Consider the following 57671-nt stretch of genomic DNA (forward strand, 5'->3'; position numbering starts at 1 on the left):
CAGTCTCGAAATAGATTTCGAATCAGGCTTTTCTGTCATTACGGGAGAGACGGGTGCAGGAAAATCAATCATACTGGGAGCCTTATCGCTTATCCTCGGGCAGAGAGCCGATATAAAAGCCATCAAACAAGGCGAAAGCAAATGTATTATCGAAGGAGCTTTCGATGTATCGGCCTATGATCTTAAAGACTTTTGCGAGGAGAAAGGTATCGAATACGACCCGCACAGTTATATACTGCGCCGGGAAATACTCTCCACAGGAAAATCACGTGCTTTCATAAACGATTCACCTGTAGGGTTGAACGATCTGAAAGAGCTGGGTAGCCAACTGATAGATATACATTCACAGCATCAGAACCTGTTATTATCGGATAGCCGTTTTCAGATGCAGGTAGTGGACGCATTAGCAGGTAATAAAGCCTTATTGAAAGAATACCAGCAGGCTTTTCATCAATATAAGCAGACTGAAAAGGCTCTGGCAGAACTACGAGATACTATCAGAAAGAGTAAAGAGGAAGAAGATTACCTCCGCTTCCAATATCAGGCACTACACGAAGCTGCCCTCACACAAGGAGAACAGGAAGAACTGGAAGCCGAACAGGAGACCCTAAACCATGCCGAGGATATAAAATCGGCGTTGTACAAGATACATACATTGCTGTCGGAAGACGAAAGAGGCATTGTTGCAGCTTTGAAAGAAAGCCTGAATACATCACACCCGCTGGCTAAAGTATATCCGAAAGCGGACGAAATTTGCCAACGTTTGGAGACTTCTTATTTAGACCTCAAAGATCTGTCTTCCGAGTTGGAACGGTCGGCTAACGATGTAGAATTCAATCCTGAACGACTGGCTTACATCGAATCGCGGCTCGATTTGATTTATTCATTGCAAAAGAAACATCATGTATCTTTAGTTTCGGGCTTACTGGAATTATATGAAGAACTGGCGCAGAAACTGGAAAAAATAGAATCATCGGACCAGCAGGTTGAAACTTTGGAGAAAGAAGTTTCTGAAAAATATGATAAAATGCTCACCCTCGCCAAAAAGTTGAGCGACCATCGTAAGGCAATCACACCAGAACTGGAAAAAGGATTGGTAGAAAAGGTCGCGAATCTGGGCATGCCGAATATCAGGTTCAAATGCGAGATTACTGCCGAAGAACATCCTAACATATACGGAACAGACAGAATACTATTTCTGTTCTCAGCAAATAAAAATGCGCCACTACAACCGGTTGCCGATGTAGCTTCGGGTGGTGAAATATCACGCCTGATGCTTTGCCTCAAGTCGATGATTGCAGGTGCAACAGCCCTGCCGACTATCATATTCGATGAGATAGACACAGGCGTATCAGGCGAAATAGCCGATAAAATGGGACAGATCATGCTCGACTTTGGAAGAAAGATGCAAGTGATTGCGATCAGCCATTTGCCGCAGATAGCAGCCAAAGGTAAGACGCATTATAAGGTATATAAATCGGATAATGAACTATCTACCACGACCCATCTCGACAGGTTGGATAATGCAGAAAGGCTGGAAGAAATAGCGCGGATGTTGAGTGGTTCCACTGTTACGGATGCGGCAATACAAAATGCTAAGGTAATGTTGGGGTTTTAGCCCTCTAAATCCCCCAAGGGGAACTTACAGAGAGAGTAAAAGATAAGCGAAAACAGTGTTACTTTTGTTACCTTTTAACAAGTAGTAAGTTAAAAGTTAAATGAGATACAAGTAAACAAGATACGAGATAAAATTTCTTAACTGATGACTGTTCCCTGAGGAGATGCTTCGCTCTGCTCAGCAAGACAAGATAATTATTAATTTTTCATTCTTAATTAGTTTCTATATGGAAATTCCTTTTCTCAACCTAAAACGGGAAAACGAGCGCTACGCATCCGGAATACGAGAAGCTGTATCGCGTGTGATAGACTCAGGATGGTATATCCTGGGAGAGGAAAAATCCATTTTTGAAAAAGAGTTTGCCTCCTATTGCAAAGTAAAGCACTGTATAGGTGTAGGCAATGGACTTGATGCTATCCGCCTGATACTAATGGCTTATATGGAGCAAGGCGTAATGCAGGAAGGGGACGAAGTAATTATCCCCGCCAACACATTCATTGCAACGGCTTTGGCTATATCTCAGTGTGGACTCATACCGGTTTTTGCCGACTACGACATCGCGACTTACAATATTGCTCCCGAATCTGTAATAGAAAAGATTACATCCAGAACAAAGGCAATTATAGCAGTCCATCTATACGGGCAAATTGCAGCGATGGCTGAATTGAAACAAATCGCAATACAGCACAACCTGAAACTGATAGAAGATGCTGCGCAGGCACACGGTGCGGTATACAATGGCAAAAAGGCAGGAAGCTTAGCAGATGCAGCAGCATTCAGTTTTTATCCGGTGAAGAACCTTGGCGCTTTGGGTGATGCAGGGGCTGTAACAACTGACGATGAAGAACTGGCCCGGATCGTCCGCAGCCTATCCAATTATGGCTCCGACAAAAAATATATGCATGAATATAAGGGACTAAATTCGCGCCTCGATGAGATACAGGCTGCAATATTATGCGTAAAGCTAAAATATCTGGATATAGATAACCAAAGGCGGAAAGAGATCGCAGCCTATTACTCTGCAAATATAAAGAATGTAAATATTATATTACCGAACAATAAAGATACCTTAAGCCACGTTTTTCATTTATATATAATCCGGACAAACGATCGCGAACGGCTTCAGCTATACTTATACAATAAAGGCATCCAGACTCAGATACATTATCCCATAGCAATACATCAACAGCCTGCGTATTCCGGACAGGCAGGTTTAAATCTGCCTGTAGCAGAACAACTGCAAAATGAAGTATTAAGCCTGCCGCTATATGCATCATTGACGAATGACGAACTGCACCGGATAGTAGAGGCTCTGAACAATTATTAAAGGGGATGAAAGAGATATTCGTTTTTTTTTCAAAAAACCTGTTCCAAGATTTTTTCTCCTCTGATTTAGTGCAAGAAATCACTAAATATCTTGATTTTTAACAAGGGTTCCCTATGGGGAACAAGAAACTATTTAAAAAAGATAAAAAAATGAATATTTTCCTTTTGTAAAAACACTTGCACATATATATTTGTTATATATTTGTATAATAATTATAAGTAAATAGTGATATCGAAAATAAATTTCTAAGTTGATTAAAAACACAAAATTTCTGGCAACGTAATGACATTAACACCCCTAACTTCCATTTCACCGATAGATGGACGTTATCGTAATAAAACAGAAGAACTAGCTAATTATTTTTCAGAATATGCATTGATTAAATATCGTGTATTAGTAGAGATAGAGTATTTTATCGCACTATGTGAATTACCTCTCCCTCAACTGGAAAATATAGATAAGGCTGTTTTTGGAAAACTGAAAGATATCGTAACCGGTTTTTCAGAAAGTGATGCGACACGCATCAAGGATACTGAGAAAATTACCAACCATGATGTAAAAGCTGTCGAATATTTCATCAAAGAAGAATTTGATAAATTAGGTTTACAGCAATACAAAGAATTTATACACTTTGGCCTTACATCACAGGATATAAACAATACCTCTATCCCGCTTTCGATAAAAGATGCATTGAATGATGTTTATTATCCGATGCTTGAGGGTCTTATCGCCAAATTAAAAAATCAGGCGAACGAATGGGCTGATATAGCCATGCTGGCAAAAACTCATGGACAGCCGGCCTCTCCTACCCGTTTGGGAAAAGAGATAATGGTATTTGCGAGTAGGCTCGAAGGCCAACTACAACTACTAAAAAGTATTCCTTTATCTGCTAAATTCGGTGGAGCAACAGGAAATTACAACGCACATAATGTAGCTTACCCGTCATACGACTGGAAAGCATTCGGAAATAAATTCGTATCAGAAAAACTGGGACTTGTCAGAGAAGAATGGACAACACAAATATCCAACTATGACAATCTGGCCGCAGTCTTCGATGCTCTGAAACGAATCGACACTATCATGATCGACTTGAACAGGGATTTCTGGCAATATATCTCGATGGAATATTTCAAACAAAAAATTAAAGAAGGTGAAATAGGTTCATCGGCTATGCCGCATAAGGTAAACCCGATAGATTTTGAAAATGCGGAAGGAAATCTGGGAATTGCAAATGCTATATTAGAGCATTTGTCTTCTAAGCTACCCGTATCCCGCCTGCAACGCGACCTGACTGATTCTACAGTCTTGCGCAATGTAGGTGTGCCTATAGGACATATTGTAATAGCTATACAGAGTACACAAAAAGGTTTGGATAAATTGTTATTAAATAAAGATGCCTTATATAACGATTTGGAAAACTGTTGGGCTGTTGTCGCTGAAGGAATTCAAACAATATTACGCCGGGAGGGATACCCAAAACCCTACGAAGCACTGAAGGCTCTTACCAGAACCAACAATACAATTACGGCAGAATCTATCGCCGAATTTATTGAGGGACTGAATATAAGTGAAACCGTGAAAAATGAACTGAGAAAAATTACACCGCATTCTTACACAGGTGTATAAAATGAACTTAACCGTGAGGTTATAAAAGAAGTATTTGTATATTATTTAAACAAAAAGGAAAAAATGGTGACAGACAATGGAAATGATAGAGAAAGCCGGGAGGGCTACTCATCATCAGAAAACAATGAAAACGGGTCAGAACCTGTAAAAAAGAAACGTGCGCGTGTAGGTGATCTTCGCAAACAAGCTTATGATGTGAATACTGACCGCGACTCCAGGGATCGGAATCCTTATAAAACCGGTGGCGACAGACAAGATCGCCAAGGTAGCTCTTATAACTCAGAAAGACCATCCAGGCCTTCTTATGATAGGAATGAAGGCGGAGAACGCCGTTCATACGGAAATAGTTCGTATGGAAATCAGAACCGCCAGTCCGGAGACAGAGGTGGATATTCCGACAACAGGGGTGGAGGCAACTATTCTGGAAACAGAGGTGGAGGTAACTATTCCGGTAACAGAAGCGGAGGAGGTGGCTACTCTAATAACAGAGGAGGTTATTCAGGCGGAGACAACCGTTCATCTTATGGTAACCGCGACAACAGAGGTGGAGGAGGCTACGACCGTCGTCCGGCCGGAAATCGCGACAACAGAGGTGGAGCCGGTGGTGGCTACAGCCCTTCTTTCGGTGGAGTAAAGAAATTGGTAAAGCCAGTTAAGTACAAGGAAAATATAGACCCGAATACTCCTCTACGACTAAATAAATATCTTGCTAATGCCGGAGTTTGTTCCCGTCGCGAAGCTGATGCTTATATTACATCAGGTGTAGTGAAGGTTAACGGTGAGGTTGTGGATCAACTGGGAGCTAAAGTTACCCGTGGTGACCTTGTAACATTCCAGGATAAGCCGGTACGTCTCGAAAGCAAAGTATATGTTCTTCTGAACAAACCGAAAAATTGTGTAACAACATCGGATGACCCTCAAAACCGTCTGACAGTTATGGACCTGGTAAAAAACGCTTGTCCGGAACGTATCTATCCGGTTGGTCGTCTGGACAGAAACACAACAGGTGTACTCTTGCTTACCAATGACGGAGACTTAGCCTCTAAACTGATGCATCCGAAATTTAAGAAGAAAAAAATCTATCAGGTAACACTCGACCGCGATGTGGCTATTGAAGACATGCAGGCTATTGCCGATGGAGTAGAACTTGATGATGGTGAAATACATGCCGATTCAATCGCATATCAGGCAGAAGATGTACTGAACGTCGTAGGTATTGAAATACACTCGGGCCGCAATCGTATTGTACGTCGTATATTCGAGAAGCTTGGTTATCAGGTAATGAAACTGGACCGTGTATATTTTGCGGGTCTTACCAAAAAGAATGTACTTCGTGGAAAATGGCGCTACCTGTCAGAAAAAGAAGTGAACATGCTTCGTATGGGAGCATTTGAATAAATTATAAATTATGAGTCATAAATTATGAATGGAATACACTATCAATGACTCCGTATCATAATTTGTGACTCGTAGCTAGTAACTTGTATAAAAATGGAGAGTATTCGCAGAACAAAGATTGTAGATTTGTTTAAAGACCCTCAGTTTGGGTCAGTAGTTGATGTAAAAGGTTGGGTACGTACCATCCGTGGTAATAAATATGTAAACTTTATCCACCTTAATGATGGATCGACAATCCATAATCTGCAGATTGTAGCTGATGTACAGAAGTTTGGAGATGACTTTTTCAAACCTGTAACGACCGGAGCTTGTATCCATGTCACAGGTACATTGGTAGAATCGCAAGGGAAAGGACAAAGCGCAGAAATACAAGCCGACACAATTGAAGTGTACGGAACCGCTGACCCTGAAACATATCCTTTGCAGAAAAAAGGACATTCTCTCGAGTTTTTACGTGAGATAGCATATCTGCGTCCACGCACAAACACATTTGGAGCAATATTCCGTATTCGTCACCATATGTCTTATGCTATACACAAGTATTTCAACGATAAGGGATTCTTCTATTTCCATACGCCAATTGTAACAGCTTCAGACGCTGAAGGCGCAGGCTCGATGTTTCAGGTAACCACATTAGATTTTAATAATGTTCCCCGCGCAGAAGGCGGACAAGTTGATTATACAGAAGATTTTTTTGGTCGCCAGACAAACCTGACTGTATCCGGACAGCTCGAAGGTGAACTTGGAGCGATGGCTCTGGGCGCTATTTATACATTTGGCCCTACATTCCGTGCCGAAAATTCGAATACACCCCGCCATTTGGCTGAGTTTTGGATGATAGAGCCCGAAGTTGCATTCTATGACATCCATGACAATATGGATTTAGCGGAAGACTTCCTGAAGTATCTGATTCGCTATGCGCTTGAGCATTGCAAGGATGATATTGCTTTCCTTAATGAAATGTTTGACAAAGAACTTATAGAACGTCTGAACTTTGTTATTGCTAATGATTTCGTCCGTCTCACTTATACAGAAGGTGTGCAAATACTGGAGAAGAGCGGACACAAATTTGAGTTCCCGGTATATTGGGGTGCAGACCTCCAATCGGAGCACGAACGCTATCTGGTAGAAAAGCATTTCAAACGCCCTGTCATACTGACTGATTATCCGAAGGAAATTAAATCATTCTACATGAAGCAGAATGAAGACGGTAAGACTGTGCGCGGTATGGATGTACTATTCCCTAAGATTGGTGAAATCATCGGAGGATCGGAACGTGAAGCTGATTATGACAAGCTGGTAAACCGGACTAAGGAACTGAATATGAATACAGACCCAATTTGGTGGTATATGGAAACCCGTAAATTCGGAACAGCTCCTCATGCAGGATTCGGTTTAGGATTTGAACGCCTAATCCTGTTTATTACAGGTATGGCTAATATTCGTGATGTGATTCCTTTTCCACGGACACCAAATAATGCTGAGTTCTGATAATATTCAGAACATGAAATAATGAAGAGCCGCAAGATTAATCTTGCGGCTCTTCTGTTATAAAGATTCATATTTATTATCAATGTTGTCTAATGGGGAATGAATGCTGTCTCGTTAAAACTTGAAGCTCAATCCTCCCAAAACATTAAATCCTTGCAGTGCATAACCATACTGCAATTCATATTTCTGGAACAAAAGATTATTTACTCTTGCATTTACAGACAACCAATCTGTCACCTGATACTCACCCCTGAAATTAAGTTCGTTGATATCCTTCATTTTTATGACTTCCTGTACCGGTATCATATAGTTGCTATATACTGTTTTGCGGCCACCGGCATATACATAGTTCAAAGAGAATGTCAGCTTATCAATCGGTTTAATGTCAGCATTCAGTTCAGCTGTAAATGTCGGACGTCCCCATGCTTTCTTTTCCGAATATAAGTCCTTATCTATCAATGTCACATTTCCGTTTGCATACTTGACATCGTAAAAATAAGCGGTAATTTTAGCGGATAAATCGGTATAAGGAATGAGTTTTGTCTTCAGCAATCCACCCACATGCCCTGTACCTATATTGGCATATAAAGGCGTTCCTACATTGCCCCACGTGAGTGCATCAGGAAAATAAGTACTAGATAATGGATTATATAATGATTGAGCCAAATACAGATGGTCTTTATCCGTCTTTTTATATCCCGCAAATATATCGAATTCGAAACCACTGACAACTCCCGATCTAAAGCCTAGACGGGCATCGAATAAAGTCTTCGAATATTCTACTCGTGCAATAGGATTTACATACCTGTTTTCTTGCAAAACATCGAGATAGGTATTATTATTTACTCCTCCGGTTACCTCTCCGTAGAATGTGTTCACATCATTAATATGGATAGCCGCCTTTACATTCGGGCTCACCAATACCTTAGTCTTGGTATCGAACATTCCGCTGACATTTACACCCAGGTCAGCATCCCAGTTACCTCCCTGAAACTTAATATATGGAGTAGCCGTAATGTTGGTAAAACTATGGAAAGCATCCTTATCGAAGGTTTCGTTCTTGCTACTGAACGACTGGTTCATAATAAAACCTTTTACTCCGATACTCCTGTCTGAACCTAATTCTGTATAGAAGTCCGCATCCAAATCTAACTGACCACCCTTAGGGCCGTCTTGGTTCGTATAAATACCATACTTACTTTTAAAATTCTGATAACGGACACCTCCTTTATACTTCAATATCCCCTCATTCTTATCACTGGATTTTAGCCCCGCTCCTATACTAAATACATCTACATTCTGGCGTGAATCCATATCTATCGGATATGCTGCAGGAGATAAAGCTGCAGATTCACTTATAAACGGGTTACCATAATAATTATATGAAGTATTATAAAACGATGCATCGAACCACAATACCGAAGGATCAAACATATGCTGATATTTCAGGTTTACTTTACTTGCCGAATATTTCGCTTTCGCCTCATCCATCGTATACGGATCGGCATTTATATAGTCTACATTGGCACTGGTAGAGCTATGGGTTGCGGATATATCTAAACGGTCTCTATCTCCATTCACAAGCCTGTATCCGAATGCCCCTTCCAGATTCGAATTATTCCCGGCTCCCAGTACCAGATAACCGCGCTTCTTACTATAATCCACTCCAGTGTTTATATCACTCGGAGCCGCACTTCCCAATTTATTATTAGTAAGTGTTATTTGTGGCACAGTACTTACAAATTTCAGTTCTTTTGCTTTTATTACCGGAGAATAAATGGAAGGTTGTGTATTTACCTTCGATGCATCCTGCAGTGTCGGATTATAATCGCGTTCGAGCAGTACCTGACGGATCAGGGTCGAATCTTTTTGGGCTGTTGCAGTCAGGCTTACAATACCTAATGCTATGACAAAAACAGATTTATATAATATTTTCATTGTTCTTCGTTTTTCAATTTTGTACATATTCTTATTATTTCAAAGCTGCCAGACGGGACGAAATCATCTCTTTCAGATCAGTCTCTGTACCTTTATAGTTTGCCTGTAAACTTTCCAGATACTGACGAGCCTGAAATTTATCTCCTTTAGCCGCATATACGTCCGACAATACTACAATAGCACGAGCCATCCAGTATTCGTGCGGAGTACCCTCTTTCATAAAAGACTGTATCTGCTTTTCTGCTTTATCATACGACTTGGCCTGATAATATATATCAGCCAACAGGTATTGGGATTCTGCACCAAACGCACTGCGGGTATCTTTTGCGACTTCCTGTAGGTCTGCAATCGCTTTTTCGGACTGTCCCAGATTCTTCAATGACTGACCTCTGTAAAAGCGGGCTTCGTTAGCCACACTTCCTGATGCTTTATTCTGTAATAACTTATCGGCAGCAGCAACAACATCCTGATCTTTCTTCATCAAGTAAGCACAACGCAGCATACCCAGTTGGGCTACATCCTTATTTTCACTCTTCGAGGCTACCATGTTCAGGTGTTCGTATGCACCGTATGCCGCTTCATAATTTTTTCTGTCAAACTCGATCCCCGAAGCATATATCAATGCGTCATCAATGTATTTCGGATTATTACTGTTTATCACTTCCTTAAAGTTACCCAATGCTGAAGTAAAGTCTTTAGCTTCGAATGCCATACTACCTAAATAGAAGTGGGCATCACTCGCAAATACTCCATTAGGATACGTTTGCAGGTATCTGTTGAGTGCAGTCTTAGATTCGTCTTTACGACCTTTCATATATACATTTTCCGCGGCAAGATAAGTTAACGAGTCTTGACGGCTTGCTGATAAGACAGTACCTTTACCCTGAGAGTTTACATATGATGCGTAAGAACCGATATCATTTATATCTTTATATACTCCTTCCATACTTTGTATAGCAGTACGCGCCTCCTCCGAATTAGGATAGTTATTTACAACTTCCTTATATGCAGCTATCGACTTCTGAGGGTTGTTTGTATTGAAATACAATTGTCCCAATTGCACTCCTGCTTTTTGTGCCAGATTTGATTTAGAATATTCTTTCAGCAGCTTTTCAAGGACAGAGATGGCTTCCGGTTCCTTATTCAACATCACCAATGCACGGCTTTTCTCGAATAAGGCATTGTCATAATACTGAGAATTAGGATATTTTGTCATCATATTATTCAGAGCAGAAACTTTTCCGTTATAGTTTCGCTGCAAACCAAGTACAAATGCTTTCTGGAATTCAGAATAATCCGCATTTGCGGGATTTACATTTACTGCCTGCGAATAATAGCTTTCGGCATCAGAGAAGTTACGGTTATACAAGTAGCAATCTCCTATACGGTTCAATGCATCCGGATAGTTCGGCGACTGGCGATTGGTTTCCGCAGATATATATTTCTTGAAATTAGTCAATGCCTTACTGTAATTCTTTTGCTGAAAATCAGTATATGCCAGATTATACAAAGCGAGCGGATAGTTCTGTTGCTTGGTAGATGCCTGAGCGATATAAGAAGAATAATCACGGGCAGCAGCAGGATAGTTACCTTTACGATAAGCCAGATCGCCACGCCAGAAGTAAGCTTCGTTCCGTGCTTCGGCATTATAATTACCCATATTGATGGCAGCGTTCAGGTCACGCTCGGCAGCATCATATTGTCCGTCGATAGATTCCTGCACACCCAATTGGAAAAGGATCAATTGTTTTGCATCCAAAATTTGCCTGCCCGGAGTTTGTATGCTATTGATTGCGGAAAGCGCCGTGTTGTAGTTCTTTGTAGACAGCAACGTGCTTGCCAATGCTTCATTCACCTCATCTGTATATTTCGATGACGGATATTCCGTAAGAAAGCGTTGAGATGCCGTTATAGCCTGTCCGAAGGCCGAACCTCCTCCACGATTCATCAACATTACATAATTATATAAGGCTTCTTCACTTATTGTTTTATTAAACCGTGTACGTGCAGCAGCATCGAACGCCATTATAGCATTCGGCATATCATTTACTTTCAGGTACGATTGTCCCAAGAGCATATACCCTGCTTGTCCGAGTAAGTCATCCGTTGAAGCCACATCCCGTTTCAATGCATTTATTGCATTGCCATGAGCATTTGTCTGATAGTAGGCTTCTGCCAGTTGGTACATATCATCACGGAATGTAGTGGTTGTACTCTCCAGATATTTCTCATAACTGACTATCGAGTTCCGGGCATCTCCCTGACGGTAATAACTGTTTCCTAACAGACGGTATACCTCTGCTGTATTCGTACTACCCGGATAAGTCGCAATATAATCACGTCCTTCGGCAACGGTTTCGCTCAGATTACCTTGCAAATATGAAGTCTGCACTAAAAAGAAAGTAGCACTTTCTTTATATTCTCCCTTGTTTTTCAATTTACGGAAAATCGGGATAGCCTGCTCGTATTCTCCATCCTGAAAATTAGCGTATGCCAGATAATAGGAAGCAGGTTCGGCATATTTACTACTATTGCGGGTAAGTAATCCGAACAGGCGTTTTGCCTCATTCCTGTTTCCGGCCTGTAAGTTGGCATAGGCAGTTCTATAGCTATAGTCTTCCTGTTCTTTTACATCCAGGTAATCCATGTCCGCCTGCGAAAGCCAGTACAATGCTTTTTGCCATTCCTTTTCGGCAAAATGAGTAGATCCGATGAAAAAGCATATTTGATTGCGATGATATGTAGACGGGTATTTTTCAAGATAATCTTTCAATAGCGTTGCATCTCCGGCTTTTCCCTGATAGTACATGGAACTGACAATCATATACTCGGCCTCAGGCAGAAGTTTGGCATCTTGCGATTGCTTCACGAACTCCTCCAATGAATTAATACAACCTACATAATTATTATCCAGAAACATCTCCTTACCTTGCGTAAAGAGCCTGCCGGGCAACTCCGTATATACGGATTTCTGCGCATAAGCAAATTGCATACTTAATGCAAGACCTAAAGCTACTAGTAGTTTTTTCATATATTCATTTTTTGTATTTCCTTTATTACTTCTTTTACTGATAACAACCCAAACAATTCGGGGTTCAATTCCGATATCTTTATAAATTCGAGTTTAGCTACATCGTCCTCGGCTTTCAGATTTTCCGTATTCTTCACAAAGCATCTATATACAAGATCTAATGTTTGCACTTCGAAACCTGAATATACATATCTATTGGGTATGGAAAATAAATAGTCTACAGTTTTCACATCAAGGCCCGTTTCTTCCTTCACTTCACGGGCCACAGCCTCTTCGCCGGTTTCCTCCATATCCACAAAACCACCCGGCAGATCCAACGTGCCTTTAACCGGTTCATGCGCCCGTGTAGCGACGAGTAATTCTTTATCATCATTTATTATAATGGCAATAGTAGACGAACAAGAGTTGAAATAATAGATAAAACCGCAATCTTCGCATCGCTTCGACTTGAAGTTATTTTCTACAAAACGGATTGAACCGCATTTCGGGCAATATTTAAATTGTGAAAGGGGATGCATTGTTTTAATTAAGAATTAAGAATGAATAATTAAGAATTACACCATCACATTTTGTTAACTGACTTTTCATATTCTTCTGCAACCAAAGTAAGTTCATTGTACCAGTCTTCACCGAACCGCCGGATAAGAGGCTCTTTCAGAAACTGGTAGATCTTCAGACCTTCTTTATTCCCAAGCAGGACAGCAGCCTTACATACCCGCCAGCGATGATAATTCACCGCCGTAAAATCCCTGTATTTATCTAAACGGATAGGGTATAGATGGCAGGAGATGGGTTTGTAAAAGTCTACCCGTCCTTCGCGATGGGCTTTTTCTATGGCACATTTACAAATTCCTTTCTCGTCATAATAAGTAAACACACAGTCCTTCCCATTGACGATGGAAGTTACCATATCGCCATCAGTATCTTTATATGCTACACCTTGTTTTTTGATTACTTCCTGAGCTGCGGGAGACAAATCATTCCAAACCTGGGGCAACAGGTCTTCAATTATCTTTACTTCTTCATCTTCGAGGGGAGCACCAGAGTCTCCTTCCACGCAACATTCTCCCTTACATACCGATAAGTCGCATAAAAAATTCTCTTCTATTATATCCGATGCGACTATCGTATCATTTATTTGAAACATTTATCTTTTATTTTTTAGGTCACAGACCTATTTACTATTCCGTTAAGTTTATAAATAGCTAGTAAGTAGATTGAGACAACGCTTTAATCAACTTTGTTTCTACTTATGTATTTCGCTGTCGATATTATTTGATATTTGGGTATAAAGATACGTTTTTGTATCCAATTGCCATATATTCACACCTGTTAATAAAGCTTTATAGTTAAATCCATCTTCAATTAGTACGGTTTCACATAATACGTTTTCATTTTAAGAACGTGAAATTATAGATTCTATTTGCCATATGTCGGAAAATCTCTTATTTTTGCATCTGATTTGCAAATAGCAAATATGTTGGCGCAGTAGTTCAATGGATAGAATAGAAGTTTCCTAAACTTTAGATTCGGGTTCGATTCCCGGCTGTGCTACAAATAAAACCAAAAGATCGACTGATTATCAAACAGATATTCGGTCGATTTTATTTTAATAATAAAGAGAGATAAACATTTAATCCATCCTCTATTTTATTATTTAGTTTTTAGCTTCACGTATTGATAAGGCCTAACTTATATACAAAACCAAACCGAATTACCTTCAAGGACAGAGCAAACTCTATGAAATGAGTTTTTTCGCCATTCCATACAACCAAGTTAGGTGAAGCTATTGAGTAGAAGTAAATCTATTTTGATTCATTTTTGCCCGTCCATTTTCCGATATAGAAAATAATGAATCCGATCGCCGATATTACAGCTATTGCGCCAACAACATATAAAAGTATGGCTGAAACAACCTTTACGCCTATAATCAACAAAGTAAGAAACAACAATATCGATATAACACCAACCGATATAAAGAAATATTTTAATACATCCATGATATTTAATTATTCTATTAAGTTATTCTTTTTTTTCCGGGTTATTCTCGTCTTTATCTACATCTTCTCTAAAAGCATGAAGATGCTCCGACTCAGCTTTCTTCTTATCACTGCTCAGTCCGTCGATTTTCTTCATCGGTGCTCCTAACCTTTTATCCAAATAGGAGTCATTGTTTGAGTTTTCATCATGATTGGACATAATAGAGTTTTTTTAGGGTTAGCAATATATTCTATATAAAGTTAGAACAACACAAAAAATAAAATTGTTTTCACAAATGCTTTAGAGTAATTTTCAACTTATTCCAAAATAACATATCACGAGATATAAATTAATTCAATATCCATATCATTCGCAAATAAGGAGGAAATCAAAATCTCTTTCTTTTTCCTATATTTGCGCCACAATAAAACTATATATATTCCGATTTGTTATAGTATATAGTATAATTAAAAATGAAATTCATTATGAAAACTAAGTATTTTTTGCCTTTAGGCCTGTTATTACTCTTATTTATAACTAGCATCAATCCATCTTCTGCCCAAATAATCAGATATGGACTAAAAGGGGGAATCGATGTTGCAGATCATAAAGTAAACTCTAGCATACTGAACGTAAAAAACCGTGTCGGATTTCAAGTCGGCGGAACACTTGAACTAAACGTACCACTAACAGGTTTTGGCGTAGAAACAGGATTAGCCTACGGAAACAAAGGTTATAATGTAGAAAACAATGAAAAACAAGGAGATATATCAAACCTTAGTTATCTGACTGTGCCTATCAGTCTGAAGAAAAGATTCTCTATTTTCGGCATTGCCGGTATATATTTCTCAGCCGGTGTATACGGTAATCTGAAAGTAGGCGGCGGCGAACTGAAATTTGACAATCAGACATACGACCAAAAAGGATTCCAGACAGGGTTTATTGCAGGTGCAGGTGTTAGCTTATTAAGCCACCTCGATCTGGGAATGAACTACCGTTATAAGTTCACCGATACCTACGATCAGGAAGCTGCTAAAGATTTCAAAAAGGTAGATAGACAAACCTGGACAGTCAGTCTTGCATACTTATTCTAACGAATGACATTATACGCCGACGTAATATTACCGCTTCCTTTACAGGGACTATACACATACATTATTCCGCCGGAACTGGCCGATACGGTCTACGAAGGCAGCAGGGTAATTGTACAGTTCGGAAAGAAGAAATTTTACACGGCGATAGTTTTCCGCACATACGAATCGGTAGAAAAACAAACACCGATCAAAGATATAGTCTCCACTTTGGAGGACTACCCTATAGTAACCCCCTTCCAGTTGAAATTCTGGGAGTGGGTTTCCTTTTATTATATGTGTTCGCTGGGTGATGTGTACCGTGCAGCCCTACCATCAGCCCTGAAACTGGAAAGTGAGACTCATGTCTTCCTCAATCCCGACTTTGAAGCGGCAGAACCTTTTACTCCAAATGAGCAGAAGGTATTCTATTTGTTGTCGCCTGAAAAAGCGTCTACAATCGCAGAAGTAGAAAAGCGTGCAGGATTGACAAACGCCATCTCCGCCATCAAATCTCTGGTGGATAAAGGGGCGGCATATATAAATGAAGATATCCAAAATACCTATTCCGCAAAAACTCTTTCTGCAGTAAGGCTTCCATATTCATATACCGATAACGAACTCAATGATATACTCAATGAGTTGGGAAGAGCAAAAAAACAACAGCATTTATTGACTGCTTTTCTCCATCTGAACGAAAACAGCCAGATTATCCCCAAAAAGCAGCTATTGGAAGATGCCGACGCATCACCCGCCGTATTATCCGAGTTGGTAAAGAAGAAGATACTGGAAGTGTATGACATTGAGATCAGCCGCTTCGATTACGGAGAGACCAATATCGAATCCGCCTACGAACTCAATAACTATCAGAAACAGGCATACGAGGAAATTATAAAATCATTCGAAGAACAAGACACTACCTTGCTTTATGGAGTAACCTCCAGCGGTAAGACCGAAATATATATCCGGCTTATCAGAGATGCTATAAGCAAAGGCAAACAGGTATTATACCTGTTACCCGAAATAGCGCTGACAACGCAGATCACCAACCGCCTGAAAACGGTATTTGGCAATAAGCTCGCCGTCTATCATTCCCGGTTTAACGACAACGAACGGGCCGAAACATGGAACAAGTTACTAAAAGACAGAGAAACGCAGGTCATACTGGGTGCACGCTCTGCCATTTTCCTGCCGTTCACCAATCTTGGACTTATCATCGTAGATGAAGAACACGAAGGCTCATACAAGCAGCAAGACCCAGCTCCACGCTACCATGCCCGCAATGCCGCCATTGTATTGGCAAATATGTATAACGCCAAAGTATTGCTCGGCACCGCCACACCTTCCATAGAGACGTATCACAATGCCCTTTCGGGAAGATATGGCTTGGTAAAACTAACCAAAAGGCATGAGGACATAGAACTCCCTCAGATAGCTGTTGTCAACACCAAGGAGCTGAGACGCAAGAAGCAGATGAAATCGGTTCTATCCCCTCCCCTGATAGACAAAGTAAAGGAAGCCTTGGAAAAGAAAGAGCAGGTTATACTGTTCCAAAACAGGCGCGGTTTCGCTTCTTTGCTTGAATGTAAAAACTGTTCATGGACACCGCGTTGCTCCCATTGCGATGTAAGCCTTACTTACCACAAGGGGCAGCGAATGCTTGTCTGTCACTATTGCGGGTCTACATACCGGGTACCGGATGTTTGCGAGGAATGTAAAACGCCGACACTTGAATTTCTGGGTTATGGCACGGAACGTATCGAAGAGGAAGTGAACTCTCTTTTCCCGGAAGCGGCTGTCGCACGTATGGATCTGGATACGACACGGGGAAAAAAATCTTACGAACATATTATTTCCCGATTCGAAGATAACAGGACAAATATACTGATCGGTACACAGATGGTATCGAAAGGGCTGGATTTCGGCAATGTGTCTATTGTTGGGATACTGAATGCTGACAACTTGCTGAATTATCCGGACTTCCGTGCTTATGAAAAAGCATATCAACTCATTACTCAGGTCAGTGGACGCGCAGGGCGTAAGAATAAGCAAGGGCTTGTCATGCTGCAAACGGCGCATCCCTCCCATCCCATTATCAACTTTGTAAAGCACAACGACTACGAATCGTTCTATCAGACACAGACAGAAGAACGCAAGCTGTTTCGCTACCCCCCTTTTTTCAGGCTTATATCTATCGTTGTAAGGGGACGGGACGAAAAACTCACAGAGAATGCTGCCTCCCAATTTGCCCATGCGTTAAGGCAATCGTTCGGCGGACGGATACTCGGCCCCGGCAAACCACCGGTATCCCGCATTCAGTCCTTATATATCCGGAATATTCTGCTGAAGATAGAAAACAACGCGTCTATACAGAAAGTAAGGGAAACAATCCTCTTTCACCAATCATCTGTATTCGCAAATACAGAGTTTAAAGCCATTCTCCTGCACTACGATGTAGATCCGGTATAGTACTAAAAATCAAGTGTCGCTTTAGTCATATAATTTTATCTATATAATAAGAGCCAATAGCTGTTAGCTGATAGCCATTAGCTCTTTAAAGTATTGGGATAAGTAATAAGTTTTATGAGATACGAGTAGACAGGACACGAGAAACAAGTTGTTAACCGTTAACTGTTAACTGACAAGATAATTATTCATTCTTAATTCTTCATTAATTTCTGTTACCTTTGTTACCTTTTTTCTCCTTGGCCTCTCTACGCGAGACTACTGTTTACTAATTACTATATTTAACCATTTAAGGATTTTTATCTCCAATATTAAAAACGTTTTACTTAAATTTGCAAACTGATTAGACCTAGACTCACTATATGGATAAGAAAGCGAAATCGAAGAAAAAGAAGTTTCTTGGCAAATACACACCTCAACAAATAGTAAAAAAACTATGGGTAGCTTTCGGCTGCGTCATTGCGCTGATTATCATTCTATTCACCTGTATTGCCACAGGCATCGTCGGCTATATGCCTGATGTGGAAGAACTAGAGAACCCCATAGACAAATATGCTTCCCAGATATATTCTTCCGACGCCGTATTACTGGGGACATATTCACAAGCTAAAAACAATCGCATCTACTCAAACTATAGTGACCTGTCGCCATATTTGGTGCAAGCTCTTATTGCCACTGAAGACGCGCGATTCTATTCACATTCGGGAGTCGATGCCTATGCATTGACCCGTGCAGTAGTAAAGACAGTTATACTTCAGCAATCGAGCGGAGGTGGCGGTAGCACCATCACGCAACAGTTGGCAAAACAACTATACTCTCCTCCGGCAGAAAACTGGATGGTACGTGTATTTCTACGCAAACCTATCGAATGGGTAATTGCAGCAAAGCTCGAACGCTATTACACAAAAGACGAGATCATAAATCTTTATCTCAATCAGTTCGACTTTCTAAATAATGCCGTGGGTATCCAATCGGCAGCTCAGGTATATTTCAACAAGACGCCGAAAGACCTGAAAATAGAAGAGGCAGCCACCCTTATCGGCATGTGTAAAAATCCGTCTTACTTCAATCCGAAAAGGCAACCCGAGCGTACAAAAGGCCGAAGGGATGTCGTACTGGATCAGATGCGCAAAAACGATTACATAACAGAACAGCAATACGATTCACTCAAACAGATACCACTAAAACTGGATTTCAGACGGGTAGACCATAAAGATGGATTAGCTCCTTATTTCAGGGAATATCTGCGTCTGACGCTAAATGCTAAAAAACCCGACAGGTCCAATTATGCCTCATGGCAACAGGAACAGTTTGCGATAGATTCACTTAGCTGGGAAACAAACCCACTGTATGGCTGGTGCAGCAAAAACAAAAAGCCGGATGGCAGTACTTACAATCTGGCAACTGACGGACTTAAGATATATGCTACTATAGACTCCCGCATGCAGCAATACGCAGAGGAAGCAATGACCGAACATATGAGCAAAGAACTGCAACCGGATTTCGATAAAGAAAAGAAAGGACGTTCTTATGCTCCATACTCATACTCTGTATCTAAGCAAGTAGATTCGTTACTATATAGAGCGATGAAGCAAACCGACCGCTACCGGAATATGAAGAAGGCAGGGGCTTCGGAGAAAGAGATATTAGCTGAATTTAAGAAGCCGGTAGATATGAAAGTCTTCTCGTGGAGGGGAGAAATAGATACTATCATGACTCCGTGGGATTCGGTCCGTTATCATAAAGGATTTATGCGAGCCGGATTTATGGCTATGGATACACATACCGGCTATGTAAAAGCATATGTAGGCGGCATCGACTACCGTTTCTTCCAATATGATATGGTAAATATGGGACGCCGTCAGGTCGGTTCCACTATAAAACCATATCTGTATGCATTATCCATGCAAGAAGGCGTAACCCCTTGCGACCAAATGCAATATGAACAGCAAGTGCTAATCGACGAAATGGGACGCCAACATCCGCCAAGAGGAATAAGAACAGCCAAGATAGGCGAAATGGTAACTATAAAATGGGGGTTGCAAAACTCCGACAATATGGTAACTGCATACCTGATGAACAGGACTTCTCCTTATGCATTTGCACGCTTCCTGCGTTCATTCGGGCTTACCGGACATATCGATCCCGTACCTGCTATGTGCCTGGGAACACCGGAAGTTACTGTTGCCGAAATGGTGGCGGCTTATTCAGCCTTTGCGAACAAAGGAGTAAGAGCTAATCCTGTTTATGTCACACATATAGAAGACCGTTCTGGTAATGTAGTGGCAAACTTCACAGCCAAACTCGACGAAGTGTTCAGTGAGGGCACCTATGTAAAAATGCTGGATATGCTTCGTGGTGTAATCGACGGAGGAACAGGAGGTCGCGTAAGACGCAACTATGGTATTACCGCCCCATTGGGTGGCAAAACCGGAACAACGCAGAACAATTCCGACGGTTGGTTTATGGGCTTCAGTCCTAAGCTTTCAGCCGGATGCTGGGTCGGCGGCGAAGACCGTTCCATACATTTCGACCGTACAAGCGACGGACAGGGTGCTGCAATGGCGCTTCCTATATTCGGCTTGTTTATGAAGAAGGTCTATGCTAATCCTAAACTGGGCTACAAACAAACGGATCAGTTCGCTCCTGCCCCTGGATACGGTGTATGCGACAAAGGAACTGATGAAGATATTCCGGATGCAGCACCAACTGTAGGCATTGACAAAATATTCAAATAGGCACAGGCAAACTCAAACTTATTACTTACTACTCAATACCAGCGATATAGTTATTATGGTAAAATATTATTATATAGATGATATCTCGAAACAACAGTGCGGGCCGTTTCCCTCGAATGATTTACCTTCAAAAAGAATCCGCCCCGAAACATTGGTTTGGCGTTCGGGAATGCCCGACTGGATAAATGCGGGAAGTGTACCCGAATTGTCTTTCCTATTCGATACTAAGATACCTCTTCCCGAAGAAAGGAAACCGGAAGCTGCAGCTATAAAAACAAGTCCCGCAGAAACTGTAGCCGCTGAGCCAAAGCCTCAATCGCAACCCCTTGCCTCCCCTCAACCTGCAAACAACTACCAACAAACAAATTATAGGCAGGACAACAATACCCGGAGATGGGACGACATACTCCCTATGCCTAAGAACTGGTTAGTGGAATCAATACTATTATCTATATTCTGTTGCTCACCGATCAGTGTTGTCGGTATATTTTATGCGGCCAAAGTGGAATCCCTCTATTATGCCAAAGAATATGATCGCGCGACACAGGCTGCCGAAAATGCAAAAAAATGGGCTTTGGCCGGAATCTTATTTTTGCCTGCCTGCTATGTGCTGCTTGTAATATTCGGAGCAATAGTAGGATCAGTATTTTCCTGGCTGTAATACTCTGTACATATGGATAGAAAAACACTACCCGCAGGAAAATATACATATATCCGGCGGTTGCTGGGGATAGTGATATTATTGATTGCCGGAGGCATTCTTTACTATCTGTTCAGTCCCGAGGAATCGTCCCTTTTTCCTCAATGCCCGTTTCATGCGGTTACCGGGTTAGACTGTCCGGGATGCGGCTCACAACGGGTTGCGCACCATTTGCTTCACTTGCAAATCAAAGAAGCATTCAATTCCAACCCCTTACTGATCTTAGCAATTCCCTATATTCTGATATGCATATATCTGGAATATTTCGGAGGAAAAGAAAGATATCCCCACATCAGACAATCACTTTATCGCCGGAAGGCGATATATGCAGTGCTACTTGTCATTATTCTGTTTTGGATAGGACGCAATCTCATTTGACATTATTTCACAGGCTCTACCGTATAACCTTTTGTCGCCAGCTGGTTCAGTATACCCTCTTCACCGGCAAGATGTAAGGCTCCTACAGCAATCAGATTCGATTTTTCTTTCATTATTGCAGGCAGTTTCTCCACCCACTTATTATTCCGGTCTTTATTTATGGCATTTTGCATAGTTTGTGAAATTTCACATGGTTCATCCGGATTATTGAAAGCCAGATCATACATACCTGTTAAATCGCCGTTTTTATAATAAGCATTCAATTTATCCAATTGCTCCTTAGCTGAATGACTATTCTTTATACTACAAACCAGAGACTCCGCCTGATCTTTTAGCGGTTCGGCTTCAAATAAAGCATAAATCTGATCATCCACTGACTCCAAACCTAAAACTGATTTACCATTCTCTCTTGCTATCCGTTGCACATAAGAGTCGATAGCTTCATGTGCCATCGGATTAAACTCAGGATAAAGTTTCGTATAAAGCGTGATGGTATATATCATCGAGATCATACCCGGATTGAATTGCCCGAATTGATCCAGGCCTGCTCCTATTAAAGATTTCAGCCCCTCATCCAGAGTTTGAATATCTTCTGCCGAAAGTAGCTTTGAATAAGATTCCCCGGCCGGCATCATTGCTGCAGCCTGCACTTTTTGCTGCATCGCTGCCTCATCCGACAGCAATAACTCACCTGCTGTTTGCTGTGTTTTTGCCATCGCATCCCTCAAGCCCGGAATGTTATCAACAAAACTCACATGGGCAAGGTGATGTGTGCCGAGAATATAAGACGGTTCGCTAAGCCCGTTACCCGACACTTTCCACAAGAGAGCCCCTGTATATTTATCTCCGGCCTGTGCCGAGGCCGTGAAGGATACTGAAATAATCAGTATAATTGCAAGAATGGCTGAAGTAATAGTTCTCATCCGTAATATATTTATGATTAATTAAGCCGAAGGCCTATTTAGTTTATAATCAGACTATAGCCTATAAAAAGCAACAAAGGTAACATCCATTTCAGCTTTTAGCTGATAGCTATTAGCCGTTAGCTTTTTGGAAACCTTCATACCATGTTATCTGCCATATATAGATAAAACAATATAGAAAGGTTGCAAATATCTTTTCTGACGGTTTGTATACCCTATTTATTATCTTTCTCAAACTCCTGTACTTCCCTTATAGAAAGGTCCATCTTCTTTATATTATTCCAATAAACTATTTTATATATCGTTATAGCCAAGACCAGCCCTATTGATACTGAAATAATCAGTACAGTAAGATGTTTGTAAAAATAATCCGTATCATCAAGTAATTCGAAATAGCCAAACAGAATAAAGAAAAATATTATCCAAACCAAACCGGCTACAAATTCTTTTAGTATGGCTTTCCTATACCAATAGAAATGGCCGGAAATTTCCGTAATGCTCATTTCCGACAAACTAATCCGTCTCAACTTTTTGAACTTATAAACCTGCCACATCAGGAAGATGACCACACTAAATAAATAAAACACAATAACAGGTGTGTGGCGAAGCGAAAGCGCAAATATCATAGGAATACATAAAACAAGCAGTATTATACCTATTTTTTCATATCTGATAAGGCTATTGAATGCGCTCCGGCCTTCATTAGAAATCATTTTTTGTATTTTTTCATTATCTATGGAAGGCTTTATCTCCGTCTCCTGCCATGTTTTCTTTATATTATCCAAATCCATAATGATTCGTTTTATTCGTTCGACATATCTCTCAGCTTGTCTTTGATGCGGCTTATTTTTGTAGCCACATTGGTAACTGTCAGCCCTGTTATCTCGGCAATTTCTTTATAAGATTTATCATCAAGATAAAGTAAGACTAATGCCCGTTCTATTTTTCCCAGACGATTTATAAGTTTATACAACTCCTGTATTTCCTCATTATTATCCACCACATCGGGTATATCCATTGATATATCCACATAACTGATATTCTTTTTACTCCTCCGGTAAAAAGAAACACATGTATTCAGGGCAATCCGGTATATCCATGTAGAATATTTACTGTCGCCCCTGAAAGAGGGGAAGGCTTTCCATAAGTTTAATACCACTTCCTGGTATAAGTCTCCCAACGGATGCTCTGTATCGGTATAAAAAGAGGTGACTTTGTAAATGATACCTTCATTCTGGCGTATCATTTCCAAAAACTGCACGTCTACATTTACCGTTTGTTTCATCTATCAGTAATTCATTTCTATATATGTCGTCATATAGTCCGTATTGTCACAAAATAATATATATTTTTCTTATTTCAGTCTATATTTCAATATGTATTGTATGTTTTTTACAATTGCTTATTTTTCAAGAGAGATATACGCCACTGGTAATCAGCGAATATCTTATTAGAAAGTAACAAAGGTTACAACGTTTACAATGTTTTCATCTTGCTGCATCTTCCCTATATAATACACTTGCTATCTGCATTATATAGATAATTTTTCACAAAAAAGGTAACACATGCTTTTTCAAGCCTGATCTATATTATTAACTGACATTTTATTATCTTTGTATCAAATCTCAACAAATAATGCAGTGAAAAAAATTATATACATGCTTCTTATAAGCATTGCCCTTTCTGCGTGTAACTCAATAAAAAATATGACGACTAAAGAAAAAACATTAACTAACAGCCATGGTATCGGCACCCCATTCAGAGTACTCCGGACGGACAACATTGATGATTCTCTTTTTTTGAGAAAAAAAAGTATTGATATAAATATAAAAAATATTGCATCCGACAAAGACTGGCAGCATTTTATACAACGATTAAAACTCACTTTGGCTGTCGAATCAGGTGTGGGAATTGCCGCCCCTCAAGTCGGAGTAGGCAGGAATTTATTTTTATTTACACGAATAGACCGCCCGGATAAAGCTATCCAGGTAGCTATTAATCCGCGCATCGTAAATCACTCCGACGAAACCATCTGTTTTGAAGGTGACGGATGCCTTTCCGTTCCCGATTTGTCGGGAAGCACCAAACGTTATGCATGGATAGATGTAGAATATTACAACGAAAAAGGAGAACTGATAAAAGAAAGATTGTCGGGACAGTCGCGAGGCAGTGATTTCACCGGAATTATCTTTCAGCATGAATTCGACCACCTGCAAGGTATCTTATTTATTGACAGGCTATTCGACGGTACCGCTAGTCTTCAGAGAAGCAAATAGCAGGAAATATCCGGATACATATCCCAAACTACTTACAGCCCATCCAGGAAAATACATAACCGACAGTTGCAGGCTTAATGAATGATATAAAATACTTTCTTTCATTAAAAGCCAAACTTAATGAGTAATTTTAGAGCCTGTTTAAATTTTATTCGTTCAAATTTTTAGAACTATTTTTGAGATAGTTTTTTCTTCCTCGAAGTGATAATAGCGGGCTATTTGAACTGAGAGAATGGAAAAAATAGCCAAAAAGAGACTAAAAATGAACGAAAAAGAATCTATAATAAAATATTTTGGTAAAATTTAAACAAGCTCTTAATCCTTATATCACCGAAAATTGTATTTTTGTGAGAATAAACAATCCTATCAATTATTATTGATGCTAAAACTTTTACTGATATGAATGCTATAGACTGGTCAAATTTGTCTTTCGGATATATGAAGACAGACTACAATGTAAGAAGTTATTACAAAGATGGGAAATGGAGTACACCTGCCGAGACAACATCCGAATCCATTGACATTCATATGGCCGCAACCTGCCTCCATTACGGACAAGAAGCATTTGAAGGATTAAAAGCATTCAGGGGTAAAGATGGAAAAATCCGCATATTCAGAATGCGCGACAATGCTTTACGCATGCAATCTTCGTGTCATGGTATTATGATGGCCGAACTCCCTGTAGAAGTATTCGAAGAAACTGTTCTGAAAGCTGTAAAACTAAACGAACGCTTCATACCTCCATATGGTAGCGGAGCTTCGTTATATATACGCCCGTTACTACTGGGTATGGGTGCACAAGTAGGTGTAAAACCAGCTAGCGAATACCTGTTCCTTGTATTCGTAACACCCGTAGGGCCTTACTTCAAGGAAGGATTCAAACCTACTCCTGTAGCCATTCTTCGCGGATTTGACCGTGCTGCTCCGCTGGGTACAGGTACAATAAAAATAGGGGGAAACTACGCAGCCAGCCTTGTGGCCGGAAACAAAGCTCACGAAATGGGTTATTCTGCCGTATTATATCTGGACGCAAAAGAAAAGAAATATCTGGACGAATGTGGTCCTGCCAATTTCTTCGGTATTAAAAATAATACATACATCACCCCTCTTTCTTCATCCATATTGCCATCCATCACCAATAAAAGCCTGATGCAACTGGCAGAAGACATGGGGATGAAAGTGGAGCGCAGACAAGTAACCGAAGAAGAACTGGCGACATTCGAAGAAGCCGGACAGGTGGGTACCGCTGCCGTTATAAGCCCTATACTAAGGGTGGACGACATAGACGAAAACAAATCATATGTAATATCCAAAGATGGGAATGCAGGCCCTGTGAGCACAAAATTATATAACAAACTGAGAGGAATTCAACTCGGTGATGAACCCGACACTCACGGTTGGGTTACCGTATTAGACTAAGCATCTCTACAAGCAGACATGGAGGAAAAAATAGAAGAAATTACTGTACCGGAGGAGAAGCACATGGTGCTGCGTACCGAAAATCTGGTTAAACGATACAAATCGAGAACAGTTGTCAATCACGTTTCTATAGACGTGAAACAAGGTGAGATCGTAGGTTTGCTCGGCCCTAACGGGGCGGGCAAGACCACTACTTTCTACATGACTGTAGGACTTGTAATGCCAAATGAGGGTAAAATCTTCCTCAACGAACAGGAGATCACAAAATTCCCCGTATACAAGCGTGCACAGAACGGAATCGGATACCTGGCCCAGGAAGCATCCATCTTCCGGAAAATGACTGTGGAAGATAATATACGATCTATTCTGGAAATGACCAAAACTTCAGCCGCTTATCAGAAGGAGAAGCTGGAAAGCCTCATTGAAGAATTCGGATTACAAAAAGTAAGGAAAAACTTGGGGGACAGGCTCTCCGGGGGCGAACGCCGGCGTTCTGAAATAGCCCGCTGTCTGGCTATAGACCCTAAATTTATAATGCTCGATGAGCCTTTCGCAGGAGTAGACCCCATTGCCGTGCAGGATATACAGGAAATTGTAGCCAAGCTCAAATATAAGAACATCGGAATACTTATTACCGACCATAATGTGGATGAAACACTCAGTATTACCGACCGGGCATACCTGCTATTCGAAGGAAAGGTTTTGTTTCAGGGAACAGCCGAACAGCTTGCTAACAATGAGATAGTAAGAGAAAAATACCTCGGACGCGACTTCGAACTGAAACGCCGTAACTTTGAACATCTGAGAGAGTAATATATCAACACTCCGGAAACTATTATTACAAATTAACTTTACAGACACAACTGATAGAAAGACAGGATATCGCCCCGATATACAGCCAATCCTATTCTTATTCTTGTTATAAAAAACAAAATAGAATAGATTCATACTATTTACTTAATTAGATTAGAGATAAATAAAGATTTTTATCTACCTTTGTTTTTTAATATGGGAAGATTTTTGGCTTTAGATTATGGGACAAAGCGAACAGGCATAGCGGTTTCCGATACGCTTAAAATTATTGCTAACGGCTTGACTACTGTTCCTACTCATACTCTGTTCGATTATCTTAAAACCTATTTGGAAAGAGAAGATGTAGAGTGCATCATAGTAGGCCTGCCAAAGCAAATGAATAACGAATATTCCGAGAACATGAAGCATATTCGCCCGTTTGTGAAAAAGTTGCAAAATCTTTATCCGGATATCCCTGTTGAAATGTACGACGAACGCTTTACATCAGCCTTAGCTCAAAAAACAATGATTGATGCGGGTCTAAGAAAGAAAGACAGGCAAAACAAAGCTCTTGTAGACGAAATCAGTGCGGTCATTATACTGCAAAGCTATATGGAGAGCCTGCGATTACAAAACAAATGAACAATAAAAAAATATGATACTACCCATATATCTGTATGGTCATTCGGTGCTAAGAAAAAAAAGCAGAGAGATCTCATCCGATTACCCCAATCTGAAAGAACTTATCGAAAATATGTTCGAAACCATGTACAATGCTGATGGTATCGGATTAGCCGCTCCCCAGATAGGGCTGGACATACGCCTCTTTGTTATCGATTTAGAGCCTTTAGCCGAAGATAATCCAATCTACTCAGGATTCAAGAAAGTATTTATCAATCCGGTTATTATTGAAGAAACAGGTGAGGTAGTAAAAATGGAAGAGGGTTGCCTAAGTATTCCGGGTATCAATGAGGGTGTAGACAGGAATGAAAAAATCCGGATACAATATCTCGACGAAAATTTTGTTTCTCACGATGAAGTATACGATGCTTTTTTTGCACGTTGCATACAGCATGAATACGATCATATAGAGGGAATATTGTTTATAGACAAGATATCAGGCATACGTAAACAACTAATAAAGAGTAAACTGAACAATTTAATAAAAGGGCGGACAAATTGTCATTACAAAGTAAAACCTTCGGATAATAAAAATTGAGAAACCGGATATATAATTTATGAAAAGCCTAACAAAAGTACTTTTAATACTGTTTTGTATTATCTCCAGTCTCAGTTCTTGTGTAACCAACAAGCAAACAGACCTGCTGCAAGATATAAAACTGAATTATCCTCAGTTGATGGTCAAAGCAGAAGAATACAAAGTCATCCCCGGAGATCAGTTAAGCATCATTGTATATGCATGGGATCGTGAAACCGCAAATATGTTTGCCGGTTATAGCCCCCAATATACATTCAGAGGCATGAACGAATCGACAGGTGTTAGTGTAGGCTCCGAAATCAGAAGTCTGGAAAACACATGGAACATAAGACCTACAACTGTTTATGCAGATGGTACTATCAACTTTCCTTATGTTGGAAAAATATATGTCCAGGGACTTACCCTCCTACAAATAAAAACTGCTATCAGTCAGAAACTGAATACCTTCTCGGAAGGAACTATGGCTGATGTTACACTAGCTAACAGGTATTTCAGTGTACTGGGAGAAGCCGGAGCAAACAGAATAACGATGACCAGTACTTCCATGACAATATATCAGGCTCTATCCATAGCGACTAATATAGGGCCTTACGGTGACCGTTCTAAAGTGACTATTATCAGACAGAACGCGAGTGGGTCACTCACCAAAACATTCGACCTGAGAAGCAAAGATATTATCGACACTGAATTTTATTATATACAGCCAAACGATGTTATATATGTACCTCAAACTAAAGGAAAATTCCTGGGGGCAACCACATCATTTACAGGAGTTTTCGGCATGATAACATCACTAGCCGGAGTTATAATATTAATACTCAGAATTTTTTAATATGAAATACACGTTATATTTTCTGTTACTCTGCATATCCATCTCAGGTATTTTCTCCTCTTGTATATCGAGCGAAGAGATAAACTATCTTCAGGCTATTGACAAACAGTACCCCCTTCAAGAATTTAAGGAATACAAACTGGATGTCGGAGATATGATATCATGTGCTATTTCATCCAGTGACCAGGAACTGGTAAGCACTTTCAATACGGTAATTACCAACAACCAGAATGTATTGAAAACATATACGATCTACGAAGACAGCACTGTTATACTTCCGTTTTTCGGTACAGCCAAAGTTGCCGGACATACCGTACAAGAAGCCGAAATCATTATACAAAACCTGATGCAACAATCAGTAAAAGATGTACAGGTAAAAGTAACTATGGCCAATAATTTTTTCTATATTTATGCCAACGATAAAAGAGGGTCTTATCAGGTATATAAAGATAATATGACTATTTATCAGGCATTGGCTATATCACAACAAACCACCGGCCTGATGGATCTTACCAGGGTGAGTATAGTGCGAAAAGGACCCGATGGAAACACACAGGTAAAAACATTCGACCTGAGGAGCCAGGATGTAATTCAGTCCGAATATTATTATATTAAGCCAAATGATGTTATTTATTTTCCTACAAATAAAAACTCATTCTTCAATATAAGTTCGATGAGTTCTTTTATTACAACAATGTCAGTTCCGTTACAGTTCTTATTATACTCAATCATATACCGGGGATTTTAGATAAAAGAGCGAGAAGACACAGATGTAGAGAGATAAAAGATAATAAGCATTCAGTTAGTGATGATGGTTAATTGAAGAACAAACACCCAAACATAAGCGTTATAGAAACAGATAGTTATCATGGATAATAACAATAAAAAAGTAATAGAGTCCGATCCCTATTTCGAGGAAGTAAAGACAAAGACAAACATCTCATTCGATTTTGTCCTTTGGTTTTACCGTATATTGAAATACTGGTATCTTTTTATTATATCGGTCGCCCTATTTCTTGGCTATGCATATATAAAAAATAAATCATGGGTACCTGTATTCTATGTTCAGGCCTTGATGATTTTGGAAGATAGGAATACTGCCAGTGTTGTTGCAGGTTCTGTTCCAACAGGGACATTATTGCGTAATACAGAAAATCAACAAATTGTATTAAAATCCTATGGACTAACCGAAAGGACTGTAAAAAGTTTACCGGCTAAAATGCGTATAGAGTATTATATACAGACTCGGTTCAAATATATCAGCTTGTATACAGACACACCCATCGAAATAGAAATGATCGATATTAAGCCGGAAGCATATAATTACTCATACGAAATAGCATATATCGACCAGGAAAAATGTGAAATCAGCTATAAAGAGAATCCTGAATCAGAAACTAAAATATCTTTAATAGCACCATTTGAACAAGAAATAGACTATAAGCTATTCAAAATAAAACTGCATAAGACTCCTAATTTCAGAAACGATGTCAAAGGTGCTTTCAAACCGGATATTTCAACATTCAATTTCAGATTCCTCTCCGAAGGCCAACTCATAGGAATGTATAGTGGACGTATAGGTTCTGACCTTCAAAATAATTCATCCATCCTATCCATATCAATGTCAGGCACAAACCCGGCAAAGGATGTAGATTACCTGAATGTATTACTTAAAGAATTTGAGAATTACAACCTGGCTCTAAAAAACGAGCAGGCAGAACTTACAATAGAATTTCTTGACAACCAGTTGAAATTAATTAATGATTCCCTGGATATTTCACGCTTCAAGCTCGAAAAATTTCAGAAAGAAACCGGTGTATATGATGTTTCATCCCAGTCATTAAGAATAGCTCTGGATAGTGCAGACAGGGAAAAAGATGCCCTAGCCTTAAGAGAAAAATCCGTTTTGCTCCTGACCGAAAAAATGAAGGAGAAAATACTCGGAACTGATGATTTAATGGATCCGGCTAGTATGAATATCCGGAATCCTAAATTAAGTGAATTCGTTGTAAAATATAATGAATTATTACAAAAAGCACGAAATCTGGGGGCAAAAAACCCATTATATAATAAAACCATAGATGAGTTGAACGACCTCAGGGTAAAAATTTTACAAGAAATCCAGGTCTCCCAGATCAATCTTCAAAACCAGAAAGATGCCTTAGTACGAAAATATGAAGTGCTCCAATTGAAGATAGACAATCTTCCTCCTCAGGAACGGGACTTGATAAAGTTCCAGCGGGAATTTCGTGTAAATGAGATGTACCACCAGTATCTCACTCAAAGACAATATGAAGCCAAAATACAAAAGGCTTCAAATACACCGGACAACTTTATCTGGGAAGCACCGAGGCAAATGGGTGGAGCTGTAAATGGAGGAGAAATAGGTAAGAACTATACATATTACTTTATTATAGGTCTCATTCTGCCATTATGCTTCGTAGTACTGAAAGAAGAAATTTTGAATTTCTCGATTACGACAAAAGAAGAATGCGAAAAAATTTCAGGCTTCCCTGTTATCGGTACAATAGAAAATGTTTCCAAGAAACTTAATAACGGAGTAGTCCTGGTCAAGAACTATCCGAAATCGAGCTTTGCCGAATCGTTTCGTAATATGCGTGTCCGGATAGAATATATGGCACAGCGGGAAAATAAAATAACAGTCCTGGTTACCTCTACTGAGCCTGCTGACGGTAAGACATTCATAGCTACGAACATTGCGTCTGTATATCAACTGATGGGTAAAAAAGTTATCATTGTAGACTTAGACCTCCGCCGACCTTCAGTTGCTAAAACGCTACAAATAGATTCGCAGAAAGGCATATCGAACTACCTGATAGGACAGGTTACATTGGATGAAATCACATACTCTCATCCCGACTATGGATTCGATATCATTCCTGCCGGAACATTGCCTCCAAACCCAAGCGAACTAATAAAAACGGCTAAAACAAAGCAAGTACTGGAACACCTGAAGGAAATGTACGATTATGTCATCATCGACTGTAGCCCTGTAGGATTGGTTTCGGATGCATACATTCTATCCGAAATAGCAGATACGACTTTGTTTGTGGTACGCCGTGCCAAAACAAATAAATCATTCTTCAAGAGCGTTATCACCCAGTTGAGATATGACGGTGTGGAAGACATAGCGCTTGTCTTCAATGATGTTAAAGGACGTGAAGGTTATTACGGAACATCCCGCTACTACGGAGACAGAACATATTATCTCAAGAAGAATTCATACTATCACGACGACTATTTCGAAAACTAAAAAATATATTAAAAAGAGAGGCTCCGACAGCCTCTCTTCTTTTTTGTTAACGTATTATTCATATATTTGCTGCTCAATGATTAATACAATCTATCGTGAAGAGATTTTTATTTTCAATACTAGTTCTGATAAACAGCCTGATCGCAGTTTCCCAGATTAATACAGACCGTGTAATCTTAATAGGACGTAACTCGCTCTATTTCGAAGATTATGTCTTGGCGATACAATACTTCAATCAGGCCATAAAAGCAAAGCCGTACCTTGCGGAACCTTACTTTTATCGTGCCATTGCAAAATATTATCTCGACGATTACAGGGGTACGGAAGATGACTGCACGCTGGCCCTGGAAAGAAACCCTTTTATGTCGAAAGCTTATCAGCTACGTGCCGATGCCCGCCAGAATCAGAATAACTATGATGGAGCATTAGAAGATTACAAAGTTTCGCTGGAGGTATATCCGAACGATAAATTCGCATTAATCAACATGGGTATAGTCAATATCCAAAAGAAGGATTACGAAGAAGCCGAAAAATATCTGAACACCCTGCTCAAATCCTATCCGACCTATACACAAGGCTTCCTCACCAGAGGAGCCCTCTATCAGGAAAAAGGAGATACGCTACAGGCCTTCGAAAATTATAACCAGGCTATAAAGCTCGATAAATACCTGCCCCAATCCTACTCTATGCGCGGATTGCTCTATTATTATAAAAAGGACTATGATAAAGCAATGGCCGACCTTGACGAAGCCATACGTATAGATCCGCTTCAATCCGGTAATTACATCAACCGGGGATTGATACGGTATTCAAAGAATGACCTTCGCGGAGCGATGTCCGACTACGATAAAGTTATCGACCTCGACCCGAATAATATAATTGCCCGTTTCAACCGTGGATTACTACGTTCACAGGTAGGTGACGACAACCGTGCCATAGCCGATTTCGATATAGTATTGAAGTATGAGCCAAACAACTATATCGCGTATTTCAACCGCTCCCTGATAAAGAATAATATCGGAGACTATACAGGATCATTGGAAGACCTGAATGTTGTATTGGCGGAATATCCCGAATTCTATCACGGATTTTATATGCGTTCCGAGATCAAACGCCGCCAAAACGACCTGAAAGGCGCTGAACGGGATTTCAATTATGCACGTAATGAGGAAAGCCGTAAAAATAAAGAAATATTGGCCGGACAAACCGAAGAAAAATCAGAAAAGGACAAGACAAGGGAAAAATCGGACAAAGACATTGATAAATTTAACCTGCTTGTTGTAGCTGATAAGACAGAGGAAGAAAAAAGCAAATATAACAATGATACCAGAGGCCGCATACAGAACAAGCAGGTCAAACTCGATCTGGAACCTCAGTTTATTGTTTCATATTACGAAAAGCCGAACGATATCCGCCGGTTTGTGTATTACAGCCAGCTTATCGACAATATAAACAAACGGGCAATATTGCCTAAAAAACTGAGAATCACTAACAGTGAGGCTTCCCTGAACGAATTCCAGATACAGGAGCACTTCAAATCGATAGACGACCTGTCGAAACGTATTGCCGACCAGCCGGCAAATGCAGACCTGTATTTTGCCAGAGCTATGGACTATATGCTGGTACAGGATTTTACCAACTCTATAGAAGATTTTAATAAGGCAATAAGCCTCGATCCGAAATTTACGCTGGCATATTTCAATCTGGCCGTTGTATATACGAAACAACTCAACCTGAGGGAAAATGTACCTGAGTATGAAAAGAAAAGCGATCAAACTGATTTAGCGACCTTAGGCGGAATAAAGAAAGACAATTCATTACCTGCTGCAACGACTATTGTCGATCCGGGTAAAATGGAGTACGACCTCATTGTCAAGAATTATAACAAAGTGATAGAGCTGAATCCTGAATTTATCTATGCTTATTACAACAGGGCGGGAATACGCTACAAGCAAAACGATTACCGTGCCGCCATACTTGACTACAACGAAGCTCTCAGACGCGACCCTGAGTTTGCCGAAGGGTATTACAACAGGGGATTAAGCCGCTTCCAGGTCAAAGACAAAGACCGTGCACTCGACGATATGCGTAAAGCCGGGGAAATGGGCGTTGTGGAGGCTTATAGCATAATTAAACGCATGACAGAATAAATTAAGAATACTCCCGATAAATATTCCTCATAGAATTTTATACAGTTCTATGAGGAATATTTTTATACCTATTCTTTAATCTCTTGCAAAAATTTTATCTATATAATCAGAGCCAATAGCCTTTAACTGATGGCTTGTAGCTCTTTGAAGTATTGATTGGCCCCTCCAACCTCCCCGAGGGGAGGCTACAGAGAGGGTCGAAGCTAATTAGCTCCGCTGACTATTGGTTCTTAATTTTTTCATTCTTAATTATTAATTGCTTTCTGTGTTACCTTTGTTACCTTTTAACTAAAGATAGTTAACGGATGCAAAAATAACAAGATAAGAACGATGAAAATTCTGTCAGATGTGTCAGGTTTTAACCAAACATGGTTAATAAACGTGAATATGGTGATAAGCTAGAATTTGCGTCTTTGCGTGAGAATACTATTAACTGTAAATCACTTATACGATAGCCTGAGCTAACGGCTAAAAGCTATCAGCTAATAGCTAAAATATGTGTTACCTTTGTTACTTTTTTTACCTTTTTTATAACCGGTCATCAATAGCCGCTTACCGAAATAAAATAGACAGAATATCACATCTGTTACAAAAAATGATTATTTTTGCAAGTTCAAAAAAGCAGCTTGTTTGTAGGAGCTGCATAATTAAATAGAAACTAAAAATGATAAAAATTACATTTCCGGATGGTTCTGTGCGAGAATTTGCAAAAGGAACCACATCGATGCAGATAGCAGAAAGCATCAGTTCGCGTCTGGCTCAGGACGTACTTGCAGCCAAAGTCAATGGACAAGTATGGGATTTGACCCGTCCAATAGACGAAGACGCGACGATCGAACTGCTGAAATGGGAAGATGAAGACGGCAAGCACGCTTATTGGCATTCTTCCGCCCATCTTATGGCCGAAGCCATACAGATACTTTATCCTCATGCCAAATTTGGTATCGGACCTGCCATCGAAAATGGATTTTATTATGATATAGACTTTGGTGATACTCCCGTAAAAGATGCGGACTTTGCTAAGATAGAAGCAAAGATGATGGAGCTTATCGCCAATAAGGAAGAAATCAAACGTCAGAACATTACCAAATCAGATGCAATAAAGATGTTCGATGCCCGTCACGAGAACTATAAAGTAGAGCTAATAAACGATCTGGAGGACGGTACCATCACAACATATACACAAGGTGTGTTTACAGACCTTTGCCGCGGGCCGCACTTACCCAATACATCTTACATTAAGGCTGTAAAAATCCTTAGTGCGGCAGGTGCATACTGGCGTGGCGATGAAAAGCGTAAACAACTTACCCGTCTCTACGGTATCACTTTCCCTAAAAAGAAAATGCTGGACGAGTATCTGATAATGCTTGAAGAAGCCAAAAAGCGCGATCACCGCAAGATCGGAAAAGAGCTGGAATTGTTCGCTTTTTCCGAAAACGTAGGAAAAGGGCTTCCATTATGGCTTCCACGTGGTACTCAGTTACGTTTGAAACTAGAGGATTTCTTAAAGAAAATCCAGCGTAAGTTTGATTACCAGCAGGTAATGACTCCGCACATAGGCAGTAAGATATTGTATGTTACTTCGGGACATTACGAAAAGTACGGTAAGGATTCTTTCCAGCCTATCCATACACCGGAAGAAGGAGAAGAGTTCTTATTGAAACCGATGAACTGTCCTCACCACTGCGAGATTTACAAAATAATTCCACGCTCATACAAAGACCTGCCTTTGCGTCTGGCTGAGTTTGGCACTGTTTACCGTTACGAACAAAGCGGGGAACTTCATGGCTTAACCCGTGTCCGTGGATTTACTCAGGACGATGCGCATATATTCTGTACACCTGAGCAATTGAAAGCTGAATTCCTGAAAGTGATGGACATTGTTTTCATTATCTTTAAGGCGCTTGACTTCGAAAATTTCGAAGCCCAGATATCTTTGCGCGACCCTGAAAACCGCGAAAAATATATTGGTAGCGATGAAAACTGGGAAAAAGCAGAGCGGGCTATTATAGAAGCCTGTGAAGAAAAAGGCCTGCCTGCAAAAGTTGAACTTGGTGAAGCGGCCTTCTATGGTCCCAAACTCGACTTTATGGTAAAAGACGCCTTGGGCCGCCGCTGGCAGCTGGGAACAATACAGGTTGACTATAATCTCCCTGAACGTTTCGAACTCGAATATACAGGAGCGGACAACCAAAAACACCGTCCGGTGATGATTCACCGTGCTCCGTTTGGCTCGATGGAACGCTTCATTGCAGTGCTTATCGAGCATACTGCAGGTAAATTCCCGTTATGGCTGGCGCCTGACCAGGTGGTAATATTACCTATCAGCGAGAAGTTCAATGATTATGCTCACAGAGTGAACAGCTATTTCAAGCAACAGGGAATTAGTTCGCAGGTGGATGACCGTAATGAAAAGATCGGACGTAAAATCCGCGATAATGAGTTGAAAAGAATCCCTTATTTACTCATTGTAGGCGAGAAAGAAGCAGAAACAGAAGAAGTTTCGGTAAGAAAACAGGGTGAAGGTGATAAAGGTTCGATGAAATTTACTAACTTTGCTGCCCAATTGAATGAAGAAGTAGAGAAAATGATGAATGCATGGGAGCAGCAATCCTAAGTATTCGTTATTTATATTTTTGAAAATTAAATATTTAAATAAAAAAGATAAAGGAATTCTAACAGTTTTTGAATGAGAAACAACAGATTTAATAATCGCAAAGAAGAGTTACACAAAATCAATGGAAATATTCGGGCTCGGGAAGTCCGTTTAGTCGGTGACAATGTAGAACAAGGTGTATACACCATAAACGAAGCCTTACGACTAGCTGATGACCTCGAACTTGATTTGGTTGAAATTTCTCCAACAGCCGATCCCCCTGTTTGTAGAATCACCGATTATCAGAAGTTCCTTTATCAGCAGAAGAAAAAACAGAAAGAAGCTAAAGCCAAGTCTGTAAAAGTTGTGGTAAAAGAGATCCGTTTCGGACCACAAACCGATGACCATGACTTTAACTTTAAGCTCAATCATGCGAAAAACTTCCTTGAAGAAGGAGCAAAAGTGAAAGCTTATGTATTCTTCAAAGGACGTTCGATCCTGTTTAAGGAACAAGGAGAGGTCCTTCTACTCCGTTTTGCTACAGAACTTGAAGATTTAGGAAAAGTAGATCAACTGCCTGCACTTGAAGGTAAAAAGATGATTATGATGCTTTCCCCTAAGAAGCAACCGGTAAAAGCTCCGGCTCCGGCTAAACCGAAAGACGGTGAGAAAAAGGTTATCGAGAAAAAAGCAGACAAACCAAAAGAAGAGAATAACGAAGAATAAACGAATACTTTGTATGTATCCGTACTTTATAAATAATTAAATTAATAAACTGAGATGCCAAAAATGAAGACTAATTCCGGTGCCAAAAAGAGGTTCGCCCTTACCGGATCAGGAAAAATCAAAAGAAAACATGCTTTCAAAAGTCACATCCTGACTAAGAAAACGAAAAAACAAAAGAGAAATCTTACTCACTCTTCACTTGTTCACAAAGTAGACGAGAAAGCGGTGAAAAAATTATTAGCTCTTAAATAATCTATTTCGTTTTACAAAAGCAAGTTTTAAAGATTTATTAACCGGATGTATGCACCAAAGAGTTCCCAAACGAAGGGAGCCGCTGACATTCAAAACAATGTAAATTATGCCAAGATCAGTCAATCATGTTGCTTCGCGCAACCGCAGAAAAAAAGTACTAAAACTAACAAGAGGTTATTATGGAGCCCGCAAAAATGTGTGGACAGTAGCCAAAAACACATGGGAAAAAGGTCTTACCTATGCATTCCGTGACCGTCGTGCTAAAAAACGCAACTTCCGCGCACTGTGGATACAACGTATCAACGCTGCTGCACGCCTTGAAGGAATGTCTTATTCCCGCCTGATGGGAGCTCTTCACAAAAACGGAGTGGAAATCAATCGCAAAGTTCTTGCCGACCTAGCTATGAACCATCCTGAAGCGTTCAAAGCAATTGTAGATAAAGTAAAATAAATCACTTTACTATATAAGAAAGACCTGACAAAATTGTCCGGTCTTTTTTTATTTAATCCGGATAATAATTTCTTGAAATTCTTATATCTAATTGTTAAAAAAGAGATACATTTGTTCACCTTATGATTTATTTAAATGTATTACTAAAAACAAATGCCATGAAACGTATCTTTTTAATCTCATCAGTTTTATTAATTGCCTGTTCTTTATCCGTTTTATCAGCTAACAAAAACAAATGGAAACCACTCTTCGGGACTAATCTTTCAGACGCAAATTACAACCCGGAAGTATGGAGCGAAAAAGACGGAGTACTAGGTGCCATAAAAGACGAATCTATCTGGACTACCACCGAATATGAAAACTTTGAGCTTGATCTCGAATTCAAAACAGATGAAGCAACCAATAGCGGAGTAGTCGTTTACTGTACAGATACCAAGAACTGGATACCCAATTCGGTAGAAATACAAATAGCCGATGACCATAGCGAGCATTTCAAGAATGCCAAGCCATACGAAAAATGCGGTGCTATCTATGGCCATCTGGGTGCAAACAAAGACAAAGTAGTAAAGAAACCGGGAGAATGGAACCACATGCATATAAAATGTGAAGGACAGCATATCACTGTGACACTTAATGGACAGAAAGTTACAGAGATGGATATGAGCAAATGGACTTCGGGGACAACAAATCCTGATGGAACAAAAATTCCAAGTTGGCTGCCTAAACCATTCGCCGAACTACCGACAAAAGGATTTATCGGTTTGCAGGGAAAACATGGGAACTCCTTAATCTGGTTCCGCAATACAAAAATACGTAGTTTATAATAACGATCTGAATATCTGATTTACTTACGAATAGGGCGATAAAATCATTTATCGCCCTATTCGTTATACCACAATGTCCTTTTTTTACAAGACAAAGAAAAGATAAGTACTTAACTTTGCACCTATTTCATTTTTTCATATATTTATCTTAATGGAAACTTTCAGATTCATACAACCTTCACCAATACTGGCTCCATTTATTAAGCACTATTGGATATTGGAAATAGATGGGATTAATACCGTTTCGGAGCGGGTAATCCCTACGGGATTTATGCAAATGATTTTCCACCGTGGTGACAGAATGAACACACTATCCGATAATAAAATGCAACCCCAATCATTTATTTGCGGACAATCGACAGGTTTTACAGATTTAGTGTCTACCGGTAAAGTAAATATGATTGTCGTTGTTTTCCATCCTTTCGGAACCAAAGCATTCTTTCCGATGCCTATGAATGAGTTTTATAGAATGGACGTATCGTTTAGTGACTTCAATGATAATTCTCTGAGAGAGTTAGAAGACCGTATATATCATGAAAAAGATAATAATAAAGCAATTGCCCTAATAGAATCCACACTTATTTCCCGTCTAAGGGTATTCGACAATCACAATTGGAAGCGGATAACGGAAGTAATAAAGGCCATAAATCACAAGCACCAGTCCAGTATTGCATCTTTATCTGAAATAGCATGCCTTAGCTATAAGCAGTTTAATCGTATATTTACAGAATATGTGGGCACTAATCCGAAAGAGTTTACACGCATAGTACGCTTTCAGAGGGCATTATACATCCTACAAAATACACCGTACATTAATATCACAGGCCTGGCCTTCGATTGCGGATATTACGACCAACCTCATCTGATAAAAGAATTTAAAGCTTTTTCCGGCTATACCCCTCCCGAATTTATGTCGGTTTGCACCCCTTATTCCGATTATTTCTCGTAGCAGATTGAATGTCCTTTTTTTACAAGATCCCGAAAGCCGGACACATTACTTTTGTAAAGTCAAACTAAAAACAAATTTTATGAAAAGACTAGTCGCATTTTTCGAAATTCCCTGCAAAGACTTTGACAGGGCAGTAAAGTTTTATGAATCAATATTCGGTATCAGCATGAGCAAATGTGATTGCGAGCATGAAAAAATGGCTTTCTTTCCGGGTGAAGACGGTAAAAACTCCGGCGCAATTTCATGGGCGGAAGATTTTATCCCGTCTCAAAACGGAGTTCTTATCAGCCTCAATTGTGAAGATATATCCGCTTCCTTAGCTATTGTTGAATCGAAGGGGGGAAAGGTCGTAATTCCTAAAACAAAAATAGAGGTCGAAGGGCTAGGGTATTTTTGTGTATTCGCCGACTGCGAGGGTAATCACATCGGGCTATATTCCGATAAATAAGGAGATAAAAAGAGGCTGCTGAAACGGGCAGCCTCTTGTATTTGTATTATAAACTAACCGGATTCAGCACATCGCGCAATTAACCGGATTCAATTGTTGGAAGAAATCATTCCCCTTATCATCGACTAAGATGAACGCAGGGAAATCAACTACCTCAATTTTCCAGATAGCCTCCATGCCAAGTTCAGGATACTCAAGACACTCAAGGCTTTTGATGCTGTTCTGTGCCAGGATAGCCGCCGGACCACCTATACTACCCAGATAGAAGCCGCCATGCTTATGGCAGGCATCCGTTACCTGCTGGCTACGGTTTCCTTTGGCAATCATGATAAGACTACCTCCTTGCGACTGAAATGAGTCGACATAGGAATCCATACGCCCCGCTGTAGTCGGGCCCATAGATCCGCTGGCATAGCCTTTCGGAGTTTTTGCCGGGCCTGCATAGTAAATAGGGTGATCTTTTATATATTGTGGTAAGCCTTCCCCGTTATCAATTCGTTCCTGCAATTTTGCATGAGCAATATCACGCCCAACGATAATTGTGCCCGTAAGGGACAAACGGGTTGAAACAGGATATTTAGTCAGTTCTGCAAGAATTTCTTTCATCGGACGGTTCAGGTCTATCTTTACTCCACCCGCTTCTCCTGCATTGCGTAATTCTTCAGGGATCAGACGAGCCGGATTATCTTCCAGTTTCTCCAACCAAACCCCGTCTTTATTGATTTTACCTTTAATATTCCTATCTGCCGAACAGGATACGCCCATTCCTACCGGACAAGAGGCTCCATGGCGAGGAAGACGGATCACACGGATATCGTGAGCAAAGAACTTACCACCGAATTGCGCTCCCAGACCTAACTCCTGGGCTGCCTTTAATAGTTTTGCCTCCATCTCCAGATCACGAAAAGCCTGACCACCTTCATTGCCTGAAGTAGGTAGGTTATCATAATATTTTGTAGAAGCCATCTTCACTGTCTTCAGATTTGTTTCGGCGGAAGTACCACCAATAGCAAATGCAATATGATAAGGAGGGCAAGCCGCAGTTCCCAAGGATTTCATTTTCTCTATAAGAAATTTTTCCAGTTTACCGGGAGTCAGCAATGCTTTCGTTTCCTGATAAAGATAAGTCTTATTAGCTGAGCCTCCACCTTTGGCTACAAATAAGAATTTATACTCATTACCGTTTACGGCATATAAATCTATCTGCGCAGGAAGGTTGCTTCCTGTATTTATCTCCTTATACATGTCCAAGGGCGCATTCTGTGAATAGCGCAGATTGTCTTCTGTAAAGGTATTATATACTCCTTTCGAAAGAGCTTCCTCATCATTTCCTCCAGTCCATACATTCTGACCTTTCTTACCCATTATAATCGCTGTACCTGTATCCTGACAGAACGGTAGTATACCTTTAGCCGAGATCTCGGAGTTACGCAGAAAAGTAAGCGCCACAAACTTATCGTTATCACTGGCTTCGGGATCGGCAAGAATTTTCGCAACCTGTTGCTGATGTTCGGGGCGAAGTAAAAATTCTACATTGTGGAATGCATGTTGAGCTAATAAAGTAAGTGCTTCCGGTGATACTTTTAAAATTTCCTGACCTTCAAAGTTTGCTGTAGAAACGAAGTCTTTCGACAAGAGATAATACTCTGTTGTATCTTTTCCAAGAGGGAAAGTTTCCTGATACTTAAACGGAGGTGTTGCCATGAATTAATATTTTTATAGTTGATTTATTATATGCAAAAGTAGCAAATATCTACAACCTTATCAAGGATTGCAAGTCTATAAAATAACAAAATGAAATTCTAATTATGCTAAATTTTGTAAGAGTAAAATATCTTTCAATAAAAACTTGTATATTTGTTGCGTATATACTAACTAGGGTTATTATATCAAATACATAAATTGCATAAAGAGACACAAATGAGTACAAGCAAATATATAATAACATTAATATTCCTACTGCTTATCCCGCTGTTTGCAGAAGCCCAGATATATAGGGCTCCTACAAAGAAAGAAGCTGAGCAGATAGGGAAAAAAATATATATCATCAGTACAGGTGATACCACGCGCGTAGTAAATAGGACTAGTGGTGGACTGACAGATGAATATTCTAAATTCTTGTTTATTAATAACCGCAATGCAGCGGTTGACTCCATATTTGGAGAAACGGATCCCACATACAGTGGTTTAGAGGAGGCTGCTTTAGATGTAGATCGATTATTACGTGAAGTAGCTGAAGAAAAGAAGATCAACAACGAAAGGAATGATGCTTTAGGTTTCCGGCTAGCCAGAGATTACCGGAACAGAAAAAAGAAAGAGCAAGCAGCAATGAACATAGCTGACAGCCTGATGAAAAAAGATGCCTCTATCGAGGAACTAACCAATATGTATATCGGATTTAACGGGAAGCCGACCTATTATATTAATGGCCTCGAGGTTCCGTTTTCTGTAACGAATCAACTCTATCCATCAGAAGTCATCAAGCGTGAGATGCGAGTTACCGATACTGCATCGGGAAATCCATTTGGTGAGATTTGGTACCTTGTATCAGATAAAACGCTGAATAGATTAAAAATCCCTATCGATCTGACAAATGACTACCTATTCAACAATAATGTAGCCACTACGGCAATCACTGTTCCTGTAAACAATACTTCTGATGCAAATAGAAAAGCGCCTAAAGCGCCGGAACCTGTTATCAGAAGGGAGATCACTGCCGATGGCAAGCAGGTAGACCGTGTGGTAAAAACAGAGGAAACAGATATACCTGAAGAAAAAAGTGCCACTGAATCAACAACCAGGATTATCTCCAGAACTGTAAATGATGAAAAAGTAGGTACAGACGAAAATGCCACTTATATAATAAACAGACCGGGTATTAAACGGGTAGCCAATCCTCCTCAGTCTACCATAAGGCAACAACATTACAATAGTAATAGTAGTACTACTACAACTAATAATAATGCGCAAAACCAAAACAAGCCGGCCAAAGTTGAAGAAGAAAAGAAACAGCAAGATAATACTCCTAAAACCGTTCCCAAAAAGTCAGTTCGCAGGATAAAAGAAAGATTACAAAATCAGTATAAAGATTAACTTTTCAACACCTTATCTATAATTAAAGGAAAGTATGTGTACTCCAGTGCATGTACTTTTTTTGCAACATCTTGATAGCTATCGGTTACAGAAACAGGACATTTAGCCTGAAAGATTACAGTTCCTTCGTCGTAATTTTCATTTACATAATGTATCGTAATCCCGGATTCCGACTCACCCGCTTCGACCACTGCCTTATGTACATTATCTCCATACATCCCTTTTCCTCCGAATTTTGGCAGTAAGGCCGGATGTATGTTAATTATCTTATTAGGATATGCCTGTAGCAGATTTTCCGGAATTTTCAGCAGGAAACCTGCCAATACAATAAAACCGACCTCTTTTTGCAACAAGCACTCAAGGACTTTATCTGTATTGTAAAAGTCGTTTTTTGAGTATGTAACAGATTCTACCCCCAGATTTTTGGCCCGCTGATGTACATATGCATCCTCTTTGTTCGAAACGATAAGTTCTATGCTTACAGTCTCGTTATTAGCAAAATATTTTATTATATTTTCGGCATTAGAACCTGAACCTGAAGCGAAAATTGCTATTTTAGTCATAAGAATAATTTAAGATGGCTGCACACAAACAAAAAAAATGTGCAATTTTAACTATTTTATCCACAAAATATTTGTTTCATATGTATAAAAAACTGTTACTTTGCACCGACAAAATTAGAAATAAAAATTAATTATTAATCAAAACTAGAAATTATGTCAGAAGTAGCATCAAAAGTGAAAGCAATTATTGTTGATAAGTTAGGTGTAGAAGAATCTGAAGTAACAGATACTGCTAGCTTTACAAACGACCTAGGAGCTGACTCACTTGACACAGTAGAATTAATCATGGAATTTGAAAAAGAATTCGGCATTTCTATTCCAGATGATCAGACTGAAAAAATCGCTACAGTAGGAGATGCTGTCTCTTACATTGAAGCAAATGCAAAATAATTTTTTTTCCAATATTTACTTATGGAATTAAAAAGAGTAGTAGTAACAGGTCTAGGCTCGGTATCTCCTCTTGGCAACGATGTAGCCACTACATGGAACAATGCCATCAACGGGGTGAGTGGGGCTGGACCTATTACTCATTTTGACGCGTCAAAATTTAAAACACAATTCGCTTGCGAAGTTAAAGGATATGATCCTTCTGTCTATCTGGACAGGAAAGAAATGCGCAAATGCGATAGATATACATTACTTGCTATAGGTGCTTCCGAAGAAGCTATCGCAGATTCAAAACTTGATTTTTCAAAAGAGAACTGCGATCGCATAGGTGTTATCTTCTCCGCTGGCATTGGTGGTATAAAGACTTTCGAAGAAGAAGTCAGTTATTATGCGAAAAATGAAGAAAACGGGCCAAAATTCAATCCTTTCTTTATCCCTAAGATGATTTCGGATATTGCAGCGGGACTTATTTCGATTCGTCATGGTTTGCGCGGCCCCAATTACGGAACCGTATCGGCCTGTGCTTCATCTACCCATAGTGCTATAAACTCTTTCGACATTATCCGTATGGGTAAGGCTGATGTTATTGTAGTGGGCGGTGCGGAAGCAGCTATTACAGCTGCCGGTGTCGGTGGTTTTAATGCCATGACTGCATTATCTACACGCAATGATTCGCCTGAAACAGCCTCGCGTCCATTTAGCGCCAGCCGCGATGGGTTTATCATGGGAGAAGGTGCAGCATGTCTTATTTTCGAAGAACTGGAACATGCCCTTGCCCGTGGAGCTAAAATCTATGCTGAAGTAGTTGGCGGAGGTATGTCTGCGGATGCTTATCACTTAACAGCCTCTCACCCGGAAGGATTAGGAGCTAAGTTGGTAATGAGAAATGCTTTGCAGGATGCAAACATGAACCCTACTGATATGGATTATATTAATGTGCACGGAACATCTACCCCGGTAGGCGACCCATCCGAGATAAAAGCTATCAAAGAAGTATTCGGTGAGCATGCATATAATCTGAACATCAGTTCTACAAAATCAATGACTGGGCACTTATTAGGTGCAGCAGGAGCTTTGGAAGCCATGTTCTGTGTATTGGCGGTTCAGAACGATATAGTTCCTCCGACAATAAACTTTACAGAAGGTGATGAAGATCCTGAAATAGATTACAAACTGAACCTTACATTCAACAAGTCTCAAAAGAGAACTGTTAATGTAGCACTTTCCAACACATTTGGTTTTGGCGGACATAATGCATGTGTGATAGTCAAAAAGTTTAAGAAATAGGAAAACAACGTGCTTAAAAAGATATATCGAGGTATAAGGCTTCTTCCTAAAAGAGGGAAGGAGCCTTATGTATCTTTTTGCAAAATACTTGGGTTCTATCCGTACAATATTACATTATACGAACAGGCCTTATTACATAAGTCATCGTCTATAAAACTTAAAGATGGCAGATGGATCAACAACGAACGCCTCGAATTCCTCGGTGACGCTATATTGGATGCAATTGTAGCTGATATTGTATTCAAAGAATTCGAATATAAGAAAGAGGGCTTCCTTACCAATATGCGCTCCAAGATTGTCCAACGCGAAACATTAAACAGACTCGCCTTGGAGATAGGTATAGATAAACTGATCAAAACATCGACAAGGAATACGACTCCCAATACTCACATGTATGGCAATGCACTGGAAGCATTCATTGGCGCCATATATCTGGATCAGGGCTATAGGGCTGCAAAACGATTTGTTTTTGAGCGCCTTATACAAGAACATCTGAACATAGAATCAGTGGCAGAACTAGAGGCTAATTATAAATCCAGGCTGATAGAGTGGAGCCAGAAACAAAAGATATCTGTTAGTTTTGATCTTATCGATAGTTTCGTTGACGAGAACAACACCCCTATATTCAAAACGGCTGTGATCATTATGGGAGAGCAAGCTGGCCTTGGCACAGGTTACTCGAAGAAAGAATCCCAGCAGAAAGCGGCAAAAGAAGCCTACAATAAACTACAACGTAATACAACTTTTCGCAATCATATATTTGAGTTATATGAACAACAACAGCAATTACAGAACGAAAAGTATGTAAATACTACTCCTGAGGAGGAATAACGTTACACTCTAAAAAATATAAAGAAAGCCACTTCAAAAAATAGAAGTGGCTTTCTTTATATTTATCAATTTATTTCACCGTATTGATACCATTAAATTCAGCTTGTTTTATAGCCCAAGCCATTATATTTCCAAATAATATAGAATTATACACTGTCTGATTAACATTCCCCATCGCAGATTCCCCATAATCGACACGTGGTATAGGTTGCATAGAGGAATTAATAGTGAAAGGACAAATCCCTTTATCTAAATATGTATTGCCGTAATACGGCCCCAAATTTGAATTAAAGCCACCATCACCTACCCAGAAGAGATTTAGAGTTTTATGCCTAAACATTGTGACACCGGGAAGTATATTGGCTCCTGTAGCATTTAACCGGCTTCCACCACTATAAGTATATATATCTCCCGCTGGTAATCCTTGTATAACATATGTCTGTGAAGCATCTTCACCCCATAGTTTTCCTCTGGCATCGCCAAACGGCCCGTTCAATATTTCATCATTTACGGAACTCAACGGGTAAACAGCACTTCGTGCATTCTTCATCCCCCCCGTGATATTAGAATCTGCAAAAATATTGCGGAAAAGAGCTTCTGCACTCACAGCATTACTTGTATAGTATTCTGTGAACATAACTAATACACCTCCTTTATTCAGATATTCCGTAAGTTGCTGTATTGTATTTGCATTAAAAGATACGAAAAAGCCTAGAACAACAATATCCGGATTCTTTGCCAACTCGGTACTAAGTGCTGATGCATTTATATAACCTGCACCATCTATATTCCCCTGTGTTTCACCCTTTATATAGCTATAAGAAAACGGCTTCTCTACTTTCACCGTGCTATTTTCCAATGAACCAAAGTTTATATCAGCATTCATCACCGCCAGCGATGCCGAATTTTGAATATAATATCCATAGTTTGTATTATAGTAACCTATTCCCAATATCTTTTTGGGAGTATAACACATATATACAGTAGCTTTACATGTGGCTACTGTTTTCTTACTATTCGAAGTAATAGTAAATACCTTATCATCCATACTATTAGGTACTCCATATCCTAATAATTTAACGGGCTGACTAGTATTATTTAATGTTCCTTCGGCTTTGAAATAAATACCATCGACAGTATTGGTTTCTATAATATATGTAGCACCTAATGCCTCTGCATCTACAGTTAATACCATGTCTATATAATGCTCATCAGTATCGAGCGGAACATCGATTTTATACACTCCTCTCACCTTTGTCTTACTACAATCCATCGAATAGAGAGGCTTCTTCGAAGAATCTTCCACCTTCACATACAGAGGATCGCATGAAGACAATGGTTTTCCATTAAAAACGATCTTCATCAAATCCCCATCGCTACCCGCACCGGTCGCCGGTGTATAATCAATCGGCGTACCCGCCCCGGGTACTGTTATAAAATAGTACCCTGTTGTCATAAATATACCCGAGGCAGTAAAATAATATCCATTATCCGGGTCCGGCATAATAGTGACTGTATAAGCTCCGGATTTTGTTACAAGCAAAGGTATAGTCACATAATTAGATGAATTCAATGACACCTTATTCTGATACTGACCATAGAAGTTTAAAGAATCGCAATTGGTTATGGTAGCTATTGCATTTCCCATTTTTTCCTGGAAACAGTTCCATTTTTCACCATCCCACTGATTTAAACCTAAACACAATTCATTTTCATCATCCGCGACCAAATTATATACAATAAGCCCGGTATGAGCTAATTTTTCGGATGCATATTCCGGATCCATATCATCCGGATTATAAGTGGAATTATCATAATTTGAGGGATTATATCCGGCTTCTCTAACAAAAGGATATAATTGGTATTTCTTTTCCAAATTTACCCTGGGTAAAAGTAACCCTCCTTTATCGACGGTCGGGCCTCCCGTCTTATCTATCTTCTCCTTTATATCCAGCAATGCGGCTTTTTCCGGTGAGTTATTAGACCCAACGGTAACCTGAGCTTTCAATCCGGACGTAAGTAATAGCATGACTAACATGCCATGCAGCCAACAGAATCTCTGTAGTGTCATAAATTTAAATTAGTAAGTAATTATTCTATAGTTTTGTCAATCACGTTATTGTTTTATAAAGAGAAATTTAGCCAGCAATAGTTCTGCACGACGGTATACTGCAACGAACCTTCTCAGGCATGGAAAAAAGCAGATATAAGAAGACAAACAATGCTAATGCAAAACTATTGTTGTCTAAATTTCCTTTACTTATTTCTTATAAAACAATTCTTAAAGAACTACTAAACACGACGGGTAAATACTTCATCATAAAAGATTAGATCAGGAAAAAATCCTCTTTTTAGATATTGTAAGTTTTGTCTCTACATATAGATACTATTTATAATAATATCTATCCCTATATTTGTCTTTAATTCATCTTATCTAATGCCAAAATTAGATATTCACATTTTATATAATCAGCATAAATGTGAAAATAAAGCATTTTCATTTGTCAATAAAAGAGGCGCACAGGCACCCCATCTCCTAAAAAATGACAATATACTCCGCTCTGCTATTAAAGTGTAAGACTCTCTATATTTTTGACGTACTCATTTTGCTTATTAAAGAATTCTGAACGCTGAATCTCATTACTTTGAGATATGAGTGTAGAATACTTCAATAATGAGTCGATCCACATTTTATGCCTCTTTGAAACTTCTGTATTGTACACTGTAATAGGATCTGTATAAGTCCAAAACTGTGTTCCGGTCTCATTATCATGTCTAAACCAGATACTATTTGATGCAATATTTAAAGTAGAGCAATACAAGTCTGTTTTTACACCATTCTCATCAACCCCTTTTCTTGTGTCATTTTCAAGCTTGTTGATTACCTTATATAAGTCTTCCTGCAAAAGAAAGAGTTCTTCCTTTGTTATCAGCCTGCGTCTGTAAAAATAAATTATTTCTTTCACTGTAGACAAAATAAAGCTAGGACACAATATAGCTGTAACCTGATTTACCTTAGTTGCCGCATAGCGGTATCTTTTATGAACAGTCGAGACTTGAGAGGGTGGAGAAAATTCGGACAAATAAAAATTGAGAGGAACCTCCTGTGTTTTATGTATCCATTTGTAATAATAGAACTTAGACAAATTCTCATATAGCATATAATAAGGAAAAGGCAGCTGGTTTGCCGTAAAGAATATTTCCGACTCTTTACTTTTTTGCATTTTTTTATATATCTCAGCCGCAACATCCACTATTTCTGAGTACACATCCAACGGATCCGCCGATTTGGGAACAGGTAAGTCAAAAAAAGCCCTGTTCTTTTGCTCTTGTCCTGCTATTTCATCTAAAGAAAGTCCTAGTTTCAGAGATATAGCAATGACTTCTTCGAAAGTAAAAGGAATCTCATTTCTTATCCGTCTATATGCCGATTCCCTGCTTAGATTCAATAAATCCATTAGAAACGAAACAAGTTTCTCCCCTTCCGGCAGAGAGTTGTTTATTGACGTAACAAGCATTTCATTTATTATAGTTTTCATAAAAAAGAAGACACCTCAGGTAAGGTGGTATAGTTATTAATAAATATTTGTGTATTTGCATTTAAAAACAATGCATTTTAGCTTTAAACAAAAATAGACGTTCTTAAGTCATTCACAAAGCACATTTCAGTCAATTTAACTTGACTTTCAACATATATATGATTCAAAACAAACAAACTAAATTTAAAATCAAACCAAAAAGAGCAACATTAAACAAAACAAACAAATAATGACACAATTTATATGCACAAGAATCACATTCAAACATAAAATGACACACAAATAATGTAATATCCTTTTTATAACCTAATTAACATTTATCCCTTAGCAATAGTATTTCAATAAAGCCCACCTCAAAGAAGACTACCAATATTTTAAACTGGCAGCCTTCTCTCTTATTTAATCAAGTCTGTTTGCTATATTAATATTTAAAACTACTTCCTCCCACAAACTCTCTCAACAAAGATGTTGGTGGCAGCTCCCTATCGTTTATATAATTGAAGTATTTCAGAAATTTAAGCAACCTGTGCGCCTCTGCATATTCAAGAGCACTGTTAGGTACCTGAGAAAGAATTGGTTCTGCATAACGACGTAAAGCCGCAAATTCATACATCATAGCCGAATTAAACATTACATCGGCATTCTCCTGATACGGAAAAATCCATTTATCTTCTCCTTTACGCACACTCGCCCAACGCGACAGGGTATCTATAGCAGAATAGCTACGATAGCGATAGTCTCGAATCAAGCGGCGCAGCAAACGGTTATCTGTTGTAGGTATCCAGTTATGATTATCCAACGAAATTGTGGTTAAAGCCGAAACATATATCTTGAATTTCTGATAATCGGGAATTCCAATTGTTAAATCCGGATTCAACCCGTGTATGCCTTCTATAACTAATATTGTATGCTCATCGAGTTTCAGTTTATCACCCTTATATTCTCTTTGGCCGGTAGTAAAGTTAAACGTCGGCAATTCGATTTCCTCACCTTTCAACAAACTTTCCAGATCTTCATTAAATTTAGGTATATCCAAAGCATATAATGATTCAAAATCATATCCGCCATCTTCATCTAAAGGCGTCTTATCGCGGTCTACAAAATAGTTATCGAGAGAAAGCCCCACAGGCTTCAAGAGATTCACCATAAGTTGCACCTCGAGACGCATACGAAACGTAGTTTTTCCTGAAGACGAAGGTCCCGATATAAGCACAACTCTCACGCCGTCTTCGGAGCGGGATGCGATTTGCTCTGCAATATTGGCGATTGTCTTTTCCTGATAGGCCTCCGAAACCTTTATCACACCCGGCATAAGACCTTCCTGATTAGCTTTGTTCATATCGCCAACATTATCCAAACCTATTATATTAAGGAACTTAAGATGTTCTTTATATACATTATACATCTTCGGTTGCTCTATGACAGGCTCAAGTTCAACCGGATTACTACGGTTAGGCACACGCAGCAGTAATCCATCATTATACAAGAGTAAATCATATATATCTATATATCCGGCAGATGGTACAAGGCAACCATAAAAATAATCGACAGAGTCTCCCAGACGGTAGTATTTAGAATACATCTCACCCGAAGTCTCCAACAGAATGGCTTTATCTTCGAAACCTCTTTCCCTGAACATCTTTACAACCTGCACTGTTTCTTCTTCAACACCTTCGAAACGCATATCAGCATCGATATATTCTTGTATCTTAGCTTTTATAGATTCAATAGCCGCTTGATCTATAACAGAAGATATATTGATAATGCGGCAGAAATAGCCTAACGAAATAGGATGCTCTATATAAAGTTGTCCTTCCGGGAAAATTTCCGAAACTGCCTTTGCCAGTAAAAAACACAGTGAACGCACATAAGTCCGCATCCCTGAAGGCTCAGTCAACTCTACAAATGTCACTGTTTTATTATGATAAGCCTGATAGTCCAGCGGTTCTGTCTTATTATTAACCCTTGCATTTACAACCGGAAATTCTGTTTTCAGAGAAAAACCTTTGAGTATATCGATCAGGCTTGTCCCTACGGGGAAGTTCTTATAACTGTCTGTATTTGTGCAGTGAATAGTTACCTTATTTTCCATGTTTTGTCTAGTTGAATAATTAAAATAACGAAGGATGTCTTTAATAAAAAACATCCTTGAATTATAAAGTTAAGAAAAATAATCCACTTACAACTTCAATCCTGATTCTTTCAGCATCTGAAAAGTACTTATTTAAATCTTTTTATGAAAAGTCCTTATATCAGAGGCATTCCCAGGCTTTCGGCCTCTACACGCATTTTTGCCGGCCATATACCAGCTTGAATTTCTCCTATATGTGCTTTTCGTAAATAAAACATACATAGCCGGGACTGCCCTATTCCACCTCCGATAGATTGAGGAAGCTCACCATTAAGCAAACGTCTGTGGAAATATAATTGTGTACGGTCTTCCTGGCCTGATTTTTTCAATTGCTCAAGCAACACTTCTCTGTTGACACGGATACCCATTGAAGAAAGCTCCATTCCTTGCCCCAACACCGGATTCCAGACAATAAGATCTCCATTAAGTCCGTTAAACCCATTCTCAGACCTGGTAGTCCAGTCATCATAATCGGGAGCACGTCCATCATGCGGTTCGCCGTTACTCAGTTCTCCTCCAATACCTATAATAAAAACAGCGCCATATTCTTCCGCCACTTTATTTTCCCGCTCTTTAGACGAAAGGCCCGGATATTTTTTAAGCAATTCCTCCGCATGGATAAACTTGATCTCACTGGGCAGAATCGGCACTATAGCAGGAAATGCCTCGTATACAAGATATTCGGTACGGACTAAGGCGGCATAGATACGACGAACAACTTCCTTCAAAAAATCGAGATTACGATCTTCCGGGGACATTACCATCTCCCAATCCCATTGGTCTACATACAGAGAGTGTAAATTACCCAATTCCTCATCTGCACGTATCGCATTCATATCTGTATAAATACCATAGCCTTCGTTTATACCATAATCAGCTAAAGTAAGACGTTTCCATTTTGCCAGTGAATGAACAATCTCCGCACGCTCATCTCCCATATCTTTTATCGGAAAATTAACGGCACGTTCCACACCATTCAGGTCATCATTTATCCCCATTCCCTTTAATACGAATAAAGGAGCGGTAACACGACGTAACCGGAGTTCTGATGATAAGTTTTGTTGGAAGAAGTCTTTTATTCGCTTGATCCCCATTTCGGTTTGTTGTAAGTCAAGCAAAGCATGGTACTGTTTTGGTTTTATTAAATAGCTCATTTTGGTATTTTGAACGTTTTTGCTGTTAAATAACACGCAAAGTTAACTTTTAAATATTAATATGAAAACATTTTCACACCAATTAATACATTATGACATTCCATCCTAAACATATATCATCCCCATAGATAAGCATTTACGGTTGGCTGATGAATAAAAATAATGTATCTTTGCCCTGGTCGAATCCGAACCTAGACGAAAATGCCATAAAAACTCTAATTATCATAAACTACTAATGCCTAATAGAAAAATTAACAGAAGAAAGTTTCTTAAAGTTGCTGCCATTACCAGTGCAGCAGGATTAATTACCGCAACAGGAATATACAAACTGACAGAATTCTCAAGTAATGCGAAAGGTAAAATTGTCATAATCGGTGGAGGAGCCGCCGGCCTCAGCATGGCCGCCCTACTGCAACGCTGGTTGGATGAACCGGACATCACCCTTATCGATCCCAGCGATCGCCAATACTATCAGCCTGGATTCACCCTGGTTGCATCGGGGGTGTACACTCCTGATGAAGTATGGAAAGATCAGAAAGATTGTGTACCCAGCCAGACAAAATGGATAAAAGATATTGTAAAGGAAGTGAATCCTGTGAGCAATCAGATAGTAACAGAATCAAACGGTAATATAAGCTATGATTTTCTTGTACTCACCCCGGGATTACAAATAAACTGGGAGAAAACAGAAGGAATCACCAAAGATACATTAGGGCTGGGAAATGCCCATTCTATATATGACTTCGAAGGAGCTCAGAAAACATGGACTGCTATTCAGGAATTTTCCAAGACAGGAGGAAAAGGTATCTTTACAGACACTTACACCAAACATAAATGCGGAGGTGCTCCTAAAAAAATATGCTTATTGGCTGAACATTACACTCGTAAACAAGAAACAAGAGACAACGTTACCCTCAGCTATTACACCGCGGCAAATGAGCTTTACGATGTGCCATATTATACTCCGCGCTTACTGGAGATATACAATGAACGAAATATTCCAATACACCTGACTACTCGTCTGAAGGGAGTGGACACATCTGCCAAACGTGTATATATGGACCATATAGAAACTATCGGAGATGAGAAAATCATAACACCTATCACCGAAGATTATGAATTCCTACACTTTACTCCTCCTATGTCTGCTCCGGATTTTGTAAAGAATTCAGGACTATCCTGGACTGAGGGAAAATTAGCCGATGAAGGCTGGGTCATGATAGACAAAGAGACATTGGTGCACAAGACATATTCCAATATTATTTGTTTAGGTGATTGCGCGGGAATTCCTACCAGCAAAACTTCTGCCGCTGTGCGTAAACAAGTTCCTGTAGCTGCAATGAATCTAATTTCTCTGATGGACGGTAAATCTCCGGAAATGAAATACAATGGATATGCAGCATGCCCTATTATCACTGACTACGGGCATGTTCTTCTTTGCGAATTTGATTATGATAAAAATCCTCAACCATCAGCACCTTTTACCATGATGGATATGTCGAAAGAGCAAGCTGCAGCATGGCATCTAAAGGTAAAGGTTTTGAAACCATTGTATTTTAACGGGATGTTAAACGGATATGGCTTGTCGTAACAAGATATGAAATTCCTGAACCCCGATTAATAAATAAAGCCCTTTCCAATATTGGAAAGGGCTTTACTTATATAAAACATCAAAGAATTATTTCTTCAAAATATACAGGTCGGCCATATCTCCGGTAATTTTATTACCCTCCATATCCAGCTGAGTCAATGTATTCTCTCCCACAAAATACTGGTTAGGCGCATCTTTTACTCCATCCAGAATAATTGTATTACCGGCAGCATTCCAGGTATATTTACCTTTTTCTTCCGATTTACTGTTTTTCTTATTTACATACTCTGTACTCTTCACATATGTACTATCTGATAATGTAATAGATACAATCATACCTTCGCCACTGGCTGTAGGTATTTTACCTGTATATGTTCCCACATAATCAAGTGAATTTTTAGCATTATGCTCGTCTTTTACCTGCTTTGCGATTTCAGAGAATTCATCAACAGAAGCTTTTTCTTCCTGTCCTTTTTGAGTGCCACCACCACAGCTATACATCAATCCCATAGCTGCAATAATGATAAATAATTTTTTCATCTTTCTACTTTATTTTTTCTGTTCACTATTGTGTATTTTAACCTCATAGCCTAATTTTTCAATTGCGGCTTTAAGATTTTCCACTGTTGTCTGAGTTTTCTTGAATTCGATCAGTACTGTTTTATTTTCAAGATCTACTTTCATATCCGTCACCCCTTTTTCGAATGCAATATTCTTTTCAATACGCTTCTGACAATTCTCACAAGTCATCGACACATCGAATAGAACTGTCTCTTTATCATTCTTCAATGGTTTTTTATTCTGAGCATCTACTGTTGTACTTATACCCATCATTAATATAACCGTCATTAAAAATAATTTCAATTTCATAGTTTCACAATTTTGTGTCTATCCTTACAATAAACAAGTTAATACGATTTTAGTTTAAACTATCTTTATATGTTTACAACAATTCACATCCCAAAGTCCTGCCTGAACAGATGCATTATCCCATATCACACAGGCAGGTAATCAGGTTTCTGTCCCCAAAAGCATTGTCTACACGGGCCACATTTATCCAAAATTTATTATCCTTCACAAACTGAAGAGGATAAGCTGCTTTAGATCGCGGATAAGCATGCTTCCATTCATCGGCACACACTTCATATTCAGGATGAGGAGCATTTACCAGCACATTGTCTTCTTTGGTATATGTACCGTTTTCCACTTCCTTGATTTCCTCCCATATCTGGTTCATTGTATCTACAAAACGGTTAAGTTCAGCCAGACTTTCACTCTCGGTAGGCTCTATCATCAATGTACCGTGTACAGGGAAAGACAATGTAGGTGCGTGGTAACCGTAATCCATCAAACGCTTGGCAATGTCCGATTCAGTTATACCGGATGTATCTTTCACCTTGCGGCATTCCAGTATCAATTCATGCCCTACCCTGCCCGATGTACCTCTGTAAACGACACCATAGGTATCCTTAAAACATTCGGCCAGATAGTTCGCATTCAGTATAGCTATTTTAGTGGCATGTGTAAGCCCTTCCGCACCCAGCATACGGATATATCCATAAGTGATAGGCAATATCCCCGCACTGCCAAACGGAGCAGAAGCAACAGTATTCACTGTGCTGCCATCCAGCTCGGGATGGTGAGGAAGAAACGGGATCAGGTGCTCAGCCACACAAATAGGACCCTCACCCGGGCCTCCGCCGCCATGAGGAATAGCAAATGTTTTGTGAAGATTGAGGTGGCATACATCGGCTCCGATAAAGCCCGGATTGGTCAGTCCGACCTGTGCATTCATATTTGCCCCGTCCATATATACCTGCCCTCCTTTTTCATGGACAACCTTGCACATTTCCTTTATTTCCTTTTCGAAAATGCCGTGTGTAGACGGATATGTAATCATACATCCTGCCAGATTATCTTTATGCAGATCAGCTTTTGCCTGCAAGTCTTCCAATACTACATTCCCATGTGCATCGCAATCTATGGTAACAGTCTCGTATCCGGCCTGTATAGCGGAAGCAGGATTGGTGCCGTGAGCCGATGCAGGAATAAGAATAATGTTGCGATGTCCCTGTCCGATACTCTCCTGATATTTGCGGATTGTCATCAAACCCGCATATTCTCCGGCTGCACCCGAATTAGGTTGAAAGCTAACCCCGGCAAAACCTGTTATTTCTTTGAGGTATTCACCCAGTTCTTCTAT

49 protein-coding genes and 1 tRNA gene (2 of these 50 cut by a window edge) are annotated in these 57671 nt (G+C 39.6%); 32 read left to right on the forward strand and 18 right to left on the reverse strand.

What is annotated here, in order from left to right; translation table 11 throughout:
• The 5 genes from recN to asnS all read left to right on the forward strand — a co-directional run.
• Nucleotides 1-1618, forward strand: the 3' portion of a protein-coding gene (gene recN / locus HMPREF9455_RS06405; RefSeq protein ID WP_006798810.1) for a DNA repair protein RecN. 41 nt of this gene lie to the left of the window's left edge; only the last 1618 of its 1659 coding nucleotides appear in the window; the start codon falls outside the window, past its left edge; its stop codon occupies nt 1616-1618.
• A gap of 226 nt (nt 1619-1844) precedes the next feature.
• Nucleotides 1845-2945 (forward strand): DegT/DnrJ/EryC1/StrS family aminotransferase, encoded by a 1101-nt coding sequence (locus HMPREF9455_RS06410; RefSeq protein ID WP_006798811.1) that lies wholly within the window; start codon nt 1845-1847, stop codon nt 2943-2945.
• A 282-nt stretch (nt 2946-3227) separates the two neighbouring features.
• Entirely contained in the window at nt 3228-4571 is a 1344-nt protein-coding gene (purB, locus tag HMPREF9455_RS06415) for an adenylosuccinate lyase (protein ID WP_006798812.1), read from the forward strand.
• A gap of 63 nt (nt 4572-4634) precedes the next feature.
• The gene (locus HMPREF9455_RS06420; protein WP_006798813.1) at nt 4635-5969 is read left to right on the forward strand and encodes a pseudouridine synthase; all 1335 of its coding nucleotides are present in this window, start codon (nt 4635-4637) and stop codon (nt 5967-5969) included.
• 93 nt (nt 5970-6062) lie between these two features.
• Nucleotides 6063-7460 carry an asparagine--tRNA ligase gene (asnS, locus tag HMPREF9455_RS06425; protein WP_006798814.1) on the forward strand — a complete coding sequence of 466 codons (1398 nt, stop codon included), beginning with the start codon at nt 6063-6065 and terminating at the stop codon, nt 7458-7460.
• 114 nt (nt 7461-7574) lie between these two features.
• On the opposite strand, the gene HMPREF9455_RS06430 is transcribed toward asnS, so the two are convergent.
• From HMPREF9455_RS06430 to HMPREF9455_RS06445, 4 genes are read right to left on the reverse strand one after another with little or no spacing between them, the layout of a single operon-like run.
• Complete coding sequence (locus tag HMPREF9455_RS06430) at nt 7575-9398, reverse strand: TonB-dependent receptor (RefSeq protein ID WP_006798815.1); 1824 nt, start codon at nt 9396-9398, stop codon at nt 7575-7577.
• 34 nt (nt 9399-9432) lie between these two features.
• Nucleotides 9433-12429 carry a tetratricopeptide repeat protein gene (locus HMPREF9455_RS06435; RefSeq protein ID WP_006798816.1) on the reverse strand — a complete coding sequence of 999 codons (2997 nt, stop codon included), beginning with the start codon at nt 12427-12429 and terminating at the stop codon, nt 9433-9435.
• Complete coding sequence (locus HMPREF9455_RS06440; RefSeq protein WP_006798817.1) at nt 12426-12947, reverse strand: NUDIX hydrolase; 522 nt, start codon at nt 12945-12947, stop codon at nt 12426-12428. The genes HMPREF9455_RS06435 and HMPREF9455_RS06440 overlap by 4 nt, the downstream gene beginning before the upstream one ends.
• Before the next feature lie 44 nt (nt 12948-12991).
• On the reverse strand, nt 12992-13576 hold the full coding sequence (locus HMPREF9455_RS06445) for a DUF3109 family protein (RefSeq protein ID WP_006798818.1): 585 nt from the start codon (nt 13574-13576) through the stop codon (nt 12992-12994).
• 335 nt (nt 13577-13911) lie between these two features.
• Between HMPREF9455_RS06445 and HMPREF9455_RS06450 the strand changes: the two genes are divergently transcribed.
• Nucleotides 13912-13983, forward strand: a tRNA-Arg gene (locus tag HMPREF9455_RS06450).
• Between the two features lie 251 nt (nt 13984-14234).
• Here the strand turns inward: HMPREF9455_RS06450 and HMPREF9455_RS06455 are convergent.
• Together HMPREF9455_RS06455 and HMPREF9455_RS21505 are read right to left on the reverse strand one after the other, a co-directional pair.
• Nucleotides 14235-14429 (reverse strand): hypothetical protein, encoded by a 195-nt coding sequence (locus HMPREF9455_RS06455; RefSeq protein WP_006798819.1) that lies wholly within the window; start codon nt 14427-14429, stop codon nt 14235-14237.
• Between the two features lie 22 nt (nt 14430-14451).
• Entirely contained in the window at nt 14452-14628 is a 177-nt protein-coding gene (locus HMPREF9455_RS21505; RefSeq protein WP_006798820.1) for a hypothetical protein, read from the reverse strand.
• A 266-nt stretch (nt 14629-14894) separates the two neighbouring features.
• Here HMPREF9455_RS21505 and HMPREF9455_RS06460 point away from each other — a divergent pair, with 266 nt between their 5' ends.
• The 5 genes from HMPREF9455_RS06460 (at nt 14895) to HMPREF9455_RS06480 (ending at nt 21761) form a co-directional block, all read left to right on the forward strand.
• Complete coding sequence (locus HMPREF9455_RS06460; protein ID WP_006798821.1) at nt 14895-15503, forward strand: porin family protein; 609 nt, start codon at nt 14895-14897, stop codon at nt 15501-15503.
• A gap of 3 nt (nt 15504-15506) precedes the next feature.
• Complete coding sequence (gene priA, locus HMPREF9455_RS06465; RefSeq protein WP_006798822.1) at nt 15507-17948, forward strand: replication restart helicase PriA; 2442 nt, start codon at nt 15507-15509, stop codon at nt 17946-17948.
• Between the two features lie 359 nt (nt 17949-18307).
• Nucleotides 18308-20683: a transglycosylase domain-containing protein gene (locus HMPREF9455_RS06470; RefSeq protein ID WP_006798823.1), complete on the forward strand. Its 2376-nt coding sequence runs from the start codon at nt 18308-18310 to the stop codon at nt 20681-20683.
• A 55-nt stretch (nt 20684-20738) separates the two neighbouring features.
• On the forward strand, nt 20739-21344 hold the full coding sequence (locus HMPREF9455_RS06475; protein WP_006798824.1) for a GYF domain-containing protein: 606 nt from the start codon (nt 20739-20741) through the stop codon (nt 21342-21344).
• A gap of 12 nt (nt 21345-21356) precedes the next feature.
• The gene (locus tag HMPREF9455_RS06480; protein WP_006798825.1) at nt 21357-21761 is read left to right on the forward strand and encodes a DUF2752 domain-containing protein; all 405 of its coding nucleotides are present in this window, start codon (nt 21357-21359) and stop codon (nt 21759-21761) included.
• 2 nt (nt 21762-21763) lie between these two features.
• On the opposite strand, the gene HMPREF9455_RS06485 is transcribed toward HMPREF9455_RS06480, so the two are convergent.
• The 3 genes from HMPREF9455_RS06485 to HMPREF9455_RS06495 all read right to left on the reverse strand — a co-directional run bounded on the left by HMPREF9455_RS06485 (nt 21764) and on the right by HMPREF9455_RS06495 (nt 23969).
• The gene (locus HMPREF9455_RS06485; protein WP_006798826.1) at nt 21764-22684 is read right to left on the reverse strand and encodes a TraB/GumN family protein; all 921 of its coding nucleotides are present in this window, start codon (nt 22682-22684) and stop codon (nt 21764-21766) included.
• A 215-nt stretch (nt 22685-22899) separates the two neighbouring features.
• Nucleotides 22900-23475 carry a hypothetical protein gene (locus tag HMPREF9455_RS06490; RefSeq protein ID WP_006798827.1) on the reverse strand — a complete coding sequence of 192 codons (576 nt, stop codon included), beginning with the start codon at nt 23473-23475 and terminating at the stop codon, nt 22900-22902.
• A gap of 11 nt (nt 23476-23486) precedes the next feature.
• Nucleotides 23487-23969, reverse strand: coding sequence for an RNA polymerase sigma factor (locus HMPREF9455_RS06495; protein ID WP_006798828.1), 483 nt, complete (start codon nt 23967-23969; stop codon nt 23487-23489).
• Nucleotides 23970-24390: 421 nt separating this feature from the next.
• Between HMPREF9455_RS06495 and def (HMPREF9455_RS06500) the strand changes: the two genes are divergently transcribed.
• From def (HMPREF9455_RS06500) to HMPREF9455_RS06575, 16 genes are all read left to right on the forward strand, one after another.
• Nucleotides 24391-24960 carry a peptide deformylase gene (gene def, locus HMPREF9455_RS06500; RefSeq protein ID WP_006798829.1) on the forward strand — a complete coding sequence of 190 codons (570 nt, stop codon included), beginning with the start codon at nt 24391-24393 and terminating at the stop codon, nt 24958-24960.
• A gap of 399 nt (nt 24961-25359) precedes the next feature.
• Nucleotides 25360-26379: a branched-chain amino acid aminotransferase gene (locus tag HMPREF9455_RS06505; protein ID WP_006798831.1), complete on the forward strand. Its 1020-nt coding sequence runs from the start codon at nt 25360-25362 to the stop codon at nt 26377-26379.
• Nucleotides 26380-26397: 18 nt separating this feature from the next.
• Nucleotides 26398-27192 carry an LPS export ABC transporter ATP-binding protein gene (gene lptB / locus HMPREF9455_RS06510; protein WP_006798832.1) on the forward strand — a complete coding sequence of 265 codons (795 nt, stop codon included), beginning with the start codon at nt 26398-26400 and terminating at the stop codon, nt 27190-27192.
• A 195-nt stretch (nt 27193-27387) separates the two neighbouring features.
• Entirely contained in the window at nt 27388-27813 is a 426-nt protein-coding gene (ruvX, locus tag HMPREF9455_RS06515) for a Holliday junction resolvase RuvX (RefSeq protein WP_006798834.1), read from the forward strand.
• A gap of 13 nt (nt 27814-27826) precedes the next feature.
• Nucleotides 27827-28390 carry a peptide deformylase gene (gene def / locus HMPREF9455_RS06520; protein ID WP_006798835.1) on the forward strand — a complete coding sequence of 188 codons (564 nt, stop codon included), beginning with the start codon at nt 27827-27829 and terminating at the stop codon, nt 28388-28390.
• 19 nt (nt 28391-28409) lie between these two features.
• A complete protein-coding gene (locus tag HMPREF9455_RS06525; protein WP_006798836.1) occupies nt 28410-29222 on the forward strand; it encodes a polysaccharide biosynthesis/export family protein in 813 nt (270 codons plus the stop codon).
• A gap of 1 nt (nt 29223) precedes the next feature.
• Nucleotides 29224-29970, forward strand: a complete 747-nt coding sequence (locus tag HMPREF9455_RS06530) for a polysaccharide biosynthesis/export family protein (protein ID WP_006798837.1) — start codon at nt 29224-29226, stop codon at nt 29968-29970.
• A 120-nt stretch (nt 29971-30090) separates the two neighbouring features.
• Entirely contained in the window at nt 30091-32496 is a 2406-nt protein-coding gene (locus HMPREF9455_RS06535; RefSeq protein ID WP_006798838.1) for an exopolysaccharide transport family protein, read from the forward strand.
• A 95-nt stretch (nt 32497-32591) separates the two neighbouring features.
• Complete coding sequence (locus HMPREF9455_RS06540; RefSeq protein ID WP_006798839.1) at nt 32592-34646, forward strand: tetratricopeptide repeat protein; 2055 nt, start codon at nt 32592-32594, stop codon at nt 34644-34646.
• 664 nt (nt 34647-35310) lie between these two features.
• Nucleotides 35311-37263, forward strand: a complete 1953-nt coding sequence (thrS, locus tag HMPREF9455_RS06545; RefSeq protein ID WP_006798840.1) for a threonine--tRNA ligase — start codon at nt 35311-35313, stop codon at nt 37261-37263.
• 72 nt (nt 37264-37335) lie between these two features.
• Nucleotides 37336-37968 carry a translation initiation factor IF-3 gene (infC, locus tag HMPREF9455_RS06550; RefSeq protein WP_006798841.1) on the forward strand — a complete coding sequence of 211 codons (633 nt, stop codon included), beginning with the start codon at nt 37336-37338 and terminating at the stop codon, nt 37966-37968.
• A 54-nt stretch (nt 37969-38022) separates the two neighbouring features.
• Entirely contained in the window at nt 38023-38220 is a 198-nt protein-coding gene (gene rpmI, locus HMPREF9455_RS06555) for a 50S ribosomal protein L35 (protein ID WP_006798842.1), read from the forward strand.
• 106 nt (nt 38221-38326) lie between these two features.
• Nucleotides 38327-38671 carry a 50S ribosomal protein L20 gene (rplT, locus tag HMPREF9455_RS06560; protein ID WP_006798843.1) on the forward strand — a complete coding sequence of 115 codons (345 nt, stop codon included), beginning with the start codon at nt 38327-38329 and terminating at the stop codon, nt 38669-38671.
• A gap of 158 nt (nt 38672-38829) precedes the next feature.
• Nucleotides 38830-39495, forward strand: a complete 666-nt coding sequence (locus HMPREF9455_RS06565; protein ID WP_006798844.1) for a 3-keto-disaccharide hydrolase — start codon at nt 38830-38832, stop codon at nt 39493-39495.
• 151 nt (nt 39496-39646) lie between these two features.
• Complete coding sequence (locus HMPREF9455_RS06570; protein ID WP_006798845.1) at nt 39647-40444, forward strand: helix-turn-helix domain-containing protein; 798 nt, start codon at nt 39647-39649, stop codon at nt 40442-40444.
• A gap of 79 nt (nt 40445-40523) precedes the next feature.
• Nucleotides 40524-40892: a VOC family protein gene (locus HMPREF9455_RS06575; RefSeq protein ID WP_006798846.1), complete on the forward strand. Its 369-nt coding sequence runs from the start codon at nt 40524-40526 to the stop codon at nt 40890-40892.
• Nucleotides 40893-40955: 63 nt separating this feature from the next.
• Here the strand turns inward: HMPREF9455_RS06575 and HMPREF9455_RS06580 are convergent, their stop codons facing one another.
• Entirely contained in the window at nt 40956-42596 is a 1641-nt protein-coding gene (locus HMPREF9455_RS06580) for a fumarate hydratase (RefSeq protein ID WP_006798847.1), read from the reverse strand.
• Nucleotides 42597-42812: 216 nt separating this feature from the next.
• Here HMPREF9455_RS06580 and HMPREF9455_RS06585 point away from each other — a divergent pair, with 216 nt between their 5' ends.
• Complete coding sequence (locus tag HMPREF9455_RS06585; RefSeq protein ID WP_006798848.1) at nt 42813-43985, forward strand: hypothetical protein; 1173 nt, start codon at nt 42813-42815, stop codon at nt 43983-43985.
• Here HMPREF9455_RS06585 and purN read toward each other — a convergent pair.
• Nucleotides 43982-44548, reverse strand: a complete 567-nt coding sequence (gene purN, locus HMPREF9455_RS06590) for a phosphoribosylglycinamide formyltransferase (RefSeq protein ID WP_006798849.1) — start codon at nt 44546-44548, stop codon at nt 43982-43984. The genes HMPREF9455_RS06585 and purN overlap by 4 nt on opposite strands.
• A gap of 153 nt (nt 44549-44701) precedes the next feature.
• Between purN and HMPREF9455_RS06595 the strand changes: the two genes are divergently transcribed.
• From HMPREF9455_RS06595 to rnc, 3 genes are read left to right on the forward strand one after another with little or no spacing between them, the layout of a single operon-like run.
• A complete protein-coding gene (locus HMPREF9455_RS06595) occupies nt 44702-44938 on the forward strand; it encodes an acyl carrier protein (RefSeq protein WP_006798850.1) in 237 nt (78 codons plus the stop codon).
• A gap of 21 nt (nt 44939-44959) precedes the next feature.
• Nucleotides 44960-46222, forward strand: coding sequence for a beta-ketoacyl-ACP synthase II (gene fabF / locus HMPREF9455_RS06600; RefSeq protein WP_006798851.1), 1263 nt, complete (start codon nt 44960-44962; stop codon nt 46220-46222).
• A 9-nt stretch (nt 46223-46231) separates the two neighbouring features.
• Entirely contained in the window at nt 46232-47053 is an 822-nt protein-coding gene (gene rnc, locus HMPREF9455_RS06605; RefSeq protein ID WP_006798852.1) for a ribonuclease III, read from the forward strand.
• 70 nt (nt 47054-47123) lie between these two features.
• Here the strand turns inward: rnc and HMPREF9455_RS06610 are convergent, their stop codons facing one another.
• From HMPREF9455_RS06610 to asnA, 4 genes are all read right to left on the reverse strand, one after another.
• Nucleotides 47124-49124, reverse strand: coding sequence for a hypothetical protein (locus tag HMPREF9455_RS06610; RefSeq protein ID WP_006798853.1), 2001 nt, complete (start codon nt 49122-49124; stop codon nt 47124-47126).
• 496 nt (nt 49125-49620) lie between these two features.
• Nucleotides 49621-50592, reverse strand: coding sequence for a hypothetical protein (locus HMPREF9455_RS06615; RefSeq protein WP_044215516.1), 972 nt, complete (start codon nt 50590-50592; stop codon nt 49621-49623).
• 421 nt (nt 50593-51013) lie between these two features.
• Nucleotides 51014-52684, reverse strand: coding sequence for a nucleoside kinase (locus tag HMPREF9455_RS06620; RefSeq protein ID WP_044215518.1), 1671 nt, complete (start codon nt 52682-52684; stop codon nt 51014-51016).
• Between the two features lie 155 nt (nt 52685-52839).
• Nucleotides 52840-53877 carry an aspartate--ammonia ligase gene (asnA, locus tag HMPREF9455_RS06625; protein WP_044215521.1) on the reverse strand — a complete coding sequence of 346 codons (1038 nt, stop codon included), beginning with the start codon at nt 53875-53877 and terminating at the stop codon, nt 52840-52842.
• A gap of 235 nt (nt 53878-54112) precedes the next feature.
• Between asnA and HMPREF9455_RS06630 the strand changes: the two genes are divergently transcribed.
• Nucleotides 54113-55468, forward strand: coding sequence for an NAD(P)/FAD-dependent oxidoreductase (locus tag HMPREF9455_RS06630; RefSeq protein WP_006798858.1), 1356 nt, complete (start codon nt 54113-54115; stop codon nt 55466-55468).
• 87 nt (nt 55469-55555) lie between these two features.
• Here HMPREF9455_RS06630 and HMPREF9455_RS06635 read toward each other — a convergent pair whose 3' ends face one another.
• The 3 genes from HMPREF9455_RS06635 to gcvP all read right to left on the reverse strand — a co-directional run.
• The gene (locus HMPREF9455_RS06635) at nt 55556-56008 is read right to left on the reverse strand and encodes a copper resistance protein NlpE (protein ID WP_006798859.1); all 453 of its coding nucleotides are present in this window, start codon (nt 56006-56008) and stop codon (nt 55556-55558) included.
• A gap of 9 nt (nt 56009-56017) precedes the next feature.
• Entirely contained in the window at nt 56018-56338 is a 321-nt protein-coding gene (locus HMPREF9455_RS06640; protein WP_044215523.1) for a heavy-metal-associated domain-containing protein, read from the reverse strand.
• Nucleotides 56339-56453: 115 nt separating this feature from the next.
• Nucleotides 56454-57671, reverse strand: the final stretch of a protein-coding gene (gcvP, locus tag HMPREF9455_RS06645) for an aminomethyl-transferring glycine dehydrogenase (RefSeq protein WP_006798861.1). The gene runs 1635 nt beyond the window's last position; the window shows 1218 of its 2853 coding nt (coding positions 1636-2853); its start codon lies off the right edge, out of view; the stop codon is at nt 56454-56456.

The organism is Dysgonomonas gadei ATCC BAA-286 (genome assembly GCF_000213555.1).
Classification (GTDB): domain Bacteria; phylum Bacteroidota; class Bacteroidia; order Bacteroidales; family Dysgonomonadaceae; genus Dysgonomonas; species Dysgonomonas gadei.

What these genes read in the sequence shown, in the direction of transcription:
- HMPREF9455_RS06410 (WP_006798811.1), top strand. Translation starts at nt 1,845, where the DNA reads ATGGAAATTCCTTTTCTCAACCTAAAACGGGAAAACGAGCGCTACGCA.
- purB (WP_006798812.1), top strand. Translation starts at nt 3,228, where the DNA reads ATGACATTAACACCCCTAACTTCCATTTCACCGATAGATGGACGTTAT.
- HMPREF9455_RS06420 (WP_006798813.1), top strand. Translation starts at nt 4,635, where the DNA reads ATGGTGACAGACAATGGAAATGATAGAGAAAGCCGGGAGGGCTACTCA.
- asnS (WP_006798814.1), top strand. Translation starts at nt 6,063, where the DNA reads ATGGAGAGTATTCGCAGAACAAAGATTGTAGATTTGTTTAAAGACCCT.
- HMPREF9455_RS06430 (WP_006798815.1), bottom strand. Translation starts at nt 9,398, where the DNA reads ATGAAAATATTATATAAATCTGTTTTTGTCATAGCATTAGGTATTGTA.
- HMPREF9455_RS06435 (WP_006798816.1), bottom strand. Translation starts at nt 12,429, where the DNA reads ATGAAAAAACTACTAGTAGCTTTAGGTCTTGCATTAAGTATGCAATTT.
- HMPREF9455_RS06440 (WP_006798817.1), bottom strand. Translation starts at nt 12,947, where the DNA reads ATGCATCCCCTTTCACAATTTAAATATTGCCCGAAATGCGGTTCAATC.
- HMPREF9455_RS06445 (WP_006798818.1), bottom strand. Translation starts at nt 13,576, where the DNA reads ATGTTTCAAATAAATGATACGATAGTCGCATCGGATATAATAGAAGAG.
- HMPREF9455_RS06455 (WP_006798819.1), bottom strand. Translation starts at nt 14,429, where the DNA reads ATGGATGTATTAAAATATTTCTTTATATCGGTTGGTGTTATATCGATA.
- HMPREF9455_RS21505 (WP_006798820.1), bottom strand. Translation starts at nt 14,628, where the DNA reads ATGTCCAATCATGATGAAAACTCAAACAATGACTCCTATTTGGATAAA.
- HMPREF9455_RS06460 (WP_006798821.1), top strand. Translation starts at nt 14,895, where the DNA reads ATGAAAACTAAGTATTTTTTGCCTTTAGGCCTGTTATTACTCTTATTT.
- priA (WP_006798822.1), top strand. Translation starts at nt 15,507, where the DNA reads ATGACATTATACGCCGACGTAATATTACCGCTTCCTTTACAGGGACTA.
- HMPREF9455_RS06470 (WP_006798823.1), top strand. Translation starts at nt 18,308, where the DNA reads ATGGATAAGAAAGCGAAATCGAAGAAAAAGAAGTTTCTTGGCAAATAC.
- HMPREF9455_RS06475 (WP_006798824.1), top strand. Translation starts at nt 20,739, where the DNA reads ATGGTAAAATATTATTATATAGATGATATCTCGAAACAACAGTGCGGG.
- HMPREF9455_RS06480 (WP_006798825.1), top strand. Translation starts at nt 21,357, where the DNA reads ATGGATAGAAAAACACTACCCGCAGGAAAATATACATATATCCGGCGG.
- HMPREF9455_RS06485 (WP_006798826.1), bottom strand. Translation starts at nt 22,684, where the DNA reads ATGAGAACTATTACTTCAGCCATTCTTGCAATTATACTGATTATTTCA.
- HMPREF9455_RS06490 (WP_006798827.1), bottom strand. Translation starts at nt 23,475, where the DNA reads ATGGATTTGGATAATATAAAGAAAACATGGCAGGAGACGGAGATAAAG.
- HMPREF9455_RS06495 (WP_006798828.1), bottom strand. Translation starts at nt 23,969, where the DNA reads ATGAAACAAACGGTAAATGTAGACGTGCAGTTTTTGGAAATGATACGC.
- def (WP_006798829.1), top strand. Translation starts at nt 24,391, where the DNA reads ATGACGACTAAAGAAAAAACATTAACTAACAGCCATGGTATCGGCACC.
- HMPREF9455_RS06505 (WP_006798831.1), top strand. Translation starts at nt 25,360, where the DNA reads ATGAATGCTATAGACTGGTCAAATTTGTCTTTCGGATATATGAAGACA.
- lptB (WP_006798832.1), top strand. Translation starts at nt 26,398, where the DNA reads ATGGAGGAAAAAATAGAAGAAATTACTGTACCGGAGGAGAAGCACATG.
- ruvX (WP_006798834.1), top strand. Translation starts at nt 27,388, where the DNA reads ATGGGAAGATTTTTGGCTTTAGATTATGGGACAAAGCGAACAGGCATA.
- def (WP_006798835.1), top strand. Translation starts at nt 27,827, where the DNA reads ATGATACTACCCATATATCTGTATGGTCATTCGGTGCTAAGAAAAAAA.
- HMPREF9455_RS06525 (WP_006798836.1), top strand. Translation starts at nt 28,410, where the DNA reads ATGAAAAGCCTAACAAAAGTACTTTTAATACTGTTTTGTATTATCTCC.
- HMPREF9455_RS06530 (WP_006798837.1), top strand. Translation starts at nt 29,224, where the DNA reads ATGAAATACACGTTATATTTTCTGTTACTCTGCATATCCATCTCAGGT.
- HMPREF9455_RS06535 (WP_006798838.1), top strand. Translation starts at nt 30,091, where the DNA reads ATGGATAATAACAATAAAAAAGTAATAGAGTCCGATCCCTATTTCGAG.
- thrS (WP_006798840.1), top strand. Translation starts at nt 35,311, where the DNA reads ATGATAAAAATTACATTTCCGGATGGTTCTGTGCGAGAATTTGCAAAA.
- infC (WP_006798841.1), top strand. Translation starts at nt 37,336, where the DNA reads ATGAGAAACAACAGATTTAATAATCGCAAAGAAGAGTTACACAAAATC.
- rpmI (WP_006798842.1), top strand. Translation starts at nt 38,023, where the DNA reads ATGCCAAAAATGAAGACTAATTCCGGTGCCAAAAAGAGGTTCGCCCTT.
- rplT (WP_006798843.1), top strand. Translation starts at nt 38,327, where the DNA reads ATGCCAAGATCAGTCAATCATGTTGCTTCGCGCAACCGCAGAAAAAAA.
- HMPREF9455_RS06565 (WP_006798844.1), top strand. Translation starts at nt 38,830, where the DNA reads ATGAAACGTATCTTTTTAATCTCATCAGTTTTATTAATTGCCTGTTCT.
- HMPREF9455_RS06570 (WP_006798845.1), top strand. Translation starts at nt 39,647, where the DNA reads ATGGAAACTTTCAGATTCATACAACCTTCACCAATACTGGCTCCATTT.
- HMPREF9455_RS06575 (WP_006798846.1), top strand. Translation starts at nt 40,524, where the DNA reads ATGAAAAGACTAGTCGCATTTTTCGAAATTCCCTGCAAAGACTTTGAC.
- HMPREF9455_RS06580 (WP_006798847.1), bottom strand. Translation starts at nt 42,596, where the DNA reads ATGGCAACACCTCCGTTTAAGTATCAGGAAACTTTCCCTCTTGGAAAA.
- HMPREF9455_RS06585 (WP_006798848.1), top strand. Translation starts at nt 42,813, where the DNA reads ATGAGTACAAGCAAATATATAATAACATTAATATTCCTACTGCTTATC.
- purN (WP_006798849.1), bottom strand. Translation starts at nt 44,548, where the DNA reads ATGACTAAAATAGCAATTTTCGCTTCAGGTTCAGGTTCTAATGCCGAA.
- HMPREF9455_RS06595 (WP_006798850.1), top strand. Translation starts at nt 44,702, where the DNA reads ATGTCAGAAGTAGCATCAAAAGTGAAAGCAATTATTGTTGATAAGTTA.
- fabF (WP_006798851.1), top strand. Translation starts at nt 44,960, where the DNA reads ATGGAATTAAAAAGAGTAGTAGTAACAGGTCTAGGCTCGGTATCTCCT.
- HMPREF9455_RS06610 (WP_006798853.1), bottom strand. Translation starts at nt 49,124, where the DNA reads ATGACACTACAGAGATTCTGTTGGCTGCATGGCATGTTAGTCATGCTA.
- HMPREF9455_RS06615 (WP_044215516.1), bottom strand. Translation starts at nt 50,592, where the DNA reads ATGAAAACTATAATAAATGAAATGCTTGTTACGTCAATAAACAACTCT.
- HMPREF9455_RS06620 (WP_044215518.1), bottom strand. Translation starts at nt 52,684, where the DNA reads ATGGAAAATAAGGTAACTATTCACTGCACAAATACAGACAGTTATAAG.
- asnA (WP_044215521.1), bottom strand. Translation starts at nt 53,877, where the DNA reads ATGAGCTATTTAATAAAACCAAAACAGTACCATGCTTTGCTTGACTTA.
- HMPREF9455_RS06630 (WP_006798858.1), top strand. Translation starts at nt 54,113, where the DNA reads ATGCCTAATAGAAAAATTAACAGAAGAAAGTTTCTTAAAGTTGCTGCC.
- HMPREF9455_RS06635 (WP_006798859.1), bottom strand. Translation starts at nt 56,008, where the DNA reads ATGAAAAAATTATTTATCATTATTGCAGCTATGGGATTGATGTATAGC.
- HMPREF9455_RS06640 (WP_044215523.1), bottom strand. Translation starts at nt 56,338, where the DNA reads ATGAAATTGAAATTATTTTTAATGACGGTTATATTAATGATGGGTATA.